45 protein-coding genes and 3 pseudogenes (1 of these 48 only partly in view) are annotated in these 50333 nt (G+C 58.6%); 18 read left to right on the top strand and 30 right to left on the bottom strand.

Features of this window, described 5'->3' with window-relative positions:
• Nucleotides 1-139: 139 nt before the first annotated feature.
• A pseudogene (locus BS627_RS24990) lies at nucleotides 140-352 on the bottom strand (hypothetical protein); the annotation flags it as partial.
• Nucleotides 353-405: 53 nt separating this feature from the next.
• Here BS627_RS24990 and BS627_RS10680 point away from each other — a divergent pair.
• Nucleotides 406-858 (top strand): annotated as a pseudogene (locus BS627_RS10680) (IS3 family transposase); the annotation flags it as partial.
• A gap of 147 nt (nucleotides 859-1005) precedes the next feature.
• Here BS627_RS10680 and BS627_RS10675 read toward each other — a convergent pair.
• The 11 genes from BS627_RS10675 to BS627_RS10625 form a co-directional block, all read right to left on the bottom strand.
• Nucleotides 1006-1872 carry an efflux RND transporter periplasmic adaptor subunit gene (locus tag BS627_RS10675; protein WP_245307090.1) on the bottom strand — a complete coding sequence of 289 codons (867 nt, stop codon included), beginning with the start codon at nucleotides 1870-1872 and terminating at the stop codon, nucleotides 1006-1008.
• Nucleotides 1873-1930: 58 nt separating this feature from the next.
• The gene (locus BS627_RS10670; protein ID WP_077983191.1) at nucleotides 1931-2644 is read right to left on the bottom strand and encodes an ABC transporter ATP-binding protein; all 714 of its coding nucleotides are present in this window, start codon (nucleotides 2642-2644) and stop codon (nucleotides 1931-1933) included.
• Between the two features lie 3 nt (nucleotides 2645-2647).
• Nucleotides 2648-3784 carry an ABC transporter permease gene (locus BS627_RS10665; RefSeq protein ID WP_077983190.1) on the bottom strand — a complete coding sequence of 379 codons (1137 nt, stop codon included), beginning with the start codon at nucleotides 3782-3784 and terminating at the stop codon, nucleotides 2648-2650.
• The gene (locus BS627_RS10660; RefSeq protein ID WP_245307087.1) at nucleotides 3781-5160 is read right to left on the bottom strand and encodes a TolC family protein; all 1380 of its coding nucleotides are present in this window, start codon (nucleotides 5158-5160) and stop codon (nucleotides 3781-3783) included. Before BS627_RS10660 ends, BS627_RS10665 begins: the two co-directional genes overlap by 4 nt.
• Nucleotides 5161-5374: 214 nt before the next feature.
• On the bottom strand, nucleotides 5375-5773 hold the full coding sequence (locus tag BS627_RS10655; protein WP_077983188.1) for an EamA family transporter: 399 nt from the start codon (nucleotides 5771-5773) through the stop codon (nucleotides 5375-5377).
• Nucleotides 5770-6933 carry a GNAT family N-acetyltransferase gene (locus BS627_RS10650; RefSeq protein ID WP_077983187.1) on the bottom strand — a complete coding sequence of 388 codons (1164 nt, stop codon included), beginning with the start codon at nucleotides 6931-6933 and terminating at the stop codon, nucleotides 5770-5772. Before BS627_RS10650 ends, BS627_RS10655 begins: the two co-directional genes overlap by 4 nt.
• Nucleotides 6911-7816 carry an alpha/beta hydrolase gene (locus tag BS627_RS10645; protein ID WP_276327080.1) on the bottom strand — a complete coding sequence of 302 codons (906 nt, stop codon included), beginning with the start codon at nucleotides 7814-7816 and terminating at the stop codon, nucleotides 6911-6913. The genes BS627_RS10650 and BS627_RS10645 overlap by 23 nt, the downstream gene beginning before the upstream one ends.
• Nucleotides 7813-8163 carry a DMT family transporter gene (locus tag BS627_RS10640; protein WP_077983186.1) on the bottom strand — a complete coding sequence of 117 codons (351 nt, stop codon included), beginning with the start codon at nucleotides 8161-8163 and terminating at the stop codon, nucleotides 7813-7815. Before BS627_RS10640 ends, BS627_RS10645 begins: the two co-directional genes overlap by 4 nt.
• Nucleotides 8160-9110 carry an arginase family protein gene (locus BS627_RS10635; RefSeq protein WP_077983185.1) on the bottom strand — a complete coding sequence of 317 codons (951 nt, stop codon included), beginning with the start codon at nucleotides 9108-9110 and terminating at the stop codon, nucleotides 8160-8162. Before BS627_RS10635 ends, BS627_RS10640 begins: the two co-directional genes overlap by 4 nt.
• A 4-nt stretch (nucleotides 9111-9114) precedes the next feature.
• Complete coding sequence (locus BS627_RS10630) at nucleotides 9115-10527, bottom strand: aspartate aminotransferase family protein (protein ID WP_077983208.1); 1413 nt, start codon at nucleotides 10525-10527, stop codon at nucleotides 9115-9117.
• Nucleotides 10528-10541: 14 nt separating this feature from the next.
• Complete coding sequence (locus BS627_RS10625) at nucleotides 10542-11228, bottom strand: MtnX-like HAD-IB family phosphatase (RefSeq protein WP_077983184.1); 687 nt, start codon at nucleotides 11226-11228, stop codon at nucleotides 10542-10544.
• Nucleotides 11229-11676: 448 nt separating this feature from the next.
• Between BS627_RS10625 and BS627_RS10620 the strand changes: the two genes are divergently transcribed.
• From BS627_RS10620 to BS627_RS10595, 7 genes are all read left to right on the top strand, one after another.
• Nucleotides 11677-12366, top strand: a complete 690-nt coding sequence (locus tag BS627_RS10620; RefSeq protein ID WP_077983183.1) for a response regulator — start codon at nucleotides 11677-11679, stop codon at nucleotides 12364-12366.
• Nucleotides 12356-13432 carry an ATP-binding protein gene (locus BS627_RS10615; RefSeq protein WP_077983182.1) on the top strand — a complete coding sequence of 359 codons (1077 nt, stop codon included), beginning with the start codon at nucleotides 12356-12358 and terminating at the stop codon, nucleotides 13430-13432. The genes BS627_RS10620 and BS627_RS10615 overlap by 11 nt, the downstream gene beginning before the upstream one ends.
• Nucleotides 13433-13684: 252 nt before the next feature.
• Nucleotides 13685-14137, top strand: coding sequence for an SH3 domain-containing protein (locus BS627_RS10610; protein WP_077983181.1), 453 nt, complete (start codon nucleotides 13685-13687; stop codon nucleotides 14135-14137).
• Nucleotides 14138-14202: 65 nt separating this feature from the next.
• Nucleotides 14203-14334, top strand: coding sequence for a hypothetical protein (locus BS627_RS24950; protein ID WP_276327079.1), 132 nt, complete (start codon nucleotides 14203-14205; stop codon nucleotides 14332-14334).
• A gap of 11 nt (nucleotides 14335-14345) precedes the next feature.
• Nucleotides 14346-15533 carry an efflux RND transporter periplasmic adaptor subunit gene (locus tag BS627_RS10605; protein ID WP_245307085.1) on the top strand — a complete coding sequence of 396 codons (1188 nt, stop codon included), beginning with the start codon at nucleotides 14346-14348 and terminating at the stop codon, nucleotides 15531-15533.
• Entirely contained in the window at nucleotides 15530-17479 is a 1950-nt protein-coding gene (locus BS627_RS10600; protein ID WP_077983180.1) for a MacB family efflux pump subunit, read from the top strand. Before BS627_RS10605 ends, BS627_RS10600 begins: the two co-directional genes overlap by 4 nt.
• Nucleotides 17480-17525: 46 nt before the next feature.
• Entirely contained in the window at nucleotides 17526-18068 is a 543-nt protein-coding gene (locus BS627_RS10595) for a GNAT family N-acetyltransferase (RefSeq protein WP_077983179.1), read from the top strand.
• 107 nt (nucleotides 18069-18175) lie between these two features.
• Here BS627_RS10595 and BS627_RS10590 read toward each other — a convergent pair whose 3' ends face one another.
• The 4 genes from BS627_RS10590 to BS627_RS10575 all read right to left on the bottom strand — a co-directional run bounded on the left by BS627_RS10590 (nucleotide 18176) and on the right by BS627_RS10575 (nucleotide 22255).
• Entirely contained in the window at nucleotides 18176-18754 is a 579-nt protein-coding gene (locus tag BS627_RS10590) for a cytochrome b (RefSeq protein ID WP_077983178.1), read from the bottom strand.
• 64 nt (nucleotides 18755-18818) lie between these two features.
• On the bottom strand, nucleotides 18819-20357 hold the full coding sequence (locus BS627_RS10585; RefSeq protein WP_077983206.1) for an MFS transporter: 1539 nt from the start codon (nucleotides 20355-20357) through the stop codon (nucleotides 18819-18821).
• Between the two features lie 147 nt (nucleotides 20358-20504).
• On the bottom strand, nucleotides 20505-21569 hold the full coding sequence (locus BS627_RS10580) for an ATP-binding protein (RefSeq protein WP_077983177.1): 1065 nt from the start codon (nucleotides 21567-21569) through the stop codon (nucleotides 20505-20507).
• Entirely contained in the window at nucleotides 21566-22255 is a 690-nt protein-coding gene (locus BS627_RS10575) for a response regulator (protein WP_077983176.1), read from the bottom strand. The genes BS627_RS10580 and BS627_RS10575 overlap by 4 nt, the downstream gene beginning before the upstream one ends.
• Before the next feature lie 165 nt (nucleotides 22256-22420).
• Here BS627_RS10575 and BS627_RS10570 point away from each other — a divergent pair, with 165 nt between their 5' ends.
• Complete coding sequence (locus tag BS627_RS10570) at nucleotides 22421-23593, top strand: efflux RND transporter periplasmic adaptor subunit (protein WP_077983175.1); 1173 nt, start codon at nucleotides 22421-22423, stop codon at nucleotides 23591-23593.
• Between the two features lie 14 nt (nucleotides 23594-23607).
• Nucleotides 23608-26688 carry a multidrug efflux RND transporter permease subunit gene (locus BS627_RS10565; protein ID WP_077983174.1) on the top strand — a complete coding sequence of 1027 codons (3081 nt, stop codon included), beginning with the start codon at nucleotides 23608-23610 and terminating at the stop codon, nucleotides 26686-26688.
• Between the two features lie 379 nt (nucleotides 26689-27067).
• Here BS627_RS10565 and BS627_RS10560 read toward each other — a convergent pair whose 3' ends face one another.
• The 5 genes from BS627_RS10560 to BS627_RS10540 form a co-directional block, all read right to left on the bottom strand.
• Entirely contained in the window at nucleotides 27068-28249 is a 1182-nt protein-coding gene (locus BS627_RS10560) for a M20 aminoacylase family protein (protein WP_077983173.1), read from the bottom strand.
• A 69-nt stretch (nucleotides 28250-28318) separates the two neighbouring features.
• Nucleotides 28319-29095 carry an amino acid ABC transporter ATP-binding protein gene (locus tag BS627_RS10555; RefSeq protein WP_165691219.1) on the bottom strand — a complete coding sequence of 259 codons (777 nt, stop codon included), beginning with the start codon at nucleotides 29093-29095 and terminating at the stop codon, nucleotides 28319-28321.
• Nucleotides 29095-30018 carry an amino acid ABC transporter permease gene (locus BS627_RS10550; protein ID WP_077983171.1) on the bottom strand — a complete coding sequence of 308 codons (924 nt, stop codon included), beginning with the start codon at nucleotides 30016-30018 and terminating at the stop codon, nucleotides 29095-29097. The genes BS627_RS10555 and BS627_RS10550 overlap by 1 nt, the downstream gene beginning before the upstream one ends.
• On the bottom strand, nucleotides 30015-30905 hold the full coding sequence (locus BS627_RS10545) for an ABC transporter substrate-binding protein (protein ID WP_077983170.1): 891 nt from the start codon (nucleotides 30903-30905) through the stop codon (nucleotides 30015-30017). The genes BS627_RS10550 and BS627_RS10545 overlap by 4 nt, the downstream gene beginning before the upstream one ends.
• Before the next feature lie 57 nt (nucleotides 30906-30962).
• A complete protein-coding gene (locus tag BS627_RS10540; protein ID WP_077983169.1) occupies nucleotides 30963-31925 on the bottom strand; it encodes an ABC transporter substrate-binding protein in 963 nt (320 codons plus the stop codon).
• 100 nt (nucleotides 31926-32025) lie between these two features.
• Here BS627_RS10540 and BS627_RS10535 point away from each other — a divergent pair, with 100 nt between their 5' ends.
• Both BS627_RS10535 and BS627_RS24185 read left to right on the top strand, forming a co-directional pair.
• The gene (locus BS627_RS10535; RefSeq protein ID WP_077983168.1) at nucleotides 32026-33351 is read left to right on the top strand and encodes an aminotransferase-like domain-containing protein; all 1326 of its coding nucleotides are present in this window, start codon (nucleotides 32026-32028) and stop codon (nucleotides 33349-33351) included.
• A 14-nt stretch (nucleotides 33352-33365) separates the two neighbouring features.
• A pseudogene (locus tag BS627_RS24185) lies at nucleotides 33366-33531 on the top strand (IS3 family transposase); the annotation flags it as partial.
• 84 nt (nucleotides 33532-33615) lie between these two features.
• Here BS627_RS24185 and BS627_RS10530 read toward each other — a convergent pair.
• Nucleotides 33616-35229 carry a BCCT family transporter gene (locus BS627_RS10530; protein ID WP_077983167.1) on the bottom strand — a complete coding sequence of 538 codons (1614 nt, stop codon included), beginning with the start codon at nucleotides 35227-35229 and terminating at the stop codon, nucleotides 33616-33618.
• A 1086-nt stretch (nucleotides 35230-36315) separates the two neighbouring features.
• Here BS627_RS10530 and BS627_RS10525 point away from each other — a divergent pair.
• On the top strand, nucleotides 36316-36678 hold the full coding sequence (locus BS627_RS10525) for a hypothetical protein (protein WP_077983166.1): 363 nt from the start codon (nucleotides 36316-36318) through the stop codon (nucleotides 36676-36678).
• Entirely contained in the window at nucleotides 36675-38048 is a 1374-nt protein-coding gene (locus tag BS627_RS10520; protein WP_077983165.1) for an FAD-containing oxidoreductase, read from the top strand. The genes BS627_RS10525 and BS627_RS10520 overlap by 4 nt, the downstream gene beginning before the upstream one ends.
• 80 nt (nucleotides 38049-38128) lie before the next feature.
• Here the strand turns inward: BS627_RS10520 and BS627_RS10515 are convergent, their stop codons facing one another.
• The 3 genes from BS627_RS10515 to BS627_RS10505 form a co-directional block, all read right to left on the bottom strand.
• Nucleotides 38129-38941, bottom strand: a complete 813-nt coding sequence (locus BS627_RS10515) for an alpha/beta fold hydrolase (RefSeq protein ID WP_077983205.1) — start codon at nucleotides 38939-38941, stop codon at nucleotides 38129-38131.
• 269 nt (nucleotides 38942-39210) lie between these two features.
• Nucleotides 39211-39516, bottom strand: coding sequence for a hypothetical protein (locus tag BS627_RS10510; protein WP_077983164.1), 306 nt, complete (start codon nucleotides 39514-39516; stop codon nucleotides 39211-39213).
• Nucleotides 39517-39592: 76 nt separating this feature from the next.
• A complete protein-coding gene (locus tag BS627_RS10505) occupies nucleotides 39593-39955 on the bottom strand; it encodes a hypothetical protein (protein WP_077983163.1) in 363 nt (120 codons plus the stop codon).
• Between the two features lie 236 nt (nucleotides 39956-40191).
• Between BS627_RS10505 and BS627_RS10495 the strand changes: the two genes are divergently transcribed.
• Nucleotides 40192-41880 (top strand): dihydroxyacetone kinase family protein, encoded by a 1689-nt coding sequence (locus BS627_RS10495; protein WP_077983161.1) that lies wholly within the window; start codon nucleotides 40192-40194, stop codon nucleotides 41878-41880.
• A 55-nt stretch (nucleotides 41881-41935) separates the two neighbouring features.
• Here BS627_RS10495 and BS627_RS10490 read toward each other — a convergent pair whose 3' ends face one another.
• A complete protein-coding gene (locus BS627_RS10490) occupies nucleotides 41936-42394 on the bottom strand; it encodes an Lrp/AsnC family transcriptional regulator (protein WP_077983160.1) in 459 nt (152 codons plus the stop codon).
• A 123-nt stretch (nucleotides 42395-42517) separates the two neighbouring features.
• Here BS627_RS10490 and BS627_RS10485 point away from each other — a divergent pair, with 123 nt between their 5' ends.
• The 3 genes from BS627_RS10485 to mctR all read left to right on the top strand — a co-directional run bounded on the left by BS627_RS10485 (nucleotide 42518) and on the right by mctR (nucleotide 46007).
• A complete protein-coding gene (locus BS627_RS10485; RefSeq protein WP_077983159.1) occupies nucleotides 42518-43801 on the top strand; it encodes a cystathionine gamma-synthase family protein in 1284 nt (427 codons plus the stop codon).
• Nucleotides 43802-43980: 179 nt separating this feature from the next.
• Entirely contained in the window at nucleotides 43981-45378 is a 1398-nt protein-coding gene (gene mctS / locus BS627_RS10480) for a two-component system sensor histidine kinase MctS (protein ID WP_077983203.1), read from the top strand.
• Complete coding sequence (gene mctR, locus BS627_RS10475) at nucleotides 45375-46007, top strand: two-component system response regulator MctR (RefSeq protein WP_077983158.1); 633 nt, start codon at nucleotides 45375-45377, stop codon at nucleotides 46005-46007. The genes mctS and mctR overlap by 4 nt, the downstream gene beginning before the upstream one ends.
• Before the next feature lie 62 nt (nucleotides 46008-46069).
• Here the strand turns inward: mctR and BS627_RS10470 are convergent, their stop codons facing one another.
• The 4 genes from BS627_RS10470 to BS627_RS10455 form a co-directional block, all read right to left on the bottom strand.
• Nucleotides 46070-47182, bottom strand: coding sequence for a TRAP transporter substrate-binding protein (locus tag BS627_RS10470; RefSeq protein ID WP_077983157.1), 1113 nt, complete (start codon nucleotides 47180-47182; stop codon nucleotides 46070-46072).
• Nucleotides 47183-47250: 68 nt separating this feature from the next.
• Nucleotides 47251-48756: a TRAP transporter large permease gene (locus BS627_RS10465; protein ID WP_162520530.1), complete on the bottom strand. Its 1506-nt coding sequence runs from the start codon at nucleotides 48754-48756 to the stop codon at nucleotides 47251-47253.
• Nucleotides 48757-48774: 18 nt separating this feature from the next.
• A complete protein-coding gene (locus BS627_RS10460; RefSeq protein WP_077983156.1) occupies nucleotides 48775-49323 on the bottom strand; it encodes a TRAP transporter small permease subunit in 549 nt (182 codons plus the stop codon).
• A gap of 326 nt (nucleotides 49324-49649) precedes the next feature.
• Nucleotides 49650-50333, bottom strand: partial view of an MYG1 family protein gene (locus BS627_RS10455; RefSeq protein ID WP_077983201.1) — the 3' portion only. 243 nt of this gene lie beyond the right edge of the window; the window shows 684 of its 927 coding nt (coding positions 244-927); the start codon falls outside the window, past its right edge; its stop codon occupies nucleotides 49650-49652.

The raw sequence follows: 50333 nt of genomic DNA, 5'->3' as shown, positions 1-50333 counted from the left end.
CTCATAACCTGAAGGCCGCAGGTTCAAATCCTGCCCCCGCAACCAACGATCCCTGTGATTGCGCCAAGCCCTTGCCACGCAAGGCCTTTTTTGCGTTTCTGGCCCTCAGGTATTCTGCCTCAAGGTAACGGCCCGATTGCTACCGCGGGGAATATGCCTTGACGCGTGCGACGATCTCCTCGTCGAGGACGAAGCAATCGAGGAACTCCTGCCTTTTTTTGGCAGACCTACGCGCGTCGGCCAGCATTTGCCTGAGTTCGTCAATGCCATTGTCTGTCAGAGCGGGTGTACTCTTGTCATCTCCGGTCACAACGCTGATGATGTTCCCATAGATCAGGTTGTCGAGGTGGCTCGGGAAATCTGCACAGCTAGGATAAGTGGAGTTTCCGCCTGACTTCGGCTTAGATGCCGGGAACAGGAGATACCATGACGAGACGACCGTGCCGGAACCACAGCCCGGCTTTCAAGGCAAAAGTGGCGCTCGCCGCGATCCGAGGTGAGCAGACGCTGGTGGAATTATCCCAGCAATTCGACGTGCATGCCAACCAGATCAAACAGTGGAAGGACCAACTCCTTGAAGGGGCGACCGGCGTTTTCAGCGATGAAGCCAAGGCAGACCGGCGGGTCCAACCGTCGGCGTCAAAACGCTTCACGCCATGTGACAAACTGCGTTTGCAGCGAGATCGGTGAGCTGACACTGGAGAGCGATTTTTTAGCCGGAGCGCTCGGCAAGGCGGGATTGCTGCGCGGAAAGAAATGATCGACCGAACACACAAACTGTCGGTCGCACGTCAGGCCAGGGTTCACGGCTTCAGCCGTGGCAGCATCTACTATTCGCCGCGTCCGGTAAGGTATGGAACAGAAGAACGAGCCAGCGCGTCATGTTGTCGGCGGTGTCGAGTGCACAGGCAGTTATGGTGCTGGGCTGCTGCGATATATGCAGGCCGCGGGCGTGAAGGCCCTTGAAGTTACCACACCAGATCGTCACGACCGTCGTAGCACGACCTATTTGTAGACGCGAATAATGACCCGTTGCCCGACCCGGAACGGAGCGTCGCGGCCCACCATCACGATGGAGGTTGCTGTGCGAATGTCATTGCGTTCGCCGGGCATGCCGGTTGACTGCATCAGAACGGGAGAAATGCGGCTGATGCGACCCTCATATGCCTGCCCCGATCTGTCTTCTGCAAGCACCTCAACAGGCACACCGGGTTTGACGTTGTCGAGAAACTGCTCGGGGATTTCCGCCCTGACGATCTTCTGGCCTTCCGGCAGGATGGTGAACATCTCCGTCGCGCCGCTGGCGGCGGCAAATTCCCCGACTTTAATCCCCTGCCTGATGATGAAACCGTCGACCGGAGCGCGGATTGTTCGTATTTCGACTTCGCGGGCGGCGATATCGCGCCGCATCTTTGCGGCAGCGAGAACCGAGGCGGCCACCTTCAATTCGCCGGTGAGATTGTCCCTGGCTGCTATGGCTTCATCGAGAGCTTGGTCCGAGACGGCATTTCCCGCTGCGGCGCGCTTGACCCGATCTGCCTGGCGAGAAAGGTTTTTCATCTTCATCTGAAGAAGATTATGTTGCTCTTCGGCCTGCAGAGCTTCCTCCGATGCGATCTTCGCCGATAACGTTTCCTGACTGGAGTCGAGTACCGCCATGACGTCCCCCGCTTTGACCTGGTCACCCTCGTTGACCAGCAGGGACGCAACGATGCCATCGCGGGGGGAGGCGACCCGCAGAAGACCGCCCGGGATATCTACGACCCCCCTAGCGGCAGCCAGGATGGGTGGACCGACCAGATCCGGCCGGTCGGTATCTTCCTCGGCGTTTGGGGAAAGTGCGGTGAAATACAAGAGCGCCACGCCGATCATCCCAGCCGAAACCGTTGTCACTGCCGGACGTTTAATACGAGGGAGAAATTTCATGTCTTTAAGATCCTGTGGAACTTTTACCGGAGATGGGCCTGATGTCTCGGAGCAGGCGTCCGTCCTCCATCTGGAGGACACGATCAGCCTGCTTGACGAGACGCATGTCGTGCGAAACACACAGCACCGCCGAACCGGAGTCTTTTGCGATGGACTGGAGAATCTCGACAATGTTTCGACCGTTTTCGCTGTCGAGGGCGCTGGTCGGTTCGTCTGCGAAGAGAATGGCGGGTTTTTTGACGATAGCGCGGGCAATAGCAACACGCTGTTTTTCACCGCCGGACATCTCCGATGGCCGTAGATGACTTCTCTTTGACAAGCCGACGCTTGCCAATGCGCTTTCGGCCCGTTCGCGGGCCTCTGCAGCGGGAACAGACATGTAATTAAGCGGTATCTGCACCTGCTCGACTGCGGTGAGGCCCGGGAAAAGATTGAACCCCTGAAAAACAAATCCGCAATTCTTAAGGCGAAATTCGTCCCGCGCTTCATCGCTTAATGTCGACAGCATGACATCACCTGCGCTCACCGACCCGTCATCGGGCTTCGTCATGCCGCTGAGGATGGCAAGCAGCGTGCTCTTACCGCAGCCCGAAGGGCCAATCAGTAGCGTGAATTCTCCAGCGAAAATGTCGACCGACACATCCGACAACGCCTGCATGTGAATGTTATGTATTGTAAAGGACTTACCGATATTGCGCGCGCTGAGGACAGGCAGCATGGTTCACCTCAAAAGCGTGGCGGGATCGGTGTCCCGCAAACGATGAATTGCCAGAAGACAGGCGACAGCCGCGACAAGAAGCACCACCGTTGAGGCTGCAGCAACGATGGTGAAGCGCAGTTCGAAGGGAACTCGGTAAACCGCCGCCATCAGGGCGATTGCAACGCTTAAAAACAGGCTGATGATAAAACCGAAAAGACCGACCCAGCCCGCCTGTTCGATGACGATGAAACGGAGCCGGTCGAAGGGTACGCCAAGCGCCCTGAGCGTCGCATATTGAGGCACCGTGCCGGCCACCGCACCCATCAAGGTCTGGCTCGTTATGACGGCACCGATCATCACGGCGATGAGGGTCGCGAAAATGAATGCAATCCCCGCACCCGAATCCAGCAACATGTACATCGTTGTCATCGATGCGAGTTCTTCAGCCGACCAGACCTCGAAGCGGCGTATGTCGGTACCGCTGTTGAGGCGCGCCTGTATGGCGGCGCCGTTGGTGCCCGGCTTGAGATCATAGAGGAAATAGGTGGCGCCGCCGTCGCTGGGCAGGCTGTGATCGAGATTACGGGCGGTCTCCCTTGAGGCCACCAAATTGACGCCGCCCAGGCCGCGAAGGCCGTCGATATAATCGACAATCCGCACCGAACGCCCGTTCACTTCGGCAATACCGCCCTTTTTTGTAGAAAGCTTCGAAGCGTCTGCAATGTCCACAAGGACGGTGCCGGGCTCGCTCAACTGATTTCGCAGCGATCCGGGAATGATGCGCGCGAGGGCATCGGCGTCATTTGCCGTATCGATGCCGAGCACGGTGACGCTGACACCGCCGCCGCCATGCGTGCCTCTCCAGTCGCCGGAGCCGAACAGGACCGGCTCCACATGCGAAATCGCCGGCTCGGCATAGAGATTTGTCGCCACACTCGCCGGGATGGCGCGGCCTAGGTCGACACTCTGCGTTCCCGGAAAACCCACCCAGTATTCGGCTTTGGATTGCGTGACGTAAAGACCATTGGCGCCCACGATGCCCAGCAACAAGGCACCCTGGACCGTCATCAGGACGCCCGAGAAGGCAATCGCGATTGTCGCGGGTAAAAAGCGGCGCCATTCGTGAAGAAGGGTCTTGCGCGCAATCGAGATCGTCATGATCCGCTTTTCCTCCGTTTATCGGGGGAGGTTGCGATACCCGACGCCTCCGCGGCGAGACTTCCGCCCGTTGCTTTCGCAAAGGCAATCAGGGCTTCCGCTTCGTCCTTCATCGCTTCGGTGAGTTGACGGCGGGTTTCTGCGGCTGCGAGTTGGCGACCCGCAAGGACGGAGGCGTCCGACAGTCCTTCGCGGGACAGCAATTGGGCCTCCGCTGAGCCCTTTTCAGCCGTGGCATGCGCCGATTTTGCACGGGCAGTTTCCAGGCGCGCGGCAAGCAGCGCCCGCAAGGCCGAGGAGGCTTCACCATGGGCGACAAGAACCGCCTGTCGGTAAGCCGCGACGGCCTCACGCAATTGCGCTTTTTTTGCCTCCACGACATCGAGCCGTTTCCCGTAGTCGAAGAGGGGCATTTGTAATGACGGACCGCCCATGATGCCGAAAATGGACCCAGAGACGGGTGATCCGATACCGATCATCCCCGAAAGGTGAAGTTGTGGATAAAGATCTGACTTCGCAATTCCCACTTCGGCCCCAGCCTTCAGGACGGCGAATTCCGCCCTCCTGACATCCGGGCGCTGCCGAAGTACATCGGCCGGGACCGCCGTTACCCGTGCTTTGCTAGCCACGGGTTGCGGTTTTACTACCGATAGTACCGCATCACCCTCCATCGCGCCCTGAAGCAAGGCAATGCGCTGGATTTCGTCCGCGATGGCATTGTCGAGGAGACGTTTTTGTTGCGCCATCGCGGCACTATCGTCGGTTGCCGACTGGGCTTCGAGCCTTGTCGCCAATCCGCTTCGTGACCGCACGGTCGCCACATCCCTGGCTATTGTTTTGGCGGACGAAAGGAGATTGGCATTTCGTCGCTGGTGCTGCAGCGCCCGCAGACGCACGTAACTTGTTGCGGCCTCCGCCGCGACGGAGAGCTTTGCCGCATTTACGTCTTCCGCCGCCATGTATCGGTCGAGATCGGCAGATTGCTGGGCGAGCTTATCTTGCCCGAAGAGAGCGATTTCCCAGCCGGTCTCAAGATTAAGCTGAGCTGGACGGCGGGAAATGTCGTCTACCTTTGTCCTGCTGCTGGAACCCGTTGCAGACCCGGAGAGGCCGACATTGGGCAGGAAGCCGGAAGACGCAGAGTGTGAAATGGCGGCGGCGGCAGCCAGCCGCTCGCGGGCCTGCGCCACGGTGAGATTGCCCTGCTCTACACGCGCCACGATGGCATTGAGTTGACTGTCGTTAAACGCCAGCCACCAGGCTTCGCTGCCTTGGTGGGGTCGCGGCGCGCGCACCGGCGAAAACTCTGCCGGTGCGATGTCCGAAAAAGTCGGTCCGCCCTGATGGCAGGAAGACAGGAGGAGAGCAATGAGCACCCAGCGATGCCGATTCAAGACGACATTGCAATTCGACCTCGAACGATCGACGCAATCACGACGCACCCTATTCATTTTGGACCACATGAAACACGCATTACCCAGAAAAAGAGCTGTTGATCCCCAGTGCCGGTCGCTGATGCGACAATTCGAATGAATGCCGCCGCATTCATCACCCCTCCCAAGACCATTGCAGGCTCAAGATTTCGCGCAGTCACTGTGCAGATTTGGTCGAGGACGCCGGTATCGCCCTTTCCTCCGGTGCCGTCGACACACACCAGGCACCCGCAATGATCAGCGCACTTCCGCCCAGTTGAAGAGCGGATACCGGTTCGGAATAGAGGAGCCAAGCGCTTGCGAGCACGAAAACATAGCTGACCGCAGAAAGCGGAAACGCTTTGGACAGGTCAGTCTGCTCAAGCACACGCAGCCATAGGACGAAACAGACAATTTCGGCAATGATGGCCAGAATAAACCAGGGTGATGTGGCAAGACTAACCAACCATTGAACGCCGAATTCGCCTGAAACATGGACAGCGCTCTCCTTGAGAAAAATCTGCTGCAGCGTATTCAACAGGGGGATGGAGAGCCAAAGCGTCGGCAGATCCTTCATTGCTTCTCCAATCCATCGGAGCTGAAAAGCGGTGAAACCCATCTCAGCAGCGTGTGCAGGGCGGGGTTCTGGTGCCTGAAAAACATGGAGTTCGCAGTCAATGTGCTGCCGAGGCGGAGCTTGTTTTGATAGTAGGCCTGCCCGCTTTGATATCGGGTGAGCCCATGCTCGAGGCAAAAACGCAGATTTTCAAACCAGCTAAGATAATAGAGATTGTACGGCTTGCCGCGTACGGCATCCATGCAGAAGAATTTATCGATGAGCCGATTGCGGTCGTGCAAAAGCAGGTTGAAGGCGAGAATGTCGTCTCCAACGCGATAGACGGTGCAGAACGCATTCTCAGGCAGATTTGACAGGACACCGGTGAAGTAGTCCGACGTCAGCTCTTCGAACTGCCACTCACTTCGGTTACGGGTATCGTGATAAAGTTCGAGAAAGCGGGGCAACATCTCGCCAAGGTCGGTAACCCTCTCCACTTTCACCTCGGAGGCTGCGCGGCATTTGCGACGCATGTCCTTGCGTGTCGAAGACGACAATCCGGCGAGATAGGTCTCGATATCGGGAAAGTCCACGCTCAACCATGCGGTTGGCAAGCCGGGCATGGCGACGAACGCGCGCCGGTGGACCGCTGCCGAAAGCGCTCGTCCCAGAGGTATCGGCACGTCTTTCAGCGCGAACAGGCAGTATCCTGACATCTGGGCCCATCGTTCCGTGCATTCCAGTAGATAGGTCATCAGATCAGCTTCCCAAACGCCGGGAATATCTGGATGCATTCCGATGTTCGCGCTTTCCGTACAGGGAGAGCCGATACAGGCAAGCCGGAGTGACAGAAACCGTGGGAGTCGTTTGCGAATGCCTTCGACAAGAGACGTCAGTCGCCCTCGTTCCAGCGTCGTTTCCAGACGGTAATCGCATAGAAAAATCGGAGCGGCAGCGATGATTATCCCGTGATAGCTGATGGTTGCATACCGCCACTCAAAGCCCTCAAGGCCGGACTGTTCGACTGCCATCAAGTAGTCATAGCGCTCTATATCGGCGCTGAAGCACGCATCCCAGGCATCCCTGTCGACGGCGACAAGAGTCTCGTGGATCCGGAATTCGAGGTTTCGGGAGTTGAGACCCGGGCCGTCGCCAAACTCAAATCGGGTTTCTAAACGCATGTTTTGTCTCAAAAAACCGGGCGGAAAGATCGGCGACTTTGCGATGTTCCCTGTCCACGTGGATCATATGGTAGCTGTCGTTCAACCAGTGCAGCGCTCTTGGGCCGCCAATCTTTGCGGCGATGTAGCGGGCGTGATCGGGACCGCTGAGATCATCTTCAGTTGAATGAATGATGAGAGATGGCGTGGTGATCTGAGGCAGATGCTTCTTGAGATGGTGGCCGAGCCGGCTCATCTCGACGAGACCGCGCCCCGGGAAATGGCTGAGAACACCTTCATTTTCCATGGCCGCAATCATCCGTCTCAGGCGCTCGTCCTTGATGCCGAGGGAAGGCGTTTCGCTGAAATTGAGACGATCGATGAAGGGTATCAGCCTGATCCATCTGATGTGCGGTGACAGGATCGCGTAATAGCGCGGAACATTCCAGCCATCGTAGTGGAAACAGGGTGAGTAGAGCGCGACCGACTTGATCGGGGACGCTTGCATATGCGACGCGAGCAGCGAAAGCTTTCCGCCAACGCAAATGCCGGCGGAAAAGACGATGTCGCTTCGCGTTGCCAGCCAGTCTGCGGCGATCGCGATGCTGTCGAGCCAGTCTTCAAAGCGGGAACGCCGCAAGGCGGCTTCCCCACGCCCGTGCCCGGCGAGCAAGGGGGCAAAAACCGAATAACCCCTGCGGCTGAATTGCCGCGCCACCAGACGCATTTCGGCAGGGGCGCCGCTCATGCCGTGTACAAGCATGACGGCCTTGCCGTTCGTGCCCTCTTCGAAAAAGGAAAGACCGTCGTTTGACGGATTGAACACTTTCGTCTTTTCGTCTGTCGGAGCTTGAGGGAAGGGGCGGGATAGGCTGGATTGTGAGCCGGCGAAAGAAAACGTCATAATCCCGATACTCCCACGCAGATGACGCCGCCCGATACCAGGGCAACACCGATCGAGTGCCGCAGGCCGACTGTTTCCCTGAAAAGGATGGCGCTAAAGATGGTAATGACGGCATAGCTCGAGGCCATCAGCGGGAATGCGATGGAAAGCGGAACGTGCGAAAGGACATAGGTCCAGGCGACGAGCTCTACGCCCCAGAACACGACCCCGATTAATGTCCAGGGGTGGAGATAAATGTTGCGCCGGTCCTTGGCCGAGGCCAGTTTGAAGCAGACTTCCCTGCCGGCCTCCGTCAGCACGCAGAAAAGAATGAGAGCAAGCATTGTGTTACTGAGCCCGTCCGTCATGACAGTATGTCCGAAAAAGACCTTAAAAGCGTAAGGTTGGTGATGGTATTGCGATCGCGGGTCATCACCGCATCGGGGGCGCGCAACGGCTGGTCGATCAGGATTTCCCCCTGCTTCAGAAGTCGTGTGAGCAGGGTGCCGCTATAAACCGGCGTCGAATAATCACCGATGACGTCAGCACCCACGATACGATGTCGCGTCGCAATATCGCTTAAGAGCTCGAGGATCGTGGAAAGCCGCAATCGGCCCTGATCCCAATTGGTGATCGCGTCGTCCAGCGACAGGCAATCCTTGTCTATGGTGATGTAGACATTGGACGTGAATATCCGCGAGAGCAGGTGCTCTCTGAATGCCGCCAGTCCCATTTTTTTCATTGTCGACCAGATGAGATGGTTGCTCGCCTGAGTGTAGCTGACGCTCTCCCCATAGGCGCGTTTGACGCGGCTTGGCAGGCGATCGTAAGGGTAGAGTTCAACCTTGCCGTTAGCCAGATTGCCGAGGTTAGCACCCTTGCGCTCCGGCGATTGCAGGTCATCGCTGCAGACACCAAGCGTGATGATTTTTTGAACATTTGGATGTTCTGCAACCTCATTGACCCACGAGCCGCAATGGAGACCGTTGTCGAAATTGACCCAGTCAGGGTGATTGTCGATATGGATGACGGTGAGAGGTCCATCGAAACTTTCTGCCGCCTCGGCAATCAGCATTGCTGAGACATGATGAAAGTCGCCCGATCCAAGGAAACACAGTCGAGGGGACGCGGGCGCGCCGGCGGGGCGCGCTATACCGGGTTTCAACAGATCGAGCGACTCCCTCCTGCTCCAGAGACGAACGGCGCTCCCACAGCGTCGTTCGTCAACCTCGCGCGCGCCCACCGAAAGTGCGGCATCAACAAAGGTTGGCTGCAGATGTAGGGCATCGTCGAGATGGAGCAGAAGCGTATTCACGAGATTACCTCCGTTCGGCGCGGGTCAGAAGCTGATCGAGCAGCTCGATCGCCAGATTGATTTCGTCGAAGGAGATGTTGAGGTTTGGCGCGAACGTGATGACGTTCTTGTGGTAACCACCGACATCGAGCACCAGGCCGTATTTGCGCCCGTTGACGATCATGTCGCCCTTCATGCCCTCATCCGACATCCAGTCGAGCGTGGCCTTGTCAGGCGTGAAGCTGTCGTCGAGGCAAATTTCCATCCGCAGCGCAAGGCCGAGCCCGTCCACTTCGCCGACGATCGCATGTTTGCTTTGCAACTGCTGCAAACCATCAAGGAAGGCGATGCCCTTCGCCATGACACTGGCGCCGATATTCTCTTCTTCGGCCATTTTAAGCGTTTCGAGGGCAACAGCCGTTCCCATCGGGTTGCTGGCGAAGGTGGAGTGCGTGGAACCGGGCGGGAAAATCGTCGGATTGATCATCTCTTCGCGTGCCCAAATGCCGGACAGCGGATTGAGACCATTGGTAATCGCCTTGCCGAAGACCAGAACGTCAGGGGAGACGCCGAAATGTTCGATCGACCAGAGCTTGCCCGTGCGGTAGACGCCCATCTGGATTTCGTCGACGACAAGAAGAATGCCGTGCTGATCGAGAACCTTCTTCAGCTCGACGAAGAAGTTCATCGGCGGGATCACGTAGCCGCCGGTGCCCTGAATGGGCTCGATGTAGAACGCCGCATATTCGGACTTGCCGGCCTTCGGATCCCAGACCCCGTTATATTCGCTCTCGAACAGGCGGGCGAACTTCTGGACGCAATAGTGGCCGTACTCTTCTTTCGACATGCCCTTCGGGCCGCGAAAATGGTAGGGAAACTCGATGAACTGGGCGCGTTCGCCAAAGTGCCCGTAACGACGACGGTAACGGTAAGACGAGGTGATGGATGTGGCGCCCAGCGTGCGACCATGATAACCGCCCTCGAAAGCGAACATCAGGCTTTTCCCGCCTGAAAAGTTCCGGACGATTTTCAGCGAGTCCTCCACCGCCTGTGAGCCGCCGACGTTGAAATGCACGCGACCCTTGCGGCCGAACTTTCTTTCCGCGTCCTGGGCGATCATCGTCGCCAGTTCGACCTTCTCACGATGGAGATATTGCGAGGCAACCTGGGGCAGTGTGTCCAGCTGGCGATGGGCTGCTGCATTGAGGCGCGGGTTGCGGTAGCCGAAATTGACCGCCGAGTACCACATCTGCAGATCGAGAAAGGCCGTCCCAGCCTCGTCATACATGAAGGAACCATCGCATCCCGAGAAGAACTTGGGATGATCCGTGTAGTGAACCGTGTCGCCGTGGGAGCAATAGGTCTCCTCCAGAAAGCGAAGGTCCTCTTCGGATACGGTATCTGGCTGGCCGTTAGCCGGCTTGATGAGAGAATGCATTTTCATATTCCTGATTAGGCGGTTTGGGAAAGGTGACGATCCGCTCCGCGAGCGGTGATGATGTGCCGCAGCCGTGCAGCCGCCTCGGTCTGCACATCCTTGAAAGTCGTGTAGGAGACGAAGGGGATGGCGTGGCTTGTGCAATGGGCGACCAGCTTGTGCTTTGCGAAAAGAAGGTCCGCACGCGCCGAGACGCAAAAATCGCTTCGCCCGTCGCCGACATAGAGGTGGGGCGTGTGCGATGCGACCACGGCGCATTTGCAAACGCCCGATCCGGCCTGGCAATCGGGCTGCATGAACGGTGCTTCCAATCGGTAGTGAAAGCGGCTCGCGTTCTTTTCGACACAGAGGCGATTGGCGATGATGTCGAGGTGACGGAGGCCGTGATTGGACAAGACGCGGTGAATGAAGCGATCGACCCCATCACTGACAACGGTAACGCGAATCGAATTTTTCGAGCACCAGCGGACGAATTCGGGGAACTCCGGGTCGATTTCGACTGTGTTGAGAAATTCATCGATGTCGTTCATGGCCGCTTGAATGAGCGTGATTTGCGCGCTCATGCATTGCCTCGCGTCGATGCGCCCCGCTTCCCAGGCCCGCTCGAGGTCGTGCCACTCCGCCGCCGCAAAGCGCTCGAGAACGGCATCCGTAACGTCGATCGTGGCGATCGTGCCGTCAAAATCGCAATAGGCGTGCATCAGCGCGCCATCCCTGTGCAGATGATGCCGCAAGACCTGGAAACGCGATAAGTGTTGCCAAACGTAGGCGACCGGCCGGACGCTGAGGGGCTATCGGCACGATAGGAGCGGGTTTTCACCGGCGATTGTTCGATTGTTGGTTTTTTCATATCCGAAAGGCTCTCCGTCAATTCCCAGCGCGTTGGGAAACGGAACAGTGCCGTTTACCGGTGCCGTGCTGGCGAAAAGGCAAGTGCGCCTCGTCTGTCGAGAAAGCGTGGAGAAAATCGTCGTGTTCGGTGGAGCGGGAACCCTCCGACCACATCACCGATTGACGCGCTTCAATAAGTTGGTCCAACTGCGGAAAGAATGCCGAAGCCGCACTGCGATCGCGACGTCAGCACGTTGAACCAATGTCGACGACGCTTGATCTCAACGCCTGCAAAAATTGCTTATCGAGAGACAATCCATGAACAACGCCCTCATCCTGATCATAGAAGACGACCCGGAAATATCCGATATCATCGAAACCTATTTCGCGCGCGAAGGCTTCCGCGTCGTCACCGCGAGTGACGGCACAGTTGGATTGGGCCATCATCAGCGCCTCCGGCCGGATCTGGTCGTGCTCGATATCAAGCTGCCGCGTCAGGACGGATATGAGGTGCTTGCCGCCATCAGGCGGGTGTCCGACACCCCTGTCATCATGGTGACGGCGCTTGCGGATGATCTGGACAAGCTGCAGGCTTTGCGCATCGGCGCCGATGACTATGTCGTCAAACCCTTCAATCCCCTTGAAATCGTTGCGCGCGCCAAGGCGGTCCTTAGGCGGGTTGCAGGACGCAGTCCGGACCATGTGTTTCGCGTTGGGCCGCTGAGCGTCGATCCCCAGGCACATCGTGCAGTGGTAGAAACGGGTTCCGAACATGTTGTCCTCGATTTGACCCGCACCGAATTTCGGATTCTGGCCCACATGGCGGCTTCCCCCAATCGCGTGTTTGAGCGCTCCGAACTGGTCGACGCCTGTCTCCCGGAAGGTGAGGCGCTCGACCGTACGGTCGACAGCCACGTCAGCAATCTCAGGCGCAAACTGACTGCCGCGGGCGCCGGAGGCGTTCTAACGGGTGTGCGCGGCGTAGGATACCGGATTGATGACATCTAAGCGTGCTAACCTGAACGCCGGGCTTGTACGGGCGATGGTGTTGCTGACACTATTGGCCTTCGTCGTCGTTTATGCCGGCCTGGTGGCTTATTTTTTCTTCATCTATGATTGGCTTTATCCCGACGCGGACTACGACAGTGCATGGCAGTTTGGTGATACGATCACTCTGGGCCTGCTGCTTGGGATAGGGATATTGACGGCCTCGTTCGTCGGCTGGAGGTTGGCGCGCTACGTCACCGAGCCGCTGAAATCCGTTGCGAGCGCAGCGAGAACGATTGCCCAAGGTGATTTTTCTGCGCGCGCCGTGCTTCCTCGCCGCAGCTTTGGCGAAGCGGGTGAGCTTGTCTCGGATTTCAACCTGATGGCTGAGCGGCTGGAGCGGGCAGAGACCGAACTCAAATATTCGAACTCCGCGATAGCCCATGAGTTGCGGACCCCGTTGACCATTTTGCGGGGCAGATTGCAGGGCCTGCTCGACGGTGCGTTTCAGCCCACCCCTCAGCTTTATCTTCGCCTCATTGCTCACGTCGACGACCTTGGCGGCATCGTCGAAGAGCTGCGGACGCTCGCGCTCAGCAATGCCGGGCAGCTCGATCTGCAATATTCTCGGCTGGATCTTGCATCGGAAGTCGCGGCCGCTGCCGATTCCATGGAGGATGACCTTTCAATCGCAGGCAGCCTGGTCGTGAGGCGGCTGAAGCCCGCTGTTACGATGGCAGACAAGCCCAGATTGCGTCAGGCGATCGTTGCTCTGCTCGATAATTGCCGGCGTTATGCCCCGCATTCCACCGTCTATCTCGAGACCTGGCAGGACAAGGATTATGTGTATTTCCGATGCACCGATACAGGTCCGGGCCTTGCCGATGAGAGCCGGAACCGCGCCTTTGAACGGTTTTGGCGGGCCGATGATTCCCGTAATCGTGTTTCCGGCGGTTCGGGCCTTGGTCTTCCAATTGTAAAGGCGATCATGCAGACGCACGGAGGCGACGCTGTCATTCTGCCGACCGAAGGACGCGGTTTTAGCATTGATCTGCGGCTGCCACGTCGGGAGGAGGCGCCGGTCTGACAATCAGACACGACTTGCTTTGCAGCGACGCCTCGCCGACGCCGAGCCGCGGGTAGCTCGCGCGAGGACAAAAGAGCCAAAGGGGATGGAAAGGAAGGGACGCTTCGGCGCCCCTCTTTCGTTTCAGGCCACCGATCATCGACGTTTTCTCCACATAATCTGGACCTGCACTTGGTTAGTGACACCCACGAGCAATCTCTGCTCTTAGCGTCGGCGCCAACGTGCCGGCGGAAATTTGATACGAGGTTTTCGATGCGAAACGCGCTCATTCTCGCGGCGGCAATTGCCGGCGCAGCCATCCTTGGAAACACCACCGCCCAGGCCGGTTCTTATGCCGCTGCCGAAATCAACATGCGGGCGGGTCCAAGCACACACTATCCTTCCATGGGTATCTTGGCCGAAGGTATGCCACTCAACGTCATCGGTTGCACGAAGGGTTTTCGTTGGTGCGATGTCGAGGCCGCAGGGCGCCGGGGCTGGGTGTCGGGTGCTTACATCGATATCGATCACGACGCGCAAAAGCTTCGGGTGCCCGCCTACGCCCATTTGGTGCATGAGCCGGTCGTGCCGACGGTGTCCTTCAATATTGGCACCTACTGGTCCGATCATTATGCCGACCAGGATTTCTATGGCGACATCGACACTTGGGATGACTTCGCCTGGGAAGACGATGTGCCACCGCCCGGTTGGGATTCCAATTGGTGAGACGGCGCTTAGGCGGATGGGTTGCCGTGCGACCCCCGCCCAAGGCATGCCGGGGCAGACGCTTCATGACAGAACGAAAACTTCTCGTTGTCTGCATCGTCTTCTCCATCCTTGAGGTGGTTTTTGCCTGGCATACGACCGGCTCGCAGATAAACGACCATTTGCGGACGAGCGTTCAGCAGGCCGCAACACCATGAGTCAGACGACAATGAAACGCAAAATCGCCAGAAAGAATCGTCTCATCATCGGCTCCGTCATCGCGGTTCTGGCGATCGGCGGGGCCTCGGCGCGGACGGTTTTTTCCGGGACGGATGATCAGGGCGAGATCGTTATGCCGGTTGTTCAGGGAACCGTCGAAGAAGCGGTTGTCGCCAGCGCCGTCCTTGAGCCTGCCCGATTGGTCAATGTCGGAGCACAGGTGTCCGGGCAGCTGAAAAACCTGCATGTCGAACTCGGGCAGAAGGTGAAGCAGGGCGATTTGATCGGCGAAGTCGATTCTACACCGCAGGCAAACGGTCTGCGGATCGCCAATGCCGCCCTTGCGAACCTGAAGGCACAGCGGCGTGCGCGGGACATACAGCGGCATCAGGCTGAACTTGCTTATAGCAGGCAGAAAACGCTCAACAGCGCGAACATTGTGTCCACCGCCAACCGGGAATCGGCTGAAGCGGCGTTTCGTGCCTTGCAGGCCGAAGTCGAGGCGCTCGACGCGCAAATCCTTCAGGCTTCGGTCGAAGTTGAGAATGCCGAGGTCAATCTCGGCTATACGAAAGTGCGCGCTCCGATCGACGGCACGGTTGTCGCCGTCGTCACCAAGGCAGGCCAAACGTTGAACGCCGTTCAGGCCGCACCGACAATCGTTTCTCTGGCGCAACTGGACACGATGCGTGTGAAAGTTCAGGTTTCGGAAACCGATATTGGGCGGGTCCGGGTTGGGCAAAACGTCCGTTTTACGATCATGGGTTATCCCGACAGCCCGATCTCGGCGAAACTTGAGCAGATCGAACCGGCGCCCACGACAATCGCAGCGGATTCCACGAGCGGCACGTCAGGCGCGGTTCAGGGTGTGCAGGCGGTATATTATAACGGCCTGTTCAAAACCCCCAATGCGGATGGCCGCCTCAGGCCCATGATGACCGCGTCCGTCAGAATTATCGTCGGCAAGGCAGAGAACGTCCCTCTCGTGCCCTGGTCGGCCCTCACCCATCGCGATGAGGACGGCCGCTATCATGTGCGGGTGCGTCAGGCTTCCGGCGCTGCGGTCGAGAAGCTCGTGACCGTTGGGCTGACGGATAAAATCAACAGTCAGATCATCGACGGGCTTTCCGTTGGCGATAAGGTCATCATACCCGCTGAAGGTGAAACGTCGACCAACACAGATATGGTGACGATGTGACCCCTCTTATCCACATCGACAATGTCTACCGCTCGTTTGTAGCCGGAGGCGAAAAAATCACCGCTCTGAACGGTGTCAGCCTTACGATCGAAGCGGGCGAGCTTGTCGCGATCGTTGGCGCCAGCGGTTCGGGCAAATCCACGCTCATGAATATCCTCGGATGTCTTGATCAGCCCACTGAGGGGGAGTATCTGATCGACGGCAAAAGTGTTTCAGGGCTGACTGCCGATGAGCTTGCGGCGTTGCGACGGGAACATTTCGGTTTCATCTTCCAGCGTTATCATCTGCTCGGTCCGCTCAAAGCCGTCGAGAACGTGGCAATGCCTGCCGTTTATGCCGGTTTGGATCCGGCTGCCCGTCATCGCCGGGCGAAGGCACTGCTGGATCGTCTTGGACTTGGCGAGCGTCTCGATCATCGCCCGGGGCAGCTTTCCGGAGGCCAGCAGCAGCGTGTCTCGATTGCCCGCGCCTTGATGAATGGTGGCGAAATCATTCTTGCAGACGAGCCCACCGGCGCACTTGACAGTAAAAGCGGCGAGAACGTTCTTGAGATCCTCAAGGAGCTGCACGGTGAAGGGCACACTGTCATCATGGTCACGCATGATATGCAGGTGGCGGCCAACGCCGATCGTATCATCGAAATCCGTGACGGCAGGATCGTTTCCGACCGAAGAACAAGGGATGTCCCGGAGGCAAGCATCTCGCTGCCACCCCGTGACGAAACACCGGTCGGCCGGTTTTCCGCCTTCCGGCAGCGCCTGTCCTATGCGGGTCCTATGGCGCTTCGCTCCATGGCAGCTCACCGCATCCGCACGTTCCTGACGATGCTCGGTATCATCATCGGCATCGCTGCCGTCGTTTGTGTTGTGGGTCTGGGGGAAGGATCGCGTCAGAAGGTTCTGGCTCAGATGAGCGAACTTGGGGCCAGCACGCTCTCCATCTATCCCGGGCGTGATTGGGGCGACGAGCGTGCGGCGAATATCACGTCTCTTGTCATTGCCGATGCCGAAGCGCTCTCTGCGCAATCCTACGTGCGCGGTGTGACGCCGCTCATCTACGTTTCGGCGCGCGCACGCTCAGACCATGCGTCTCTGACCACAAACATCAACGGCGTCGGGCACGACTATTTCACCATTAACGGCATGAAGCTGATAGCGGGCAGGGGCTTCGCCTCCGGGACGCCATCGAGGCTCGGCCAGCAGGCCATTCTGGATGACAGGACAGCAGCTGCACTGTTCCCTAATAAGCGGGTTCCGCTTGGGCGCACCATCATGATCGACCGCATGCCGGCGACGGTGGTGGGCGTTGTCCAACGGCCGAGAAGCGCTGCGGGCGACAGAACATTGCAGATCTATGTTCCCCATTCCAGCGTTGCGGGCAGGGTGTCTGGAACTGCCAGCAGCCTCGGCGGATTGACCGTGCGTGTGGCAGATGGCGTCGATACAGCGGCCGCAGAACGCGCGATCGTCAACCTTGTTACCCGGCGGCATGGGACAAAGGACTTCTATGTTTTCAACAGTGATCAGATGCGAAAGGCGCTTGAGAAGACTTCCGGCACGATGACCCTTTTGATTTCGTCGGTTGCCGTTATTTCGCTGATCGTGGGCGGCATCGGCGTCATGAACATCATGCTCGTGTCCGTCACGGAGAGGACGCGCGAAATCGGGCTCCGAATGGCCGTGGGCGCAAGACGCCTCGACATTCTGTTACAATTTCTCATCGAGGCGGTCTTGATTTGCCTGGCGGGCTCGGTCGTGGGCATAGCCCTCGCGTTTACGATCGCGGCAATCATCGGCGATCAACAGGGTGAGATGCCGATGATCATCTCCATGCAGGCGGCGCTCGGATCCTGCGTCGTCGCTTTTCTGATTGGCCTCACCTTCGGCTTCCTGCCCGCCAGCAATGCGGCGCGGCTCGATCCGGTGGACGCTTTGTCGAGAGAGTAAGTGGCAATATCATGGATTGTGCCATCCAAGCGAAAGAGAGAGTTCAATGAGCAGACACGGAAATTCCGTCGATGTGACGCTGGATATAGCGCAGGAGGCGGATTTACCCGATTTCAAGAAGGCCTTGCAGCGCGCCTTCATGCTCGCCGTTGTGGAGGAAATGGGGGCGACGGTCGAGACGATCCCGGCTGACGAGGACATTGAAGGCGCATTTCAGGCTCCCGGCTCTGTCGCGCTTCGCGTTCTCGCCGACGGGATGTGGGTGGGAGGTGCGGTCGTTACGATAGACGACAAGACGCACGAGAATGAGCTCGCCTTTTTTTATGTGGAGCCGGATGAGCATGGCCGTGGCGTCGGCCAGAAAGCGTGGAAAGAGATAGAGCGGCGGTATCCTGAAACCCGCTTATGGACGACGCACACGCCCTATTTCGAAAAGCGCAACATTCACTTCTACGTCAACAAGTGCGGGTTCAAGATCGTCGAATATTACAATTCGCGGCATCCTGACCCGCACGATACGCAGGACGCTGATCCCAATGACAGTGGCATGTTCAGATTCGAGAAAAACATGGCCTGTGCAAAACGCTAATCCTTCCCTGCGATCTTGTCGGTGAAATGGGCCAATAATCCACCTCACCGGTGATTGCCGACGCCGTCTGACCAGCGTCTCGTCTTGTGATCGGCTCCCGACCCGCATCAAACCATGCGGGAAAGGACGTCGGTCGGACCGCCCTTGTCCATCAGCCGGTGTTTCAGCGCTCCCAGCACGTGAACTCCGATCAGCACCAGAATGGCGTAGGCGCCGTACCTGTGCAGCGTCTGGAAGACAATAAAGGCATTGTCGTTCTTGGGAAGCAGTTCCGGCAGATGCGGAATGAAGAAAAATGGGACACCATCACTCTGCGAAAAACTGCTGGAGAGCGAATAGCCGAGCAGCGGAACAAGGAGTGTGAGGAGAATGAGAAGCTTGTGAACTGCATGCGAGAGGATTCTCTCCCAAGGCGCAAGCGCCGAGGGCGCTGGCGGCATGCTCGTTGCGTAACGCGAGCGAAGCGCAAGGTGGACAAGTGCAAGCAGCCAGACGAGAATGCCGAACTGCTTGTGGTTGGGATAGAAGATCGAGGCGATCACCATATCGCTTTCCGGCAGGCGCGTCATATACCACCCCGATACGATGAGCCCGATGATCAGGGCGGCTCTTACCCAGTGAAGACAGCGGATCGGAAGCGGGTATTTAACGGCCTTGGGATTGTCGGTGTCGATGGCTGACTTCACGATGGTTTCCTTGATGGGAATAGTTATCTCGCCAGATTGGCGCTGGCGAATGAGAAAGAGGGGCTCAGTGGCCCGCCTTGACGTTTTTGAGGGCAAGGAATACGGCTGCCGAAAGCAGGCCGATCAGCGTGCCCGCCGCGGTCAACAGAACCGCATGCGCCTGCGAAAAGGCACTCTTGCCGGCGGTTACCAGTGCCGCAGCGACGTTTTCGGGCAGTTTGCCTGCCAGTACGTAGGTATCTCCGATCGAATGGCGTGCAGCATCTGCGAGTTCTGCCGGAACGCCTGCCGGGAGAACCAGTGCACCCATATAGATTGCCGACAGCGCCACGCCGAAGAAGGTGATACCGAGGCCGGCGCCAAGCTCGTAGCCGGTTGCCTCGAGCGAACCGGCGGCACCGGCTTTCTCAGCCTCCACGGCTCCCATGATGGCGATCGATGAAGCCGTGAGGCCGATGCTGAGCGATAGTCCGAGCAGCATCAGACATGCCGGTACGATAAGGCCGGGGTCATGAAAATCCATTCGCGCCAGCCAAAGAAGGCACAGAGAGGCAATCAGCAGGGACGCGCTTGCGACCGAGCGAAGGCCGAGCCGGTTCGACAGGAAACCGGCGAAAGGGCCGCCAACAGCGGCAGCAATCATGATGGGCAGCATGAAGAGGCCCGCCTGCAGCGGCGTCTTGTCGAGAACAAACTGCATCTCCTGGGCAAGGGTCAGTTCGACACCCGCCAGCGCCCCCGACGTGACGATCGCCATCGCCACACCCGTCACGATCGCGGGGCGGGAAAAGAGGGCTATGTCAAGCATTGGCTGCGCGACCGAAAGCTGGGAGCGAATGAAAATCGCCAGGGCCGTTGCGCCGACGAGAAGAGCGAGCACGACGATCACAAACGGCTGCTTGCCACCGAAACCGGTTTTGACGGCATAGACCAGTCCGATGAGACCGACGATCAGCAACAGAGCCTGGCTTATCTGCCACTTGCCGGGAGAAACCATTTCGTTTTTCGGCAGGATGAAAGCAATGATCGGCATGATGACGAGCACGACGGGAATATTGATCAGGAAGACCGATCCCCACCAGAAATGCTCGAGAAGCGCGCCGCCCACCAGTGGGCCGACGGCGGCGCCGGCGGCACCGACCGTGCCCCAGAGACCGAGCGCCATCGCGCGTTCGCCCGGGTCTTCGAACGTGCGCCTGATAATGCCGAGAACGCAAGGCATTATCATCGACGCGCCGAAGGCAAGCAGGACACGCCCGGCGATCAACATCCAGGGCGTCAGCGAAAATGCAGCCACGAGGGAGGCGATGCCAAAAACGAACAGGCCGGTCAGCAGCATTTTTCTATGACCTATCCTGTCGGCAAGGGTTCCCATCGGCACGAGCAATCCGGCCATCAGGAGAGAATAGATGTCTATGATCCAGAGCACCTGCGTGGTTGAGGCTTGCAGAGCCAGCGTCAGCGACGGCACGGCGATGTGAAGGATCGTCATGTCGATCACAACGGGCGTAAATGCCAGCATGACCGCAATGAGAATGAACCACCGACGCGCGTGCAGCGCGGAGGGTGGCGTGACGTTATTCGGGTCGACAGACACCGTCATTGTTTTCACCATCAGAAGTCTTGATCGCGCAAGGCTGATCCCGGCTGAAGCCGCGGCCTGTACCGTATTGGCAGCCCTTTGTCGTTCCATGGAGGCATTGTGGAGAAAGCGTGGAGACGACGTCCTTCGGTCACGCGGTGACCGTGGTCAGGAGACCGGCCGGGCGAGCGAAATTTCGAACATCGCGCCGCCTTTGGCGGATGGCGCATACCGAATCCTGCCGCCATGGGCCTCCACGATCGCGCGCACCACGGACAGACCAAGCCCGTTGCCGGCCTTTTCATGAAGGCTGGTCCTGGCGCCTCTTCTGAAGGGTTCAAAGGCCCAGGGCGCGATATCGTCACCGAGACCAGGGCCTTCATCGATAACGCGCAGGCGCGTGACGCGGTCTTCGACCCCAAGCGTCACATCGATAGCGCCGCGCACGGCGTGACGGCGCGCATTCGTCACGAGGGCAAGAAGCACCTGCCGAATCCGCATAGAATCCGCCTGAACCACGACATCGGCGAGGCTGAGCCGAAGTTCGAAACCCTCCTCCCGCAGTTCCTGTTCCAGCAGGTTACCAAGCTGTTCGATTTCCTGCTTCAGCCGCACCGGCTCGATGCGCAGGTCAAGGTGGCCGCTGTCCGCCAGCGTCACAGTGCGCAGATCCTCGACAAGCCGCGCCAGCGAATCCACTTGCATCACGAGGGCATGAAGCGAGGTTTCGTCAGGTTCGAACACGCCGTCTATCATCCCTCGAAGACGGCCCTTCAGGATCGTGAGCGGGGTGCGCAACTCGTGGGCAATTGTGGCGTTCCAGAGTTTCATATCGGCCGCCATGTCCTCGAGACGCTGCGCCATGGCGTTAAAATCCTGGACGAGATGGGCGGTTTCCCCAAGCGACTGGTCCCCCGGCAGAGCGCGCGCGGAGAGATCGCCGTCCTTGATGCGTCGTGCGCTTTGGGCAAGTGATTCAAGCGGCTGTAGAATACGCCGGGTCAATCGGACTGATGCGATAGCGGCGACGATGAGGGCTATGAAGATGAGAATGGAGAGGATGATGAAGTCGACGCCTGTTAGCCAACTCTCCTCGTATTGCGACCATGGCGAAAAGTAAAAAATGATGCCGAAGGCGATATAGGTGCCGAAAAAGACCACCAGACAGACAACCACGGTCATTGATGACATGGCCAGCAATATTTGCCGGCTGAGGCCCTTCTTCAGCATCATGGCTCGACCGCCAGACGGTAGCCGACGCCACGAATGCTGGCGAGCATTCCCTCTCCGCCGGCCTGATCGAGCTTTTTGCGCAATTTGCTGAGATGGCTGTCGATGGTGCGGTCGAGTGCATCGGAACCGGGAAGGCAGGCGTCGACCAGCTCCCCCCGGGTGAAAACCTTGGTCGGCGTTCGCGCCAGATGTGTCAGCAGGCGGAACTCTGTCAAGGTGAGCGACAGTCGGATAGTTTCGCCGTCTTTGTCGACCTTTGCCTGATAGCTGTCGAGATCGATGGTTAGATTGCCGACCCGGACGACGGCACCCGCCTGGGCGAGCCCGGCGCGTCTGAGGACTGCCTTTGCCCGCGCCACCACCTCGATTGGGTTGAACGGTTTGACGATGTAGTCGTCGGCTCCGATGCGCAGCCCCTGAAGGCGGTCGACATCCTCGTCGAGCGCGGTAACCATGATGACGGGGGTATGGCCGCGCCTTTGTATCTCGGCCAGAACCGCCCATCCGTCCAGCCGCGGCATGGTGACGTCAGCCAGAACAATATCGGGTTTGAGTGAGCGGTGGAGTTCAAGGGCCACCTTGCCGTCGCGGGCATGCGCCGTGCGGAAACCCTCGCGGACAAAATAAGCCTCGAGTATGCCGGCAATTTCCATGTCGTCTTCAGCGATCAAGACCAGTTCAGCCATCGTCTTCACACTCCTTGACACCTCCATGCCACCGAATGTCGGCGCCGTCGAGTGAGAGACTGCGGCCTCCACGAAACCTCAACAATTCCTACACATAGCCACCACCCTCAGATCATAGAGGGTCGCCATCAAAGAGATTTTTCAAGAATTCAATGGTGGACATACATGCAACGCGGATCACGCTTCTGGAAACTCGGCGCATTGTGCCTGCCGATCATTCTTCTGTGTTCATGCAGCGACAGCGGGCAGGGCGAAGGCAGCGCCTCCGAAGTAGCGGCGCCTGCACGCGTCAGTGTCATGACGGTAAAGCCGGAAACGGTGACGGTGACGGTGTATGACGAGCTACCAGGCAGGGTTTCGGCCTATCGGACTGCGGAAATCCGCGCCCAGGTGGGCGGCATCATCCAGAAGAAGCTCTTCACCGAAGGCGCGTTCGTCAAAGCCGACACGCCCCTGTTCGAGATCGACCCTGCACCGTTCTCCGCCGATGTGGATGCGGCAGCCGCCGTGCTTGCGCGCACAGAGGCAGAACTTCTCAATGCCCAGGTCAAATATGAACGGGCGAAATCCCTGTCGTCGCGCGAGATCACCAGCACCGAGTCCTTCAACAATGCAACGGCGGCTTTGGCGCAGGCAAAGGCAAATGTGGCGGAGGCCAGGGCCATTCTGGCGCGGCGAAAGCTGGAGCTTTCCTATGCCACCTTACGCAGTCCCATCGGCGGCGTCATTGGCCAGTCGTTCATGAGCGAAGGCGGGCTTGCCTCGGCCTCTGCAACGACACCGCTTGCCGTCATTCAGCAGATCGATCAGGTCTATGTGGACGTTCGCCAATCCGCTATGAGCCTTGAAGCGCTGCGCGACACGGCTGCAGAGGCGGGATCGCAAAATCCGGACGAACTGCCGGTCAAGATCGCGACGATTGCCGGTAAACCCTTTGCCCATGACGGAAAGATCCTGTTTTCGGATATTTCCGTCGATAGCGCCACGGGAAGCCTTGGTATTCGCATCCTCGTCAGCAACCCGGAGGAGCAGTTGCTTCCGGGCATGTATATCCGCGCCATGGTGCCTCGCGCCATCTACAGCGACGCAATTCGCGTGCCGCAGGAAGCCATTACCCGCGATCCAGCCGGTCGGCCTCAGATCGTCGTCATCGGACAAGACAAGACCGGTGTGCGACGAACCGTGGAGTTGGGGCCGATAACGGACGGTCAATACATCGTCACATCAGGACTTGCCGCCGGAGAAACGGTCGTCGTCCTGGGGCAGGATCGCGTCGAAAACGCACAGCCGCTTGAGACAGTACCCTTTTCCCTCGCCGCGCCAGAGACAAAAAGCTAAGGAGCGGACATATCATGCCGCAGTTTTTCATTAACAGGCCGGTTTTCGCCTGGGTTATCGCCATTTTGATCGTGATTGCCGGGGTCATTTCCATCCCCCAGCTCCCGGTCTCGCGCTTTCCCGTCATCGCGCCGCCAAGCGTCTCGATCTATGCCACCTATACCGGCGCGACGCCGAAGACGATCAATGACAGCGTTACCAGCCTAATCGAGCGCGAACTTTCGAGCGCCAAGAATATCCTTTATTTCGACTCGTCGGCCGACTCCTCCGGTTCCGCCAACATCACGGTCACCTTCAAGCCCGGCACCAATCCCGAGCTTGCCCAGGTGGATGTGCAGAACAGGCTGAAGGCCGTGGAGCCGCGCCTGCCGGAACAGGTTCGCCGCGCGGGTTTGACTGTTGAATCTGCATCGTCCGGCTTCCTGATGATCGTTTCGCTGAAGTCGAAAAACGGGTCGCTCGACGCGCTTGCCCTTGACGATTATCTCGTGCGCAATATCGCGCCCGAGCTCAAGCGCGTCGGCGGCGTCGGCCGTGTGCAGTCGTTCGGTTCGGAAGCGGCGATGCGCATCTGGCTCGATCCCGTCCGCCTTGTCGCCCATTCCATCTCGATGGCTGAGGCGACCCAAGCGATCCAACAGCAGAATGTTCCGGTCGCCCCTGGACGCCTCGGTGAATCTCCAACTGTGCCGGGCCAGAAGGTCACCGTGCCGCTGAATGTAAACGGCCAGTTGCAGACCCCGGAACAATTCGCGCAGATCATCCTGCGCTCCAATTCCGATGGTTCCAGACTGACATTGGGGGACGTCGCGACAATCGAAGTTGGATCCCAGAGCTCAAGCTTCTCCATCCTCGACGGCGGTAAACCCGCAACGGCGGCCGCCATTCAGATGACGCCGGGCGCCAACGCGGTAAGCACGTCCAATGGCGTGCGTGAGCGTCTGGCGGAGCTTGCCGCGACCATGCCGCAGGGGATGGAATACGCCATTTCCTATGACACGGCGCCGTTCGTTAAGGTTTCCATCCAGAAGGTGGTTCAGACGCTCGCCGAAGCCATGGTCCTGGTTTTCCTGATCATGCTGCTGTTCATGCAAAACCTGCGTTACACGCTCATCCCCGCCATCGTCGCGCCTATCGCCCTTCTCGGTACATTCGCGGTCATGCTGGCGATCGGTTATTCGATCAACGCGCTGACGATGTTCGGCATGGTTCTCGCAATCGGCATCATTGTCGACGACGCCATCGTCGTCGTAGAAAATGTCGAGCGTCTGATGGCAACGGAAGGGCTTTCGCCTCTTGAAGCGACCCGCAAAGCGATGACGGAAATATCCGGCGCCGTCATCGGCATCACGCTTGTTCTGACGGCGGTTTTCCTACCGATGGGCATGGCTTCCGGTTCGGTTGGGGCAATCTACCGGCAGTTTACCGTGTCGATGGCCGTTTCGATTCTGTTCTCGGCCTTCCTTGCGCTCAGCCTCACGCCCGCGCTGTGCGCAACGTTGCTGAAGCCGATCAGTCCCGATCACCATCAGAGAAAGGGATTCTTCGGCTGGTTCAACCGTGCTTTTGAACGCCTGACCGAGCGGTACGCCGGCTGGGTCGCCATCCTCCTGCGCAAGACCGGACGGACCATGGTGGTCTACCTCGCGATCATCGGCGCGGTCGCCTATGGGTATGCGACTGTGTCAACGGCCTTTGTGCCGGATGAAGATCAGGGCTCGTTCATGACATCCTACACTCTACCGGCGGATGCCACGGCGGAACGGACGCGCGCTGTCGTCGATCTGTTCGAAGAACACGTCAAGACCCGGTCGGATATTGCCAATAATTTGACGATTACGGGTTTCGGCTTTTCGGGCTCGGGACCAAACACCGCCATGTCCTTCACAACGCTCAAGGAGTGGGGCGAACGCAAGATAACCGTCGATGAAGAAGTAAATGCCGCGACGGTCGCGATGGCTACGGCAGAGGAGGGACAGGTTTTCAGCCTCAAGCCACCGGCAATCGATGAACTCGGCACGACATCGGGTTTTGCGTTGAGGTTGCAGGACCGTGCCAACCACGGGGCAGAGGCGCTTGCCAAGGCTGTGGCCCAGCTCACGCAGCTCGCGGCTGAGAGCAGGCTCGTTCGCGATGTACGCATGGATGGACTTCCCCGTGGTCCAAGCGTCACCTTGAACGTCGACCGGCAGAAAGCAAGCGCGCTCGGCGTGCCCTATTCAACCATCGCCGATACGCTGAGCGGCGCGGTCGGCTCGACCTACGTCAATGATTTCCCACGCGATGGACGCCTGCAGCAGGTGATCTTGCAGGCAAAGGCCTCAAGCCGGATGCAGGTGGATGACGTTCTCAACCTCCACGTCCGCAACGATGCCGGCAAGATGGTCCGTCTCTCGGAAATCGTCAAACCCGAATGGTCAACAATGCCGCTGCAATTCACCCGCTATAACGGGTATCCATCCAGCAGCATTTCTGGCTCCGCCGCACCAGGCGTCTCCAGCGGCAAGGCGATGCAGGAAATGGAGCGGCTCGCCGCGAAATTACCGAAAGGCTTTGCGGTTGAGTGGACCGGTCAATCGTTGCAGGAACGCCAGTCCGGTGCGCAGGCACCGATTTTGATGGCCTTTTCATTCCTCATCGTTTTCCTGGTGCTCGCAGCGCTTTACGAAAGCTGGGCCGTTCCGCTCTCCGTCATGATGGTCGTGCCGCTTGGCATCCTTGGGGCCGTCATCGCGGTTCATCTGCGCGGGTTGGAAAACGACGTGTTCTTCAAAGTCGGCCTCATCACACTCATCGGCCTGTCGGCAAAAAATGCGGTGCTGATCGTGGAGTTTGCGCGAAAGAGGCAGCAGGATGGACAATCCCTCAAGGACGCCGTCATCGAAGCCTCCCGACTTCGACTGCGGCCCATCGTCATGACCTCGCTCGCCTTTACGCTCGGCATCGTTCCGCTCGTTATCGCCAGGGGCGCAAGTTCCGAAACACAAAATGCGATCGGAACGGGTCTTTTCGGCGGGATGATTTCCGCAACCGTCCTTGCCGTTTTGTTCGTCCCTGTGTTTTACGTCATCGTGGCGTCGGTGAGACGACCCTGAAAAGAGGAGTTATGAGGGTGCGCAGGCGCCCTCATAATGACCTGGACGGAATCCATCGCCGGACGAACCCTTCGTGTTATATCCTTTCAACCAGCGTCTCCTTGTTTGGGGAACAAGTGCAGGGCAACGGTTGAGTCATACCCAGCCGCTTGGCACGCCCGCAAGTCCGGCCTTCGAACCCGAACTCAGTAAAAAACTGACGGCGCCGCGAACGATTTCCTGCTCCGTCCGGTGCAAGCCTTCTCTTGGCACCTTTTCTCCAATCCCCTGTGGTTTCAGCGCACCGGCCTCCAGGATCCATATCGCTCCAGACCATGCCAATCAGGGCGCTCCGCGAACAGGCGGGGTTGAGTGGTGGCGTGGGCTCGCCAAATGCAGATCACTGTTGCAGAAATCGCTCGGCCAAGCGCGCCCATAGGGCTGCTCCGACCGTGAGAGTTTCGTCGGCGAAGTCATATTTGGCGCTGTGCAGCATGGCAGAATTCATGCCGTTGCCAAGGCGCAGAAAGCTCCCGGGCTTCTTTTCGAGGAAATAGGAGAAGTCCTCGCTGCCGGGAATGAGCGGGCAGGTGGTGACCTTGTCGCTTCCAATCAGTTCCTCCGCCACGCACCGCGCAAAGGCGGTTTCGGCTTCCGAATTGGCAACGACTGGATAGCCGTGCTCATACTCGATATCGATGGCGGCGTCATAGGCTTCCGCCATGGATTGCGCGAGCTTGGTGATGCGACGCTCCAGCAGATCGCGCACCTTGGGTTCGAAGCAGCGCACGCTGAGCGCCAGTTTCGCATATTCCGGAATGACGTTGACCGCCTCTCCCGCATGGATGGTACCGACGGTGACTACCGCCGTCTGGGTGGGGTCGATGTTGCGCGAAACGACGGTCTGGAGTGCAACGACGAGGTTACAGGCCACGACGATCGGATCGACCGTCAGATGTGGGCGGGACGCGTGGCCGCCCTTGCCCCTGACCGTGATCTTAACCGTGTCGGAAGACGCCATCATCGGTCCGGAGCGCGTCAAAATTGTGCCTTCCGGTGCGCCGGGATGATTGTGCAGACCGAAAATCGCGTCGATGGGGAAGCGCTCGAAAAGGCCGTCCTCAATCATTTTCTGCGCGCCGGAGGGTTTGCCGTTTTCTTCTGCGGGCTGGAAGATCAGGGTCACGGTGCCATCGAAGCGGCGCGTGCGTGCCAGATATTCGGCAGCGCCGAGCAGAACGGTCGTATGGCCATCATGGCCGCAGGCGTGCATCTTGCCGGGGGTCTTGCTGGCATAGGCAAGCCCGGTCTCTTCCATGATCGGCAGTGCATCCATATCGGCGCGAATGCCGATGCTCTTGCTCCCGCTGCCGTTTTTCAGGCGGGCGACGACGCCGTGACCGCCGACATTGCGGGTCACCTCAAAGCCCCAGGCTTCGAGTTTCTCCGCCACATAGCGAGCGGTTTCTACCTCTTCCTGTGAAAGCTCGGGATTGGCGTGCAGATATTGGCGCGTGGCCTTGAGTTCCGCCTCCATGGGCTCGAAATCGGAAACGCGGGCATATTGGTTGTCGTTTAGCATGGGTCCACCAGGGTCTTGAAAAGGACGCCAGCCGTTAAATGGCGTCAAGTTGGGGAGAAAACGTCTCGCTTACAGAAAGCGGGAGAGGAAAGCCTGTGTTCGCGGATGTCGCGGGTTGCCGATAACGTCCTCCGGCTTGCCCATCTCGACGATATTGCCACCATCCATAAAGATGACCCGATCTGCCGCTTCTTTCGCAAAACCGATCTCGTGCGTCACGACGATCATGGTCAGGCCCTGGCTTGCAAGGTCGCGCATCGTGGCGAGAACTTCGCCGACGAGTTCCGGGTCGAGCGCGGAAGTCGGTTCATCGAACAGCATGAGCTTCGGTTTGATTGCCAGAGCTCGTGCAATCGCCACACGCTGCTGCTGCCCGCCGGAAAGCTGGCGCGGATAGCTGGATGCTTTTTCTGACAAGCCAACCCGTTCCAGCAGGCGCATGGCGTTTTGGGTTGCATTCTTGCGGCTTTCGCCATGGACGCCCACCGGCGCTTCGATGATGTTCTGCAGCACCGTCATATGCGGATAGAGATTGAACTGCTGGAACACCATGCCGATCTTGCGACGCTGACGTGCGATGCTGTTGGAGGAGAGCTTCTCCAGCCGGTCGTTCTTCACCCGATAGCCGATCTGTTCACCATCGACGGCAATCGATCCCTTTTGGATTGTCTCCAGGTGGTTGATACAACGAAGGAAGGTGGATTTGCCTGAGCCGGACGGCCCGAGGATGACCACGACTTCGCCTGGCATCACGTCCAGATCGATACCCTTCAGAACCTCCAGATGATCGAATGACTTGTGGACGTTGCGGGCCTGCACGAGAGGCTTCTGGTCTGTAGCTGAGATCAATGACTAGCCTCCTCTTCCCGTGCTGGCTTTGTAACGTCGGTATTGCGGCGGTCGCTACGGCCGTAATAGGCCTCTATATAGTTCTGACCCACATTGAGGACAGATGTGATCAGCAGATACCAGATGACGGCCACGAGAAGCATCGGGATGATCTCGAAGGTCCGGTTGTAGATGGACTGAACCGAGTAAAGAAGATCGGCCATGGCAATGACGCTGACAAGTGATGTTGCCTTGATCATGCTGATCAGCTGGTTGCCGGTGGGCGGAACGATGGAACGCATGGCCTGAGGGATGATGATGCGCCAGAGTGCGCGTGCCTTGGTCATGCCGAAGGCTTCTGCCGTTTCCGCCTGCCCGCGATCGACTGAAAGAAGACCACCGCGAATGATTTCCGCCATATAGGCCGCTTCATTGAGGGCCAGACCAACGATTGCAGCGGTCATTGGCGTAATTACGGAATTGGTGTCCCAGCTTGCAAGCGTCGGCCCGAAGGGGATCGAGATGGAGAGCTGCGGAAAGAGGGTGGACATATTGTACCAGAAGATCAGCTGGACGAGCAGCGGCGTGCCGCGGAAGAACCAGATGAAGAGCGAAGCGAAAGAGTTCGCCAGACCGTCTTTCGACATTCTGGCAATCGCGATGATGAGGCCGAGAATGATGCCAAGGATCATGGCGATGACGGTTAGCCCGAGGCTGACATAGAGACCGCTGATGACGGTCGGATCGAAGAAATATTGAGCGACGACGGGCCAGCCGAAGTTCTCGTTGTTGGCGACGATCCAGCCAAAATTGGCGACGACGAGGACGATGACGACCCACAGCACAAGTCTTCCCGTACGAAACGGGGTATGGGCTGTCGCCACATCCCGCAGATCAGCGCCACCCGAAAGCGGCACTTTCATTTCAACAGAGCTCGTCATTTTGGCAACTGGCCCCCGAGATTGATGCCGGGCTGCGTGAGGATGTTATTCTCAAGACCCCACTTCTTCATGATGGCCGCATAGGTCCCGTTGTCCATCAGCACCTTGATGGCATCGAGAAGAACCGGGCCGAGTTCAGAGCCCTTGGGAACGACAGCGCCCTGATAGAGGTCATCGAAACCGTTCTTCTGTCCGACGCCCGTCAGTTCCAGCTGGCCATTGGCCTGGGATACGAAATAGGTCAACGGCGCCTGAGAGGAGAAGAAGGCGTCGGCGCGCTTGGAGCGAACCGCCAGAATGGAGCTTGGCTGGTCGGTGTAGGACTGAACCTCGATCGCGGCCTTGCCATCGGCCTTGCATTTTTCCGCCTGGGCCTGGATCACGCGCTCAGCCGAGCCGCCAGCCATGACGGCGATGCGCTGGCCGCAGGATGTGTCGAGCGAGACGATGTCCTTGGGATTGCCCTTCTGAACAGCGAAGACGACGAATTCCTGTACCCAGTCGACGAAGTCATTCGCTTCTTCGCGGCTCTTGAAATCGCCGACAGGACCAAATGCAAACTGGTACCGCCCGGAATTGACGCCTGCCAGAAGCGCTGGCAGGCCGCCGACGGTTGCATGCTCGATCTTGATGCCGAGCAGCTCGCCCAGCGCATCCGTCAGGTCGGCGCTTGCGCCTTCCATCTTGGTGCCGGTTACGATCTCATAGGGAGGAAAGGATCCATTGTTGACGGAGACCATCTTTCCTTCGGAGCGGATTTTTTCCGGAAGCCGGGCGCGAAGTTCCTCGTTCACGCTCTGCTTTGGAGCGGGCGCCGTCTCGGCAAGAGCCGGTCCAGCGAGAATGAGCCCGGCAAGGGCGACGGAAGCAATGAATTTCGTTTGCATTTTGGTATTCCCCTTCTTGTTTGCAACGGTTGAATTGCCAAGGTCTGTCTGTTGTCGTCAGTTGCCTGCGGCGTGCAGCGGAAACAGCTCCGCGGGCGTCAAAAGCCGCGGCAGAATGCCTTGAGCGTGAAGCTCATTGGCGAAATCGACGATCATGACTTCGTTTTTTTTAAAGCCGCTGGCACTCCAGTCCGGCGGCAGATCCGCAGCGCAACGGCGCAACTCGTCGATCATCCATGGCGTTGTGTCGGCGTATTTTTCGCGCTTGTCGAGCCACATGCGCTGGGAGGCGTCGATAAGCTCGCTGAGCTCATCCATGATCCATGGATTTTCGCGCACGATATGGGCCTTGAACCCGATAAGATGCATGCCCGGCACATAACCGACGTCGTTGAAATAGGCGACTTCAGAAGCCCGGTAATCCGTCAGAACCTGTCGGAAGGGGGAGTCCTGATCGAAGAAGCCCTTCGGCATGAAGGGGGTGAACACGGCGTCGAGCCCGCCATCCTTCAGCAGATCAACCATCGGGCGTTCGCCCGGCGCCGCCTCGATGCGGCCTGGACGACCGAAACCATCCAGACGGTCGGTGATAGGATGGGCTTCCGTCAGACGGCCAGCATACCACATGGCGTCTTCCACCCCCACGCCTTCGCGACGGCAGGCCGCGCGGGTCCATATATTGCCGGAATCGCGCCAGCCGGTCACGCCGATCTTCTTGCCCGCAAGATCGGCAAGCGTGCGGATCGGGCTATCCTTGGTGGTGATGATGCAGCGGTGGCGGAAGCCGCGCATGATAAAGTTCGGCATACCGATAACGCTCTCATCGCCATCGTGACGCATCTGCGCGTAGCGGCTGAAGGAGGTTTCGGCAGCGTCGTGAGCCTCGTCTTCAGCGATGTTCGAAATGAGAGTGCTGACCCGATCGACCTCGATCTGGAGTTTTGGAGACGAGACATCTCCCAGAACGAGCGGTGTCATATAGTCCCAATCTCGAAGGGCAAGACGAAGTTTCAAGGGCATGATTTTTTACTCGTTTGTTTTTTTGATGCCTCGAGAGTAAATGTACACTTGAAATCGTACAAATGTTATTACGTTATTGAACATTTAAAGTGAGAAAAAATTGAGCGAGATTGTGAAAGCCCGCTGGCTTGCTGAAAAAATAACCAACAAAACCATTCGTGGCATTGCGCTGGAAACGAGTGCGCTCGTAAGAGCCGGATTGCTGCCGGTGGGAACGCGGTTGCCCGCCATTCGCGATCTGGCTTATGAGCTTGGGGTTAGTCCGGCTACGATCTCCGAGGCTTGGAGCGAATTGCGCCAGCAGAAGATCGTCAGCGGTCGCGGGCGTAACGGAACCTGGGTCTGCGCGGAACGCTTCGTCGCAAAGCCGGAGCGGTTGGCGAGTGCCGGCCATTATGGCGCGAATGTTCTCGATCTTTCCATGGCAGTTCCTGATCGGACATTGCTGCCGCCGCTTGCAAAGGCCATGGTGCATGCAACGTCTGTCAGTGATCTGAACAGCTACGAGCGCAGCCGCATCGTGCCTGAGTTGAAAGATGCGCTTGCTGACGACTGGCCCTATGCCGCCGAAGCCTTTCTTGCCATCAATGGTGGATATAATGGCGTTTACACCACCATCCGCGCGCTCGTGCGTCCGGGCTCGGTGGTTGCAGTCGAACACCCGACCGCTATGCGTCTTCTCGATATCCTCGAGGATCTGGGCGTGAAAATCGTTCCCGTGCTGTCCGATGAAGAAGGCCCTATGCCCACTGCGCTGAAACAGGCGATGACGGAGCGGCCCGCTGCGTTTCTTTTTCAGCCGCGCTTGCATTCGGTAACGGGACAGACCGTTACCCCAGAGCGAATGCAGGCGCTGGCCGATGTTCTGGCAGATAGCGACACTTTGATTATCGAAGATGATGGTATTGCTGATATCTCGGCTGCACAGCCGGTGTCGCTCGGCTCGCGCTTTCCAGACAGAACGGTGCGTATTGTGTCTTTTTCGAAGACATTAGGGCCTGATCTGCGGCTTGCGGTTCTCTCAGGATCAAAAGCCATTGTCGAACAGATCCAATCTTACCGAGCGTTCAGCGCCGGTTGGACAAGCCGCGTCTTACAGGCTGCGGTGGCCTGGCTCATCCGAGACAAGGAAACCTCCGAAATCGTCGCGAACGCACGCGCCATTTATCAGAAACGACGCGATGCGTTGGCGCGCGAACTGCTTGAGCGTGGCGTTACCACCATGCCCGGCAGCGGCCTTTGCCTTTGGGTGCCGGTGGAATCGGAATCTTTCGCTCTGGTAACGCTTGCGGCACGAAATATTGCGGTCGTGCCAGGCAACAAGTTCTCCATCCTGCCAAGTTCCCATATCCGAGTTGCTACCAGCAAGCTGGATTCCGGACATGGGCAGGTTGCCGAGTCCATCGCGCTCGCGCACCAGAGATAAAGAGAGCGTCTTGTTCACTGAAAACAGAGAAAACGGTACGAATGCTGTCTAGCGGACCAGAGAAGATGCAAAGGCAGACGTGTTCGATTACATCGAGCGCTCTACAATCCGAAACGTCGCCACTCGACACCGGGCTATCTCAGCCCGATGGAATTTGAAAACAAGGTGGGATTAGCTTGATTTCGTGTCCGAAAAACCGGCAGCAGGTCACGAAGCTCGTGAATTCTTGCAGAGCAATGCTCGGCGTACTCGATCTCCAAATCTTTAGCGCGGTTCGTTTGCTAGTCCTTTCAGGATGGCGAAGCAGGCGAGCAAGAGGACGATGGTGAATGGGAAGCCTGTCGATACGGCCATTGCCTGAAGTGCTCCCAGTCCACCACCAAGCAGAAGGGCAATGGCGACGAGGCCCTCAAATGTCGCCCAGAAGACCCGTTGGGGAACCGGTGCGTCCACCTTGCCGCCGGCGGTGATGGTGTCGATGACGAGCGAGCCGGAATCAGACGAGGTTACGAAGAATACGATGACCAGTACGATGCCGATGAAGCTTGTGACAGCCCGCAGGGGCATGGCTTCCAGCATGGCGAACAATTTAAGCTCCAGCGGAGCATCGACCACGGCCTGGTAACCATCGTTCACGATCTGACTGATCGCCGTCCCACCGAACGCCGTCATCCAGAAGACCGATACCAGCGAGGGAATGATGAGCACGCAGATGAGGAACTCGCGTACCGTCCGCCCGCGCGAGATGCGTGCAATGAACATGCCGACAAAGGGCGACCAGGAGATCCACCAAGCCCAATAAAAAGCGGTCCAGCCCTGGCGGAAATTGTCGTCGGTCCGACCGAAGGGATTCGACAGTTCGGGCAGGTAGCGGATGTATTCGTAGAGGTTGGTGAAGAAGCCCGTAAAAATGGCCAGCGTCGGACCGACTGCCACGACAAAGGCCAGGAGCAGCGCGGCCAGGATCATGTTGATCTCCGAAAGGCGTTTGACGCCGGCATCGAGCCCAGCCACTACCGAGGTGAGGGCCACAGCGGTGATAACACCGATCAGGACGACCTTCGAGATGTCGTTGACCGGCATCCCAAACAGGTGATTCAGGCCGGCATTTGCCTGTTCCGCGCCGAAACCAAGGGAGGTGGCAAGGCCAAAAAGCGTGGCGAAGACAGCGAGCACATCAATCATGTGGCCCACCCAACCCCAGACACGCTCGCCGAAAATCGGATAGAAGATCGAGCGTATTGTGAGCGGTAGGCCCTTATTGTAGCAAAACAGCGCCAACGCCAACGCGACCACCGCATAGATCGCCCAAGGATGGAGGGCCCAATGGAAGATCGTCGCGGCCATGCCGATATGCCGGGCGGTCGCCGTGTCCCCTGCCGCGCCTCCGAGTGGCGCCCAACTCTCGGGACTTCCGGCATTCCCCGCGACGGCGGAGGAATAATGTGATATTGGCTCGGAGACGCCATAGAACATCAGGCCGATCCCCATACCGGCAGCAAAGAGCATCGCAAACCAGCCGGAATAGGAATAATCCGGCGAAGCATCGCGCCCGCCGATGCGGACCCTGCCGTAGGGCGAGACGATCAAGAAAAGACAAAGAAGCAGGAAAACATTGCCGGCAGCCAGGAAGAACCAGTCGAAGGTCGCTGTCAGCCAGTCGCGCAGGGCGGAGAAGAGCGGTCCCACATACTGCTGGAGAGCGAGCGTCAGCAGGACGAAGCCAACGATGGTCAGACCCGAGATCAGGAAAACAGGGTTATGCACGTCGAGGCCGAACGGCCCGATCCGGGGTGTGATGTTGTCTTGTCCAACCATGTAAGTTGTATCGATCAGTTCGGTTGGACCTTCGGGAACGGGAATGCCGCTGTCGCTCATAGTGTTCTCCAATGATAACGAGTTTTCCGTCTGGGTGACACGCGCTGCGGACGGCAGCAAATCAGGACGGAGAAAATCCCCGTAGCTTCTTTGAAAGTTTGGAACATCTTGCCCGCATAATGCAGTATTGCTGACAGGAAGACGCGGCATGGATCATGCATCGACCAGATTTGGTCTATATGCGACCTCCATATCTTTCATGTTCCACCCCGAACCGTAATTGCGGAACGCGAAACAGCCGACCGGTTGCTTAAAAGCGTGTCTGCCTGGTCGTGTGCCCTGCTGCGAACGACCCCTTCCGGTCCGATCGCACAACTTCAGTTTGACCAGCTTCTTCGAGAGGCGGGGTTTGATGTGACAATTCTGCGGCCTGGCGAGAAAATAGAAGCGGCGCTATATGACGTTGGCGTCTATGTTCTCGCTGAAGAAGAGATGTCCGCCAGGGAACACCTTGGTCCGCGGTGGGCAGATTTGCACGGGCCGTTTCCCGCATCGATGGAAAGATTGTGGGACTATCTTCCGACCATATATGTTTCGCTCGGTTCCCCGTTTCTCCTTTACCATATGCCGGAATGCGAAACGTTCGTGAACGGTTATTCTCCGATTTTGCCGGTACAACGCGCAACCGTTGCGGCTTTAACCGGAAAAATTCCATTCTCCGGTCAGAGCCCGGCAGATCCTTCTTGCGGGGTCGCGCCGGGAGCGCCCTTATAGATCAGGTGATCGCGGCTAGACGCCGGAAACAACGCGGCGGGACTTGACTGGAAATGTCAGGCCCAAGGAAGCCTGTTCGATCAAGCGCAGGGAGGCGGGCAAAAAAATATCTCTGCTTTGATAAAATTATGTCGCCCTTTTGGGCGGCAGCGCGCGAAATGTTGCAATCGCCGTCGTGGATGGAACGTGGTATCCTGACGAGCCTGACCACTGAACCAGTACTGAGACAGTGTGGAGGATTCGGGATGGAGGCACGCTTTCCCTTGAAATAGCGCCCTCGCACGTTGCTGGCCGCCGCGGGGTTGTCACCATGTGTCTGCCGAGCATGCGAGCGGCACGTTCTTGATTTACTAAACTTTCAGAGGAACTTGAATGCTCGTTCTTTTCCCAGTTCCCTCAAGAATCGCCGTCGACCCGCCCACCAGGGCCACTCCCTTCACAATCGCCTGGGGCAGGTATCTTGGGTGGTTCGATATCTTCCCGAACACTCTTTTCTTCACTGAATTGCTCCGGGCCGTGACGGGTTCTATCGGCCGCCCGATGACCGCCGCAACTGCAGGAATGGTGGCTCCGAGGCATTTCACGGGCGTCATCGGCGCTGTCACCGAAACCTTGGGCGGCGCGATCAGTCGCTTCTGGCTCGCTAAACGTTTCGGGCTTGAGCTCCCCGTGGCGCTGGTCGAAGACACCGTTATCATAGCGTTCGCGCTTCTCGTCGTGGTGGCCGTGTCATGAGAGAGTACGACGCAATCTTCATCGGGGCCGGACAGGCCGGGCCGTTTCTCGCCGCTCGTATGGCGGCGATGGGCCGCAAGGTGGTCCTGATCGAACGGAAGTATCTCGGCGGAACCTGCGTTAACGCCGGGTGCATGCCGACCAAGGCCTTGGTCGCCTGTGCCAAGACCGCCCAGATGGCGCGGCGTGCATCCGAATTCGGGGTCACTATTCCTGGTGAGCCGACGATGGATATGTCGGCCGTGGCGGCCCGCGCCAGGAAGGTGACCCTCGATGCGAGAAGCGGCCTGGCGGCCTGGTTCGATAGCCTCGAAACGATGGATGTGGTTTATGGCCAGGCCAAATTCGCCGGTGCGAAGGACGTTTATGTGAACGGTACACGCTACACGGCGCCGCAGATTTTCATCAACGTGGGCGCGCGACCACACATCCCCGATGTGCAGGGGTTGACCGACGTGCCGTATCTCACAAGCACTTCGATGATCGAACTCGCGGAATTGCCAAGACACCTGGTTGTCCTCGGCGGCAGTTATATCGGACTGGAATTTGCCCAGATGTATCGGCGCTTCGGCGCGGCGGTCACTGTCGTCGAGCGCGGACCGCACCTTGCGCCCCGGGAGGACAGAGATATCTCGGAAGCCATTGCGGATATCCTCACCAGGGACGGCGTCAACGTTCTTCTCAGCCAGAAACTGTTGTCAGTCGCCATGGACGGCTCAGACGTCGTCGTGCGGTCCGATCAAGGCGAAGTCCGGGGCAGCCATGTATTGGTCGCCCTCGGGCGCCAGCCGAATACCGACGATCTCGGCCTCGATCTCGCGGGCGTAGAGACTGATCGTCATGGATTCATTCAGGTGGATGAGCGACTTCAGACGAATGTCGAAGGTATCTGGGCGCTTGGCGATTGCAACGGACGAGGCGCCTTCACGCATACCTCCTACAATGATTTCGAGATCGCCGCCGCGAACCTCCTCGACGGCGGCGATCGCAAATTGTCCGATCGCATTCTCGGTTATGGCCTCTACATTGATCCGCCTCTCGGGCGCGTGGGCATGACGGAGCGCCAGGCGAAGGAGGCCGGCCACCGGGTCAAGGTCTCGACCCGACCTATGAGCCGTGTCGGTCGAGCCGTCGAGAAAGGTGAAATACTCGGCCTCATGAAGCTCGTCGCCGACGCTGACACCGACCGGGTGCTCGGCGCCGCCTTTCTGGGGGTCGGGGGTGACGAAGCGATCTACGGGGTGCTGGACGCCATGAACCTCGGGGCGACGACCGAAAAACTCCGCTGGGCGGTGCCTATCCATCCGACTGTCGGAGAACTGGTGCCGACACTGATTAACGACCTGAAGGTAACAATTTCAGCGATGTGACCGAGGGCTGAAGACTTATTCGGTGGCCTTTGTTCTGCGAAATTATACCGTTAAAGTGGCCTTGTTCGGTACTTTTCCGGTCACCTGAAACTCCTCAAGACTGCGGCGACAATTGCTTCCGGGCAATCTTCCTGAACAAGGTGGCCGGTCTCGGGTAGCGAAATACAGTCTTTAGCGGAAATCAACGCCGCAAGACGCTCGCCCACGTGATGGGGAATCCATTCGTCATTCTTTCCCCAAAGTACGCTTACCGGGCAGTCCATTCGGGTATAAAGAGTTTCGACTTCATCTGTGAAACGCTGGTCCATTTGCGCGATTTGCCGGTAAAATGCAGGCTGCCCGACAGGACCAGTCCAAGGCGCGCTGTATATTTTCAGCGCCTCTTCCGACAATGGATTGCGCGCGGCGGATTGTAGGTAGGCGCGCAACACGGCACGATGCATGTAGGCTGGCATGTCGGAAAACGCCATTTCGTGCTGACGAACATGCTGCACAAAAGGGGACCCCCATGGGGCAAAAGCGACAGCATCGAAGATCGTTAAGGCGGAATAGCGCAACCCGTTGAGAAAGTAGGCACGAAGGACGGTTGCCCCGCCAAAGTCATGGGCCAGCATCTCTGGCCGTTCAATATTCCATTCTTTAAACAAGTTCTCCAGAACATTATTCTGTATTCCGAGCGAAACATCCTGTCCTTCGCGCATCTCAGACTGACCATAGCCAACCATGTCGAAGTAATAGATGGTCCGATCATGGGCAAAATGCGGGATGATCTTACGCCAGACCTGAGAAGAAAAGGGTGTGCCGTGAACGGCAACCAGCGGCGGACCGCTGCCGATCTTCCCCCACCGAACAGCATTGCCTTCGATTGTTGACGTATTCGGGAGTTCCAGCATGAAAAATCCTATCCTCTCTCGAACCAAGTGACGCGACGCCCTTGCCTTGATTTGGGAAAGCATCAGTTTGAGAGAACAAAATCACCAGTTCATAATTTTTAGGATAAGGATCAGTCCGCTTGAGCCGCCGGCGCCATCGCCCATTTTGGCGGAGCCAGATCGACGGGCCTTCGACGCCATGTCCCCATTCGGCAACCGTTCGATAGTCGCGGCGGATTGAGGCTGGAATGAACCGTTGGCTCGGGCAAGCACTGATCGAACCCGAACTTTCAGATCCCAGACCCATCAAGCTCCCGGTCGTCCTCGCCCTCCCAGGGAGCGGGCATCGTAAGACCATCGATATTGGCTGAAGGCATAGGCATCCAGCACTTCAATTCCGACTCCGAATATTCGATGATCCGCCCCGGCGAAGAGTCTGAAGCGCGCCAGCCCTCTGAGCCGTACTGGTCGCCCTTCGACCAATAAGCGAGGTCTACCTGGGACGGCCCTTGTTCGGACGACCGTATCGTGATGAGGATCCGATCTCCGGTTTTCGGCGCGCTCGCCATATGTCGCCATGGGTGTGGCTTGTCCATCGTCTCCCCCCGTAATACGCTCGGCCCTCAACGGCTTGCGGGCTGCGCCCGCACAAAAGAGCCGCCTTTCTGGATTTCAGGCTTCGACAGCTTCGCTGACATCATCCAGAAGAAAGTGCACGATCACATAGCGTGTCGTGTATTTCTGACCGCTATCGGAGACGCTTTCGATGCTGCCGCCGTCGGCGGGGTGCCAATTCTGGTAATGGGGGTTGTTGGCGATCAGCGTAATCGCTTTGCCTGACAACCTGCCGCCCAGCCGGTAGCGGGCCTCTGCGAGATGCCAGATATTCTCAAAATCCTGTTGGCTGATACGGGCTTTCAAGGCCTTTCTGGATATTGTTTTTCCGGGCGAACCATCGTCATGCGCCGCCGATGGAATATGTAGGTCAACTTCTTCTGCACCGTCCAGCAGAAAGGTGAATTCGTCTGGCCACATCCGTCTCACGTATCGCTCCTCCCAAAGCTTACCGTCCTACAGCGCCATCATGATAGCGTCTCCGCCGCGAGAGGCAATGGCGGATATGCACCTGTGCTTGCCTCGCATACCCTCAATCGATGTTACGAGTTCCAATGCCCGGAACTTGAAATTGACCGGGAGATCGTGCTTGTTCACCTTCGGGAGGGCACGTCCGCGTCCCCGCCAGTCGACGAACTGCATCGAGGAGTAAAGGCATGAAGAAGCTCATCAACGATCCAGCCACCGTTGTGCGGGACATGCTTGAGGGCGTGGTGGCCCTCAGCCCCGCGACGGTCCTGCTAGCGGATGAGAATGTCGTCATCCGCTCTGGCCTTCCGGACCCGGAAAAGCGCAGGGTGGCGGTTCTGTCGGGCGGCGGCAGTGGCCATGAACCAGCTCATGCGGGTTATGTCGGCGCGGGTATGCTGACCGTTGCGGTGGCAGGCGATGTCTTCACTTCGCCGAGCACCGATGCGGTTCTTGCCGGCATCAGGGCTGCGGCCGGACCCGCCGGCGCTCTGGTTATCGTCAAGAACTATACGGGTGATCGACTGAACTTCGGATTGGCGGCCGAGCTGGCGCGGGCTGAAGGAATTCCGGTCGAGATCGTGGTCGTTGCCGATGACGTTGCGTTGAAGGATACAGTTCCCGACGATCGCCGCCGGGGTATTGCAGGTACAGTGCTTGTTCACAAGCTCGCTGGCGCGGCCGCGGAGCAGGGACTTTCCCTTCAAGAGGTGGCCCGCGTCGCCCGGGAAGCCGCTGGAAACTTATCTTCCATGGGAATATCACTGGGCTCCTGCACGCTCCCTGCCGTTGGCAGGCCGGGCTTCGTCCTTGGCGACGCTGAAATCGAAGTCGGGCTCGGCATCCATGGAGAACAGGGCGTTCGGCGGATGCCCATCGCACCGGCGGACGAGCTCGTGAAGCTGGTGCTCGAAACGATTGAAGCCGATGGCAGGCTGAAGAGCGGCGACCGGGTTGCGCTTCTGGTCAACGGACTGGGATCGACGCCGCCAATGGAACTTGCGGTCGTGGCGCGATCCGCCGTCACACGTCTGGAGGCAAAGCGCGTCGTGGTCGAAAGGGCATGGGCCGGCACCTTCCTCTCCGCCCTCGATATGCCCGGCTTTTCCCTGTCGGTCATGCATGTGGACGACGCAATGCTCAATCTCATGGATGCGCCAACCGACGCCGGTGCATGGCCGCGCGGCGGTGTGGTGAACCGCAACCGCGTCTTGCCTTCGGCAGGCGTCAAGACGAGCGTGACCGCGCAAAGCAGCGTCACGGTCGCCGGTGAACGACTGCGTTCCGCCGCGGAGCGGGTCGCCGGTGCACTGATCGCTGCGGAGCCCAAACTGACGCAACTGGACAGTGTTACGGGCGACGGTGACCTTGGAACAAGCATGGTGCGCGGCGCCGAAGCAATACTGGCGCTGCCACGGCAGAGCTTCGCAGATATATCCGGCGGCTTGATGGAGATGGCAAATGCGATGCGGAAGGCAATCGGCGGAAGCTCGGGCCCCTTTTACGCCACGGGCCTGATGCGCGCTTCGCGCCATCTTGCCGGGATCGAAAAGCCGACGGCCCAACAGATGGCGGAAGCATTCGTGGCGGCCGTTCTCGCGGTCTCAGAACTCGGCGGTGCGAAGCCGGGAGACCGTACGATGATAGATGCGCTTCACCCAGCGGCAGCAACGTTCCGGGATAAGCTCGCAGCCGGAGCGTCGGCCGACGACGCCTGGCGATCCGCCTTGGCGGCAGGTATCGCAGGCGCCGAGGCGACGACGTCGATGAAGCCGCGGCTCGGGCGCGCGAGCTATCTTGGCGAGCGGGCTATGGGACATCCCGATGCGGGAGCGGTCGCCGTCAGCATCTGGCTTGAAGCAATCGGGAACGATTAGCGCCGATGGGGGGCAGGCTTGATGAGAAAGCGGATTGCCGCCGTGGCCATGACGTTCAGATGCGCCGCGTTTTAATCGTGTTCATGACGAAGCTGGTCTCGATGGTCTCGACGCATTTCAGCTTTGCAATCTTGTCCTTGATGAAACGCTCGTAGTCCTCCAGCCCACCGCACATGACCTTGAGCATGTAGTCCCTCGGACCCGTGACCAGATGACATTCGAGAACGTCGTCCCAGTCAAGAACGGCCGCCTCGAACATCCGGATTTCGTCATCGTGCTGGCGGCTGAGGCGGACGGACGCAAGGGCGGTCATCGTCCATCCCTCGATTGCCGGATCAATGATCGCGGAGTACCCTTTGATGGCGCCTATCTCTTCCAGGCGTCGAAGCCGCCGCAGGCACGCCGATGCTGACAGTCCAACCCGCTCGGCAAGTTCGTTGTTCGTGATCCGCGCATCGGCAGACAATTCCCTGAGTATCCGCCTGTCGATCGGGTCTGCAATTTTTTGCGACATAAATGACCATTCTCCGCAATATATTGCTTTATGAGACAACTCGACGCTTCAGAATGCAAGGTATTTTGGTTTCACTGCGTGTAACCTGCAGGTAGTTCAACACCAGCTGAGGGATCATCGGAAATGACCGCGCCGCATCCGTCCAAAACCCACATCGGCAACCACGCCCTCCATCCTGAAACCCAGATGCTCAATTACGGTTATGATCCGGAATTGTCGGAGGGCGCCGTAAAGCCTCCCGTGTTCCTGACATCGACCTTCGTTTTCAAGTCGGCGGAAGACGGGCGTGACTTCTTCGACTACGTCTCCGGCCGCAAGGAGCCGCCCGAAGGCAGGGGCGCGGGCCTCGTCTATTCGCGCTTCAACCATCCAAACAGCGAGATTGTCGAGGATCGTCTTGCCGTTTATGAGCGAACGGAGAGCTGCGCGCTCTTTTCGTCCGGCATGTCCGCCATTTCGACGACGCTTTTCGCCTTCGTCCGGCCCGGTGATACTGTGCTCCACTCCCAGCCGCTTTATGGCGGTACGGAGACGCTGCTGGCCAAGACCTTCCATAATTTCGGCGTCTCGGCAGTGGGTTTTGCCGATGGCGTCAGCGAGACTTCGGTGATGGCTGCCGCAGAAGAGGCGATGGCGAAAGGCAGGGTCTCCGTCATCCTCATCGAGACGCCGGCCAATCCGACAAACAGCGTTGTCGATGTCGCGATGATGAGCCGGGTCGCCGACGCGATCAGCGAGAGGCAGGGGCACAGGCCGATCATCGCTTGCGACAATACGCTCCTCGGCCCGGTGTTCCAGCGGCCCATCGAGCATGGCGCGGACATCTCGCTCTATTCGTTGACGAAGTATGTTGGCGGGCATTCCGATCTCATTGCCGGGGCGGCGCTCGGTCGGAAGAATGTCATGAAGCAGGTGAAGGCGTTGCGTGGAGCAATCGGCACGCAACTCGATCCGCACTCGTGCTGGATGCTCGGACGTTCCCTTGAGACGCTGCAAATCCGGATGGAGCGGGCGGACAGCAACGCCAGGGTCGTGGCGGAATTCCTGAATGCGCATCCCAAGGTCGAGAAAATCCATTACCTTCCGTTCAGCGATCCGGCATCTGCCGCTGGCAAGGTGTTTGCCGCTCAATGCTCCGGCGCGGGATCGACCTTCTCGTTCGACATCGCCGGCGGGCAGGCCGCCTCTTTCAAATTCCTCAATGCGCTCAACATATTCAAACTCGCGGTCAGCCTCGGCGGCACGGAGTCTCTCGCATCTCACCCCGCAACGATGACGCATTCGGGAGTTCCTGCCGATATCCGCCAGCGCATCGGTGTGCTGGATTCCACGATCCGGCTGTCAATCGGCATCGAACATCCCGACGATCTTGTCGCCGACCTGACCCTTGCCCTGGATCAGGCCTGACGAAAACGGGAGCGCCGATTGCCGGGCGCTCCCCGGACTTGATTGAAAGCCGCTCTTCAGGAACAGGCCTGAATAGGTCACTCATGGTCGCGTCGCGCGGGTCGCTTTCCAATGTCTCTCATTTGCGGCATTAAGTTTTGTGAAGTAAAGAGCACAAGATGGATGTGTCGGGAGGGGGCATGAAACTCAGGAGCCAGATTCTCGCATTGGCCATCGGGCCACTTGTTCTTGCGATTATCGTCATTACCGCATTGATCACGTGGCAGTCTATGACGCTGGCGCGCACGAGCATCGATGCGTTCGAACGAAACATGCTCGCTGCAAAGGAGGCTGAACTCCTCAACCTCACCAATCTCGCCCTTTCGGCGATCCGCTCGGTCTATGACAGGGCAGGACCGGATGACGAGGCCGCGAAGGAAGAGGTCAAGCGCATCCTGACCGGTCTCGACTATGGCACTGACGGCTATTTCTTCGTCTATGACTATGACGGGCTGAACGTGGTCCATCCACGACAGAATTTCCGTCCGGGGAACAACTGGCTGGATCTCCACGATCCCGATGGCAACCGGGTGATCTACGATCTGATCGTCGAGGCGAAAAAGGGGGGAGGGCTCGTCCAGTACAAGTGGGAAAAACCCTCCACCAAAAAAATGGCCGACAAGCTTTCCTTTGCGGCCGGCCTCGACAAATGGCGCTGGATGATCGGTACCGGCGTTTACCTCGACGACGTTTTTGCGACAACGGCGGCGGCGAAGGAGGAGTTGCGGCATTCAATCACCTGGAACTTCCTGATCGTCGCCCTGTTTGCGGTTCCCGCCGTATTGCTGGTGTTCGCCACCTGCATGCTGCTCAATCTGCGCCAGCAGCGGCTGGCGGATGGCCGGCTCAAGGACTTGATGCAAAGGATCATCGATACGCAGGAGGAGGAGCGCCTTCGCATTGCCCGGGAACTGCATGACGGCATTTCCCAAAATCTCGTCGGCGTGCGTTTCGCGATCGATCTCGCGCGGCGCAAGGTCACACCGGATAATGTCGGGGCTGTAGAGGCGATCGGCAAAGGCGCCATTGCGTTGAACGAAGCGATCAAGGAAGTCCGCCGTATCTCGCACGATCTTCGCCCGCGTGTCCTCGACGATCTGGGGCTGACGGCAGCTCTGGAATCCCTGATCTCGAGTTTTTCCGAACGCACGGGAATTGCGGCGACGCTTGAATCCGTGGCCTTCAAGCATATGCTTGTCCCGGAGGCGCGGGTTGCGCTTTACCGTGTCGCACAGGAAGCGTTGACCAATATCGAGCGCCATGCCGGCGCGACGCAAGTCGCCATCCGGTTTTCCAGCCGCGATGAACGGGTCCAGATGGATGTCAGCGACAATGGTCGTGGATTTCCGGCCGTTCGGAAGGAGAACGGGATGCCGGCAAGCAAGGGGCTCGGTTTGAGAAACATGCAGGAACGCATGACGCATTTCGGCGGCAGGCTGGATGTCGAAAGCTCCGCCAGGGGAACCGTTCTGCGCGCGGTGCTGCCCATCACTGCCATGAAGGATCGCAATGACGGCTTACAGGAGGCCGCCGAGTGACCGTTCATCCGATCCGTGTGTTGTTGATCGACAACCATCCTCTGGTTCTGGACGGGTTGAGGGCCGTCCTTGAGACTTACGAGCATCTCGAAGTCGTTGGAACCGCGGTATCCGCCATGGCCGGTATCGATGCGGCTGTCGCCACGCGGCCCGATGTGGTGCTGATGGATATCAATATGCCGCAGATCAATGGCATCGATGCCCTGGAACTGTTCAAGGAAAAGCAGCTTTCCGCCCGGGTGCTGATGCTGTCGATGCATGACAGCCGGGAATATATATCGACATCGGTGATGTATGGTGCAGCCGGTTACATTCTGAAGGACGTGGCGACCGAAGAAATAGTCGCCGCAATCGAAACCGTGGCTGCCGGCGGCACCTATTTTTCCTCTGGCGTTCGCGATGTGCTAATGGAGGGGGCGTCCGGCAGGCTGAAGGCGCTGACGACACGCGAACAGGAAGTTCTGCTGCTGATCGCGCGCGGAAAGAGCAATCGTGACGCTGCGCTGGCGCTCGACATTGCCGAGCGCACGATGGAAACCCATCGCAAGAACATCAAGAGGAAACTGGATATAGCGACGACTGCCGGTCTCATCCGCTATGCGATCGATAACGGGCTTATCAAAGAATAGCCGCCAAAGGCCAGAGGCCCCGGAATGTCGCCATCCAGGGGCCTCGTAAAGTCTATGCCTGCTTATTTGCCGGCCGTCTGCATGGCATAGCCGTAGCTGTCATAGGTATATTCGGCGACGCGGAACCATTCGAAGCTCTCGTCGCGGAACTTCTTCCAGCCCGGATAGATCTTGGCCCATGCGGGATGCTTCTGGGTGTACTCGTCATAAAGTTCGAAGGTCGCCTTATAGGCGGCGTCGAGCACATCGCGGGGCAGCGGGCGAAGCTGCGTGCCCTTGGAAACCAGCGAGCGGATCGCATCCTTGTTCTTGACGTCGTACAGCGCCTGCATGTTGATGTTGGCGGCCTTGCAGGCGGTGTCGAGCGCTGCCTTGTATTCATCAGGCAGTGCTGCATACTGGTCCTTGTTGATGAAGAAGTGGATCGTCAGTCCACCCTCCCAGAACGCGGGATAATAGTAGTATGGCGCGATCTGGTAGAAGCCGAGCTTTTCGTCGTCATAGGGACCGACCCACTCCGCGGCATCAATGGTGCCCCGTTCCAGCGCCGGATAGATGTCGCCGCCCGGAAGCTGCTGCGGCACCGCGCCAAGCTTGGCGAGCACCTGTCCGGCGACGCCGGCAATACGCATCTTCAGGCCCTTGATATCCTCGAGGCTCTTGATCTCCTTGCGATACCAGCCGCCCATCTGGGCACCCGTCGCTCCACCGGGAATGCCGATGACGCCGTAGTCGGAAAGAAATTCGTTGTAAGCCTCGTTGCCGCCGCCATGGTAGAGCCATGCGTTCTGCTGGCGGGCGTTCAGGCCGAAGGGGATGGTCGAACCGATGGCGAATGTCGGATCTTTCCCCGTGAAATAGTAGCCGCAGGTATGGGAAATCTCGACGGTATTGGCTTTTACGGCGTCGATGGCCTGGGCTCCTGGAACGATTTCACCAGCCTGAAAGACCTGGATTTCGAACTTGCCGCCCGTAATGGCCTTCAATGCATTGGCCATGACCACGGCGCCGCCATAGATCGTGTCCAGATTGTTCGGGAAGCCGGACGTGAGACGCCAGCGAATAGTTGGCAATGACTGGGCTATGGCGGGTGTCGCAAGTGCCGAAGCAGCCGCAGCCGCTCCTGCAAGTACGCCGCCCGACAAGAGTTGTCTGCGACCTGGGTTGACCTTCATAGATTACCTCCTCCTATTGAATGTCAGCGATGTTTGTTACGGGGGGCGCTTTCGCGCCCGGCCGATTGTCAGGGCGCGCCCGGCTTTCCAAAGCTCGGTGCGCTGTTGCCCGGCGCCAGGAAAGGATTGGCGAAAGGATCGGCGTCCGTACCTGCGCCCGGCATCGGTACATTGATATGGACGGCGGAAGGATCGGCCTGTTTCACGCCTGACTTGTAGTGCATCACGATGCCGGGGAAGGCGATGATGATGATGACCATGGTCAGCTGGATGAACAGATAGGGAATGGCGCCCAGATAGATCTGGGACGAGGTGACCGGCTGGATCGTCTGTCCGGTGATCCGGTCCTTGTAGGCGCGCGTGGGTGCAACGGACCGCAGGAAGAACAGCGAAAAACCGAAGGGCGGGTGCATGAACGACGTCTGCATGTTGACGGCCAGCATCACGCCGAACCAGATCAGATCGATGCCAAGCGCATCGGCGACCGGCGCCAGCAGCGGGATGATGATGAAGGCCAATTCGAAATAGTCGAGGAAGAAGGCCAGGAAAAAGACCAGCAGGTTGGCGACGATCAGAAAGCCGATCTCGCCGCCCGGAACCGACGTCATCAGATGCTCGACCCAGACATGGCCGTTTACGCCATAGAAGGTCAGGGAAAAGACGCGCGCGCCGAGCAGGATGAGCAGAACGAAGGACGACAGCTTTGCCGTGGCGTACAGAGACTGCTGGATCAGCCCGAAATTGAGCTTGCGGTTGGCAAGCGCAAGGGCGAGCGCGCCGACAGCACCCATAGCGCCGCCTTCCGTGGGTGTGGCGATGCCGAGGAAGATCGTGCCAAGCACGAGGAATATCAAGACGAGCGGCGGTACCAGCGAGGTTATGACCTTGAGCAAGAGCTTGGTGCCGCGCAGGGTCCGCGCCTCCGGCGGCAGGGCAGGGACTTTCGTCGGACTGATGATCGAGGTCACGATGATATAGACCGTATAGGCGGCCACGAGCATGAGACCCGGAACGAGCGCGCCCTTGTACATGTCGCCCACTGAACGGCCGAGCTGGTCAGCCAGCACGATCAGTACGAGGCTGGGCGGGATGACCTGCGCCAGTGTGCCGGAAGCCGCAATCGTGCCGGCGGCGACCTTGCGGTCATATCCATAGCGCAACATGATGGGAAGCGAGATGAGGCCCATCGAAATAACCGAGGCGGCGACGACGCCGGTGGTGGCGGCCAGAATTGCCCCGACGAAGATGACGGCGAAGGCGATGCCGCCGCGGACCGGTCCAAACAGCTGGCCGATCGTGTCCAGCAAGTCCTCCGCCATGCCGCTCTTTTCAAGAATGAGCCCCATGAAGGTGAAGAACGGGATGGCCAGCAGCGTTTCATTCGACATCTGGCCGAATATGCGATCGGGGATGGCCTGGAACAGCGTCACTGGCAGCAGGCCGAGCTCTATTCCGACAAAGCCGAAGAAAAAGCCGACGAAGGCCAGGGCGAAGGCGACGGGGTAGCCGAGCAAAAGCACGATGATGAGCGCCGCAAACATGATGGGCGCGAGATTTTCCGCAATGAATGCCATTGTTGTTGTTTCCTTCGATCAGAGCAGTGCGGCGGCGGCGTCAGCCGCTGCAACCGGATCGGGGATATCGCCGCGCAGGATCGCGACACGCTTGATGAGTTCCGAAACGCCCTGAATGGCCAGCAGGCTGAAGCCAATCGGTATCAGCGCCCAGACGGGCCATTGAATGAGGCCGCCCGTGTTGTTCGAAACCTCACCGGACGCAAGTTTCTGCAGAAACACCGGCCAGGAAAGATAGACCGTGATGAGGCAGAAAGGCATGAGAAAGAAGATGGTCCCGAGAATATCGACCCACAGCTGCCCCTTGCGCGGAAGACTTCCATAGACCAGATCCACCTTCACATGCTCGTTGTTGAGAAGCGTATAGGCGGCGGCGATCAGAAACACTGCGGAAAACAAATACCACTGCGATTCAAGCCAGGCGTTGGAGCTCATCGAAAACGCCTTGCGCATGGCTGCATTGACGGCGCTGATAAAAATGGCCGCGAGAAGCAGCCAGGAAACACCTTTGCCAATGGCTGCATTGGCGGCATCAATGGCACGCGAAGCGGCCAACAGAAATTTCATGACATCCTCCCCGAAAGCGGTCGCGTATTCCTCAATACGTGTGTGACCGCCATAATTCGGGCAGGATAACCACGGCGGCCCGATGCTCAAGGGCGCGCGCCGGCGAACTTCTCAGGACGTACCAAGAACTGGGTATGGGCAAGATCAAAACCCACATCCAAGCATATGTTTCTCCTCCCGCTGTTTGTTCCAGGAGGCGTTTTTGCGACGCGTACGGTCAGTATCGCGATCGGCGATCTCAAAACCGCCCAGGCGGCGCCACCGACATCCGACGACAAGCACGGCTTTGGCAATGCAGATTTGCCGCTTGATTGGCGACCATGCCACTATTTGGTTGCGGTCGCCTCTTTTACCGCCAACGCCGCCATGGCCAGTGCAGCATCGCGGGTTCTCGCCGCTGCGACAAACCGGCCGTTGTGGCAGAAGCTTGCGCCTTCGACGCCGCAAACCGCTTCCAGATCCTTATCCGTCAGGCCTGCCCAGGCGGCCGGCAAATCCGCCCGCAGCTCAAAACCTTCATCCGCGCGACGAATGCCGGTAAGGCACCAGTCGTTGTGACGTGGATGAACGACGAAAAGCAAATGGTCCGCCCCCGCCTTCACGATGGCGGGCCGGAACGGCATGCCCACCGGCAGTTCCAGAATATGACCCTCGCCGGCATCCGCGATAGCCCGGTTTACCAGCGTCTCGGCCCGCAATTTCGCGGCGCTGTTGGCAATCTTTGCCTCCACGAAGCTGCGGGCGATGGCCAACGCCGCGTGGAAACTGCGATTGTCCGCTTCGGGATCTGTCTCGTCGAAAACAGGCTTCAGAGTTTCGAGCAGGACGGGCAGGGTCAGTCCCGCGAGCGGCCCAGCTGTGGAGGGGCTGAGCGCACCGTTGTCGACCAGATCGACCGGCAGCACGAAGCTGGCATCGAAAGAGGCGTGAATGGTTTCGATATGGTCTTCCGGAACGCCAAAGGCGGCAAGATAATCGCGGCCGAAATGCTTCCAGATCAGTCCGAACGA

Source organism: Agrobacterium salinitolerans (assembly GCF_002008225.1).
Taxonomy (GTDB): domain Bacteria; phylum Pseudomonadota; class Alphaproteobacteria; order Rhizobiales; family Rhizobiaceae; genus Agrobacterium; species Agrobacterium salinitolerans.
Note: the sequence above shows the minus strand (reverse complement) of the source record. Positions and strands in the feature narration are given on the sequence as shown.

What these genes read in the sequence shown, in the direction of transcription:
- BS627_RS10675 (WP_245307090.1), bottom strand. Translation starts at nt 1,872, where the DNA reads ATGATCGGCGTGGCGCTCTTGTATTTCACCGCACTTTCCCCAAACGCC.
- BS627_RS10670 (WP_077983191.1), bottom strand. Translation starts at nt 2,644, where the DNA reads ATGCTGCCTGTCCTCAGCGCGCGCAATATCGGTAAGTCCTTTACAATA.
- BS627_RS10665 (WP_077983190.1), bottom strand. Translation starts at nt 3,784, where the DNA reads ATGACGATCTCGATTGCGCGCAAGACCCTTCTTCACGAATGGCGCCGC.
- BS627_RS10655 (WP_077983188.1), bottom strand. Translation starts at nt 5,773, where the DNA reads ATGAAGGATCTGCCGACGCTTTGGCTCTCCATCCCCCTGTTGAATACG.
- BS627_RS10650 (WP_077983187.1), bottom strand. Translation starts at nt 6,933, where the DNA reads ATGCGTTTAGAAACCCGATTTGAGTTTGGCGACGGCCCGGGTCTCAAC.
- BS627_RS10645 (WP_276327080.1), bottom strand. Translation starts at nt 7,816, where the DNA reads ATGACGTTTTCTTTCGCCGGCTCACAATCCAGCCTATCCCGCCCCTTC.
- BS627_RS10640 (WP_077983186.1), bottom strand. Translation starts at nt 8,163, where the DNA reads ATGACGGACGGGCTCAGTAACACAATGCTTGCTCTCATTCTTTTCTGC.
- BS627_RS10630 (WP_077983208.1), bottom strand. Translation starts at nt 10,527, where the DNA reads ATGCATTCTCTCATCAAGCCGGCTAACGGCCAGCCAGATACCGTATCC.
- BS627_RS10625 (WP_077983184.1), bottom strand. Translation starts at nt 11,228, where the DNA reads ATGCACGCCTATTGCGATTTTGACGGCACGATCGCCACGATCGACGTT.
- BS627_RS10620 (WP_077983183.1), top strand. Translation starts at nt 11,677, where the DNA reads ATGAACAACGCCCTCATCCTGATCATAGAAGACGACCCGGAAATATCC.
- BS627_RS10615 (WP_077983182.1), top strand. Translation starts at nt 12,356, where the DNA reads ATGACATCTAAGCGTGCTAACCTGAACGCCGGGCTTGTACGGGCGATG.
- BS627_RS10610 (WP_077983181.1), top strand. Translation starts at nt 13,685, where the DNA reads ATGCGAAACGCGCTCATTCTCGCGGCGGCAATTGCCGGCGCAGCCATC.
- BS627_RS24950 (WP_276327079.1), top strand. Translation starts at nt 14,203, where the DNA reads ATGACAGAACGAAAACTTCTCGTTGTCTGCATCGTCTTCTCCATCCTT.
- BS627_RS10605 (WP_245307085.1), top strand. Translation starts at nt 14,346, where the DNA reads ATGAAACGCAAAATCGCCAGAAAGAATCGTCTCATCATCGGCTCCGTC.
- BS627_RS10595 (WP_077983179.1), top strand. Translation starts at nt 17,526, where the DNA reads ATGAGCAGACACGGAAATTCCGTCGATGTGACGCTGGATATAGCGCAG.
- BS627_RS10585 (WP_077983206.1), bottom strand. Translation starts at nt 20,357, where the DNA reads ATGACGGTGTCTGTCGACCCGAATAACGTCACGCCACCCTCCGCGCTG.
- BS627_RS10580 (WP_077983177.1), bottom strand. Translation starts at nt 21,569, where the DNA reads ATGATGCTGAAGAAGGGCCTCAGCCGGCAAATATTGCTGGCCATGTCA.
- BS627_RS10575 (WP_077983176.1), bottom strand. Translation starts at nt 22,255, where the DNA reads ATGGCTGAACTGGTCTTGATCGCTGAAGACGACATGGAAATTGCCGGC.
- BS627_RS10570 (WP_077983175.1), top strand. Translation starts at nt 22,421, where the DNA reads ATGCAACGCGGATCACGCTTCTGGAAACTCGGCGCATTGTGCCTGCCG.
- BS627_RS10565 (WP_077983174.1), top strand. Translation starts at nt 23,608, where the DNA reads ATGCCGCAGTTTTTCATTAACAGGCCGGTTTTCGCCTGGGTTATCGCC.
- BS627_RS10560 (WP_077983173.1), bottom strand. Translation starts at nt 28,249, where the DNA reads ATGCTAAACGACAACCAATATGCCCGCGTTTCCGATTTCGAGCCCATG.
- BS627_RS10550 (WP_077983171.1), bottom strand. Translation starts at nt 30,018, where the DNA reads ATGACGAGCTCTGTTGAAATGAAAGTGCCGCTTTCGGGTGGCGCTGAT.
- BS627_RS10545 (WP_077983170.1), bottom strand. Translation starts at nt 30,905, where the DNA reads ATGCAAACGAAATTCATTGCTTCCGTCGCCCTTGCCGGGCTCATTCTC.
- BS627_RS10540 (WP_077983169.1), bottom strand. Translation starts at nt 31,925, where the DNA reads ATGCCCTTGAAACTTCGTCTTGCCCTTCGAGATTGGGACTATATGACA.
- BS627_RS10530 (WP_077983167.1), bottom strand. Translation starts at nt 35,229, where the DNA reads ATGAGCGACAGCGGCATTCCCGTTCCCGAAGGTCCAACCGAACTGATC.
- BS627_RS10525 (WP_077983166.1), top strand. Translation starts at nt 36,316, where the DNA reads ATGCTCGTTCTTTTCCCAGTTCCCTCAAGAATCGCCGTCGACCCGCCC.
- BS627_RS10520 (WP_077983165.1), top strand. Translation starts at nt 36,675, where the DNA reads ATGAGAGAGTACGACGCAATCTTCATCGGGGCCGGACAGGCCGGGCCG.
- BS627_RS10515 (WP_077983205.1), bottom strand. Translation starts at nt 38,941, where the DNA reads ATGCTGGAACTCCCGAATACGTCAACAATCGAAGGCAATGCTGTTCGG.
- BS627_RS10510 (WP_077983164.1), bottom strand. Translation starts at nt 39,516, where the DNA reads ATGGACAAGCCACACCCATGGCGACATATGGCGAGCGCGCCGAAAACC.
- BS627_RS10505 (WP_077983163.1), bottom strand. Translation starts at nt 39,955, where the DNA reads ATGTGGCCAGACGAATTCACCTTTCTGCTGGACGGTGCAGAAGAAGTT.
- BS627_RS10495 (WP_077983161.1), top strand. Translation starts at nt 40,192, where the DNA reads ATGAAGAAGCTCATCAACGATCCAGCCACCGTTGTGCGGGACATGCTT.
- BS627_RS10490 (WP_077983160.1), bottom strand. Translation starts at nt 42,394, where the DNA reads ATGTCGCAAAAAATTGCAGACCCGATCGACAGGCGGATACTCAGGGAA.
- BS627_RS10485 (WP_077983159.1), top strand. Translation starts at nt 42,518, where the DNA reads ATGACCGCGCCGCATCCGTCCAAAACCCACATCGGCAACCACGCCCTC.
- mctS (WP_077983203.1), top strand. Translation starts at nt 43,981, where the DNA reads ATGAAACTCAGGAGCCAGATTCTCGCATTGGCCATCGGGCCACTTGTT.
- BS627_RS10470 (WP_077983157.1), bottom strand. Translation starts at nt 47,182, where the DNA reads ATGAAGGTCAACCCAGGTCGCAGACAACTCTTGTCGGGCGGCGTACTT.
- BS627_RS10465 (WP_162520530.1), bottom strand. Translation starts at nt 48,756, where the DNA reads ATGGCATTCATTGCGGAAAATCTCGCGCCCATCATGTTTGCGGCGCTC.
- BS627_RS10460 (WP_077983156.1), bottom strand. Translation starts at nt 49,323, where the DNA reads ATGAAATTTCTGTTGGCCGCTTCGCGTGCCATTGATGCCGCCAATGCA.